We start from the raw sequence: 56,700 nt of genomic DNA, 5'->3' as shown, positions 1-56,700 counted from the left end.
GATGGTCAGGCCGGCCTCGACGGCCTGGGCAGCGCCCTCGGCGAACCCGGCCAGCACCGCCTCGACGACCTCGTCCAGGCTCAGGTCCTGTTCCAGGTGCTGCTCCGGGGCGAAGCGCACCTCGGCGTAGACCACGCCGTCGGCGGCCAGGTCGAGCGCGCACTCGCGGGCCACCCGACGCAGCGCGGACGGGGTCTGCATGACCGCCACCGTGTGCGCGAACGTTTCGAGGTAACGCTCCAGGGAGCCGGAGTTGGCGGCGTCCGCGAACCAGCGTCCGAGCGCCTCGGGATCGGTGGTGGGCAGTTCGTGGCCCGCCTCAGCGGCCAGGTCGACGATCGTCGCCGGCCGCAGCCCGCCGTCGAGGTGGTCGTGCAGCAGCGCCTTCGGGACCTTGACGATGTCCTCGTACCGGATAGTTGCGACCATGCTCAGACCCTAGTCAGCCGGCTCCCGCCCATCCGACCAGGCCACTCATCCTCACCGGGCCACTCATCCGGACCAGCCGTAGACGCGGTCGACGGCGAGTCGGATGACCACCCGACCGTCGGCGACCATGGCGGCCCGGTACTCCGCCCAGTCGGGGTGCTCGCCACGAATGCGCCGGTAGACCTCGACCAGTTCGGCGACTGTGGCGTCGTCCTCGCTCCGGGCGGGTGGGGTGAGTGTGGCGATGCCGTCGGCCACCGCGTACGCGCCACCGTCGCCGGTCGTCACGTGGAAGCTCGCCCGGGGGTCCCGGCGCAGGTTACGGGCCTTGGCCCGGTCGCCGACCGTCGAGCATCGGATGAGCCCCGGCTCGGCCAGGTAGTCGAGGTTCGACAGCTGGGGCCGGCCGTCGCGGCGCAGTGTGGCAAGCACCCCACGCCCGCGTTGGCCGAAGAGCTGCCAGAGATCATTCGTTGACATGTCATCGACCGTAGGGGGCAGTTCGATGACATGTCAACAATCTGGGTAGGCTGCCGGCATGGACGCGCCACGGTGGTTGGACGAGCGGGAGGACCGCGCCTGGCGGGGCTACCGCCGGATGCGTCGCCTGCTCGACCTGGAGCTGGCCCGGCAGCTGACGCAGGACAGCGGTCTCTCCGAGCCCGACTACGACGTGCTCTCCGACCTCTCCGAGTCGCCGGAGGGTCGCCTGCGCCTGCGCGACCTGGCCGATCGGATGCTCTGGTCCCGCAGCCGACTCTCGCACCACCTAACCCGGATGCAGCAACGCGGCCTGGTGACCCGACAGGAGTGCCCGGACGACGCCCGCGGCTCGATAGTCGCGCTCACCCCGGCCGGCCGGGAGGCCATCGAGGCCGCGGCTCCCGGTCACCTGACCGCCGTCCGTCGGAACCTCATCGACCTGCTCACTCCGGCCGAGGTCGAGGCGCTCGGCGCGCTCACCCACCGGGTGGTCGACCACCTCGCCGGTCAGCAGCCCCGACCACGCCCACGGCACGAACCGGCGGCCTGACGTGGATCCCCGCATCCTGCACCGGCTGCGCTGCCCGGTCTGCGGCGAACCGCTGAGCGAGACGACAGCCGGCACCACCCGGGCGCTGCGCTGCCCACGTCGGCACAGCTTCGACATCGCCCGCCAGGGTTACGTCAACCTGCTCGCCGGTCGTGCGCCACACGTCGGGGACACCGCCGAGATGATCGCGGCGCGGGCGGACTTCCAGGCCGCCGGTCACTACGACGTCATCTCCGCCGCCCTCGCCACCGCCGCCACGGAGGCCATCGGCCGTCTCGACGCGTCGCGCCCCCGGGGCTCTGCTCCCACCGAGGCACCGGTCTCCGCCCAGGAGTGTCGCCTGGAGGTAAGCAGAGCAAAGGACACACCAGCGGAGGTACGCGCCGACCCCTCGAAGCCCCACGTCGGCGCGTACCCCCTGGTGGTGGATGCCGGCGCCGGCACCGGCCGCTACCTCGGCGCGGTGCTGGCGGCGCTGCCGGACGCCGTGGGCCTGGCCCTGGACGTGTCGAAGCCGGCGCTGCGTCGCGCGGCCCGCGCGCATCCCCGAGCCGCCGCCGCCCTGGCCGACACCTGGCAGCGGCTGCCGCTGGCGGACGCCTCGACCGCCGTGCTGCTCAACGTCTTCGCCCCGCGCAACGGCCCGGAGTTCCACCGGGTGCTCGATCCGGCCGGCACCCTGCTGGTGGTCACGCCGGACGACGACCACCTCACCGAACTGGTGGGGGCCCTGGACCTGCTGCGGGTGGACCCGGACAAGGCCGACCGGGTGAGCGGCAGCCTGGGCGGGCACTTCACAGCGGTCAGCTCGGCGGTGCACCGGGCGGAGCTGGCCCTGACCCGGCCGGAGGTCGCCACGCTGGTCGGCATGGGCCCGAACGCGTGGCACACCGACCCGGCGGCGCTCACCGCCCGGTTGGCAGCGCTGCCCGAGCCGGTCCGGGTGACGGTGGCGGTCCGGGTGGACGCGTACCGACCTCGCTGAACGCTCAGGTGGAGAGGTCGACCTCTTCCCAGCCGGGCGGCTCGTCGTGGTACGGACCGCGCAGGATCACCGCCCACTCCAGCGCCCACCGGCGCTGCCCGATGGCGTTCGCGTCGATCAGGCCCGGTGCCCGCCGACCGTCGCGCTCGGTCTCCAGGTACGCCCAGTCCAGGCAGTAGTGCAGGTCGAGCAGGGCGGCCGCGTCGGCCGGGTGCTGTGGCGCGGTGAGGATCCGGGACCGCCAGTGCGGAAACGTCTCCCCCTCGGCGATGTGCGGCAACTGCTCGACCAGCCGCTCGTCCACGGCCAGCGTCGGGTCGAGCTGCTTGCTCAACCCGAGCACCCAGGCCAGCGCGAAGAGCGCGTCGTGGTGCAGCACGAACGAACGGTGGTCGCCCTTGCCGCCCATCACGAACTGCCACTCGGGCGGCGTGACCATCTCGACCAGGTGTGAGCCGAGCAGCCAGCTCATCGCCGCCTCCGGGGGCATCCCGAAGCAGCGCGCCAGGATCAGGTGCAGCACGGCGATCCGTGCCTCGATCTCCACAGTGGGCCGCAGGTCGATCTGGTCACCCGGCTCCCAGACCAGCGGGAACTGGGCCGGCGGCAACGGCAGGCCGAGCCGGGACAGCTCGTCCAGGCTCGCCTCACGCACCTCACGTGGGTTGGGGGCAGCAACTGTCACGGCGGGTCTTCCTGTCTGCTCGCGCCGGCTCAAGGCCGGTTGTCCCCCCTTGGCCTGCGACAATAGCGCTCCCAGGTGACCGGCACCATGGCACCCCGACCCCCGGTTCGGGTCAGCCGACGCGCTCGATGACAAGCGGCGTCGCGGTCGGCGCGGACGACGCGATCCGTACCGCCTCGGCGGCCTCGGCCAGCGCCCCCGGAATCCGCGACGGTTCCTCGGCGCGCAGCTCGTAGAGGGGGTCACCGGCCCGTACCGGGTCACCCGGCCGCTTGTGCAACACCACCCCGGCCGGCACGCTCACCGGGTCCTCCTTGCGGGCCCGACCGGCGCCGAGTCGCCAGGCCGCGACCCCCATGGCGTACGCGTCGACGGCGGCGACGTGCCCGTCCCGCTCGGCGCGGACCACCTCGACCTCGTTGGCGGTCGGCATCGGCGCGTCCGGGTCGCCGCCCTGCGCGCGGATCATCGCCCGCCAGGAGTCCATCGCCCGACCGTCGCGCAACGCCGCCGCCGGGTCGGCGTCCGGCAGACCGGCCGCGTCGAGCATCTCCCGGGCCAGGGCCAGGGTCAGTTCCACCACGTCGGCGGGTCCACCACCGGCAAGCACCTCTACCGACTCGGTCACCTCGACGGCGTTGCCGATGGCCAGGCCGAGCGGTGTGGACATGTCGGTGAGCAGGGCGACCGTCCGGACGCCGTGCGCGCCGCCCAGCTCGACCATGGTGCGAGCCAGCTCGCGGGCCTGGTCGACGGACTTCATGAAGGCCCCCGAGCCGACCTTGACGTCGAGGACCAGCGCTCCGGTGCCCTCGGCGATCTTCTTGCTCATGATCGAGCTGGCGATCAGCGGGATCGCCTCCACTGTGCCGGTGACGTCGCGCAGCGCGTACAGCTTGCGGTCGGCCGGGGCGAGTCCGGCGCCGGCCGCGCAGATCACCGCGCCGACCTCGTCCAGTTGCTTGATGAACTCGTTGTTGCTGACCGTGGCCCGCCAGCCCGGGATGGACTCCAACTTGTCCAACGTGCCGCCGGTGTGCCCGAGGCCCCGGCCGCTCAACTGCGGCACGGCCGCGCCGCAGGCCGCCACCAGCGGGGTGAGCGGCAGCGTGATCTTGTCGCCGACGCCGCCGGTGGAGTGCTTGTCGACTGTCGGCCGGTGCACCGCCGAGAGGTCCAGTCGCTCGCCGCTGGCGATCATCGCGGCGGTCCACCGGGCGATCTCCGGCCCGGTCATCCCGTTGAGCAGGATCGCCATCGCCAGCGCCGACATCTGCTCGTCGGCGACAACCCCCCGGGTGTACGCGTCGACCACCCAGTCGATCTGCGCGTCGGACAGCACCCCGCCATCCCGCTTGACCCGAATGACGTCAACAGCAGCAAAACCAGAACTCATCAGAAGATCTTCCTAAGTCGAATGGCGAAACCCACACAGGGTCGGTGACCACGTCAGGGCGGGGGCCGACCGTGCCCGGCGGAGGGATCAAGCCTGACCGCCCGGAGCCGGGCACGGTCGGCCCCCGCCCCCAACCTCAGCCACCAGACCACCGAACAGGGATCTCCAACGGCGGCTCACCCTCGCCGGCCCAGAAGATGGTGCCGGTGGCGTCCACCACTACCACCCGCGGGGTCCGCGCCATTCCCCAGGTGATCGCCTCGGCCGGGTCGTCCCAGCTCGGCGCCTCCTCCAGCACACCGGTCTCGGCACCGACGTCGTCGCCGGCCGACCGTTCCCAGTACGCGGTCCAGACCTGCTGGCCGGCGGACATGTCCGGGTGCACGAAGACGGTGCCGCGCCCACGCCAGGCGGCCAGCCGCTCCGGCACCACCGGCACCGGCGTCTCCCCGGTGACGGCTTCCAGGTCCTCCACACCGAAGGCGTGCGGCAACAACTCGGCCATCCGCAGCGGCCGGGTCTTGCTCTCGACCAGGCACTCCGGACCGCCGTGCTCCCAGAGCAGTTGCCGGCACCGACCACACGGCATCAGCGGCTCACCTGTGGCGTCGACGCAGGAGAGCGCGACGAGGCGCCCGCCGCCGGTGGCGTGCAGGCTGGAGACCACCCCGCACTCGGCGCAGAGGGTCACCCCGTACGCGGCGTTCTCCACGTTGCAGCCGACCACCACGCGGCCGTCGTCGACAAGCGCGGCGGCGCCGACCGGGAACGTCGAGTACGGCGCGTACGCGTGCCGCATCGCCTCGGTGGCGGCGGCCCGCAGCCGCGCCCAGTCAATGTCGGTCATGCCGCCATTCTGCCGAAGTAGTCCAGGTCAGGAGCGGGCAGGGCCGGGTCGACGAGCGGTCTGTACCTACTGGTATGTACAGTGATGCCATGGACACCCGACGACTACTTGTCGAGACCATGAGCGAGCTCATGTGGGAGCGCGGCTACGCCGACACCAGCCCGCGTGATGTTCGCCAACGGTCCGGCGTGGGCCAGGGCAGCATGTACCACCACTTCCCGACCAAGCGCGATCTCGCGCTCGCCGCCCTCGAACGCAACGTCGCCGACCTGCTGCCGGCCGCGTCCGAACTCGACGATCCGGGCGACCCGATGGCCCGGATCGAGGCATACCTGATGCGCCCCCGCGACGCCCTCAAGGGCTGCAAGGTCGGCCGGATGACCCAGGATCCGCAGGTCCGCGAGGACCCGGTGCTGCTGGCCCCGGTGGCCCGCGCGTTCGCCCAGGTCCGTGTCAGCTGGGTCAAGGTGCTCCGCGAGGCCGTCGCCGCCGGCCAACTGCGGGACGACCTCGATCCTGAGCAGCTCGCCAACACCCTGATGGCCGTCCTGCAGGGCGGCTACGTGCTCGCGATCGCCCAGCAGGACCCGGGCCCGTTCGACGATGCCCGCGCCGGCGCACTCGGCCTGCTCCGGGCCGCGGCACCGACCGGGCTCACCCAGGAAAACAACGGGAGGAAGTGAAGCCATGACGGTACGCATCGGCATCAACGGGTTCGGGCGGATCGGGCGCACCTACCTGCGCGCGGCCCTGGCCAACAACGCCGACATCGAGGTGGTCGCGGTCAACGACCTCACCGATGCCCGCACGCTTGCCACCCTGCTCGAGTGGGACTCGGTCTCCGGCCATCTGGACGGCGTCGCCGTCGACGGCGACACGATCACCGTTCAGGGCACGCGCATGAGGGTCTTCGCCCAGTCCGACCCGGCCACCATCCCCTGGGGCGACGTCGACGCCGACGTCGTGATCGAGTCCACCGGCCACTTCACCGACGGCGGCGCGGCGGCGGCCCACCTCAAGGGCGGTGCGAGGAAGGTCGTCATCTCGGCGCCGGCCAAGGGGGACGTCCCCACGTTCGTTCTCGGAGTGAACGACGACAGGCTCGACCCGGACAGCCACGACGTCTTCTCCAACGGCTCCTGCACCACGAACTCGTTGGCGCCGCTGGCGAAGGTGCTCAACGACTCGTTCGGCATCGAGTCGGGACTGATGACGACGATCCACGCCTACACGGGTGACCAGCGGCTCCACGACGCGCCGCACTCCGACCTGCGCCGGGCCCGCGCGGCAGCCGTCTCGACCATCCCGACGTCGTCGGGCGCGGCGAAGGCGATCGGAAAGGTCATCCCGGAGCTCGACGGGCGTCTCACCGGCGCCGCGCTACGCGTACCTGTGGCGGCGGGCTCGATCACCGACCTCAGCGTGGTCCTCCGCCAGAGCGCCGACGTCGAGGACGTCAACGCCGCGTTCCGGGAGGCCGCCGCCTCCCAGCGGCTGCGGCGCTACCTGCAGTACTCCGAGGCACCGTTGGTCTCGGCGGACATCGTCGGCAACCCGTACTCGTCGATCTTCGACGCGCCGCTGACCCAGGTCGTCGGCAACCAGGTCAAGGTGTTCGGCTGGTACGACAACGAGTGGGGGTTCTCCAACCGCCTCGTCGAGTTCTCCGAGCGGATCGGAGCGACCGCGGCGGCCTGACGCCGAGGGCCACCAGGGCGTACCCGGGTGGGCTCGGCGGGCGACCGCGGTGCTCGTGCCCGGCGGGGAAAGCCCGCCGGGCACGGCTGGGGTGTCAGCCCTTGATGTACGGCTTGCCGTCGGCGGCCGGTGCCCGGACCCGGCCGACCAGCCCGGCGACGGCCAGGATGGTCGCCAGGTAGGGCAGCATGGCCAGGAACTGGCTGGGGATCGAGCTGCTGATCGCGCCCAGGTAGGTGGCGAGCTGGTCGGCGAACCCGAAGAAGAGGGCGGCGAGCAGCGCGCCGGTCGGGTTCCACCGGCCGAAGATCAGCGCGGCCAGGGCGATGAAGCCCTTACCACCGATCATGTTCTTGGTGAACGAGTAGAGCGCCAGCGTGTAGGACGCGCCGCCGATGCCGGCGACCACACCGGCCAGCAGCACGTTGCGGTAGCGCACCCGCAGCACCTTGACGCCGAGCGTGTCGGCCGCGATCGGGTGCTCGCCGACGGACCGGGTACGCAGCCCCCACCGGGTGCGGAACAACGCGATGTGGATCACCAGGACCAGGAGCAGCCCGAGGTAGAGGAAGATGTTGCCGCGGAACAACGCCGGCCCGAGCACCGGGATGTCCTTCAGCAGCGGGATCTCCCAGTTGCTGAAGCGGGGCGCGCTGTTGTACCTCGCGGCGTCGGTCTGCATCAGCCGCTCGTAGAGGAAGCCGGTGACGCCGACCGCCAGCAGGTTGAGCACGATGCCCATGACGACCTGGTCGACCAGGTAACGGATGGCGAAGACGGCGAGCAGCAGCGAGATGAACGCGCCGCCGATGGCGGCGGCGACCAGGCCCACCCAGACGCTGCCGGAGATGCTGCCGAAGAGGGCGCCGCTGAACGCGCCCATCAGCAGCTGGCCCTCGATCGCCACGTTGACCACGCCGGAGCGTTCGCAGAGCACACCGGCGAGCGCGCCGAAGATCAACGGCAGGGCCAGGATGAACGTGCCCCGGATGATGTTGACAAGCGGCATGAAGTTCTGCCCGGTCGGCGCGGCGGAGACCTGCCAGCAGAGGAACGACAGCACGAAACCGACAAGCCCGACGGCGAGCACGGGAAGGAACCACCGCTTCGGCACCCCGGCGAGGAGCGCCGCACCGGCGGCGATCGCGATGATCCCGAACAGGATCGCCCCGATCGTGCCGTTGATCTCCAACGCGGCGCCGGCCGCGTCGTCGCTGAGGGTGAACCGGGCCTGCTGGTCGGTGGCGAGCGCGCCGAAGAGCACCGCGGACAGCAGGCCGAGCCCCAGCAGCGTGAGGCCGACCTTGCGGCTGCGGGTCCAGAAGCCCTCGTCTACCGGGGCGACCGCGATGTCGGGGACAGCCATGGTGGACATCAGTTACCAGCCCTTCGCCAGGCTCGTCTGCAACCGGGCGGCGCGGGCGGCCCGGAGCTGGAAGATCGCCTTCACCAGGGCCGGCGCGGCGATGAAGATGACAATCAGCGCCTGGAGCACCGTCACCAGCTCCAGCGAGATCCCGGAGTACGACTGCATCCGGTTACCGCCGGCCTGCAGCGCCCCGAACAGCAGCGCGGCGAGCAACACCCCCCAGGGCTTCACCCGCCCGAGCAGCGCCACCAGGATGCCGTCGAAGCCGATCTGCGCGACCACCAGCGGGGTCAACGCGCTGGCGGTCGAGCCGAGCACCATGTTCGAGCCGCCGAGGCCGGCCAGGATGCCGGCAAAGACCATGATCAGGATGTACGTCCGGGTGACGCTGATGCCGGCGGTCCGGGCGGCGTCCGGGTTGGCACCGACCGCACGCAGCTCGAAGCCGAGCGTCGAGCGGTTGAGCAGCCAGGCGACCGCCCAGGTGGCCAGCACGGCGAGCAGGATGCCGGCGTGCACCCGCAGGTTGTCGCCGAGCAGTCGGGGCAGCTGGGCGGAGGTGTCGACCGCCTTGCTGATCGCGTCGGTACGGGTCGGGTCCTGCACGCCGTTCTGCACGATCAACCAGGTGAGAAAGTACGTGGCGACGTAGTTCAGCATGATCGTGTTGATCACCTCGTGCGCGCCGGCCCGGGCCTTGAGGATGCCGGGGATGAACCCCCAGATCGCTCCGCCCAGCGCGCCGGCCAGCACCGCCACCAGCAGGTGCAGGCCGGGCGGCAGCGGCAGCAGGAAGCCCGCCAGCGCCGCCATGATCACGCCGATCGTGGCCTGACCCTGGGCGCCGATGTTGAACAGGCCGCCCCGGAAGGCCAGCGCCACCGACAGACCGGTGAAGACCAGTGGCGCGGCGTAGGTGAGCGTCTCGGAGATCGGCGCGAGCACGGCCTGCCAGCTACCGGTGCCGTCCAACCAGCCGGAGAACGCCTCGGGGTCGAAGATCGAGCCCTTGAACAGGTTCGCGTACGCCTCGCTGACGAGCGTCCAGCTGGAGTTGATCGCGTCGGACGGGCGGGAGGTGATGTACGAGTACGTGGAGAGCACGTCGGGATCAGAAATGATCATCAGCACCGCGCCGACCACGATCGCCAACACCAGCGACAGCAGGGTCACCGTGAAGGTGTTGGCCGCCCAGAGGTTGTCCAGGAACAGCCGACCCAGGCTCGGCTTCGACCCCGGCTCCGGCTTCGCCGCCGGGCGGTCCGGCTCGGTCGCCACCTCGGCCCGTTCGGTGTTGCCGAGCGCGTTCTGCGCGGCCTGCGCCTCGCTCGCCGGCTCCTTGTCCGGCGAGCCGGACTGCGGGGTTGGGGGGTTGGTCATGCCTCGTCCTCGCTCGCGGAGCCCGGGTCGCTCGCCGGGCTCCCGTCGGTGGCCGGCCTGTCGCCGGGCACGGCGTCCGTGTTGCGCTCGTTCGCCGCGTCCGGGGTGATGCCGGCCATCAGCAGGCCGATCTCCTCACGCGGGGTGTCCGGGCCGACGATGCCGATGATGCGACCGCGGTACATCACCGCGATCCGGTCAGCCAACCCGATCACCTCGTCGAGTTCGCTGGAGACCACCATGACGGCGGTGCCGACGTCCCGTTCGTGGATGATCTGGCTGTGGATGAACTCGATCGACCCGACGTCGACACCACGGGTCGGCTGGGCGGCGATGAGGAGCTTCAGCGGCCGGGACAGCTCCCGGGCCACGATCACCTTCTGCTGGTTGCCGCCGGAGAGAGTGCCCACCGCCGCGTCGGCCGATGACGTGCGGACGTCGAACTGCTCGATCCGCTCCTTCGCCGAGGCGGCGATCGCGTCCGGCTTGAGCGCGAGCCCGGCACCGAACGGCGGCCGGTCGTAGATGTCCAGCACCAGGTTCTCCGCGACGCTGAACTCCTTGACCAGGCCGTCCACGCTGCGGTCCTCGGGCACGTAGCCGACGCCCGCCCGGAGCACCCGCTTGGGCTTCCACCCGTTGATCCGGTCGCCGACCAGGCTGACCGTGCCGCCGAGCACCGGGCGTAGGCCCATGATCGCCTCGATCAGCTCGGTCTGACCGTTGCCCTGGACGCCCGCCACGCCGAGCACCTCACCCGCCCGCACGGTCAGGTCGATGCCGTCGACGGCGCGGATCTGCCGGTCGTCGTCGACGACGAGCCCGGACACCTCCAGCACCGGCTCGCCCGGAGTGGCCGGGGTCTTGTCGACGGTGAGCCGGACGTTGCGCCCGACCATCAGCGCGGCCAACTCGTCCCGGCTGGCCTCCGGCGAGGCGGTGCCCACCGTCTTTCCGCGTCGGATCACGGTGATCCGGTCGGCGATGGCCTTGACCTCGCCAAGTTTGTGGGTGATGAAGACGATCGACTTGCCGGCCGCCTTGAGCGACCGCATCACCGTCAGCAGTTCCTCGGTCTCCTGGGGGGTGAGCACCGCGGTCGGCTCGTCCAGGATGAGCAGGTCGACGTCGCGGGTGAGCGCCTTGACGATCTCGACGCGTTGCTGGATGCCGACCGGCAGGTCCTCGATCACCGCGTCCGGGTCGACCCGCAGGTTGTACCGCTCGGACACCTCGGTGACCTCGCGCCGGGCCCGCCGCCGGTCCAGGAAACCGGCGATGCCGCCTCGGACCTGCTCGGCGCCGAGCATGATGTTCTCGGTGACGGTGAAGACCGGCACCAGCATGAAGTGCTGGTGCACCATGCCGATCCCGGCACCGATCGCGTCGGACGGGCCCTTCAGCTTCAACGGCTTGCCGTCGACCAGGATCTCGCCCTCGTCGGGCTGGTAGAGCCCGTAGAGCACGTTCATCAGTGTCGACTTGCCCGCGCCGTTCTCGCCGAGCAGGGCATGAATCTCTCCAGGCTCCACCGTCAGGTCGATGTGGTCGTTGGCGACCAGATCACCGAACCGCTTGGTGATGCCGCGCAGTTCGAGTCTCAGCGCAACCTCCTGGAGTGCGAGCGATGGTGCAGCCTAGCTGCCGTCAACCCGGCCGGAGCGGCCCGGCTGACGTGGTGCGCGATCGGCCGCTCCGACCCCACGGTCACCCGCGGGGCCGAAGCGGCCGATCGGTCGTACCTGTCCCCCGCCGACCTCCCCGATGATCTCACCGGAGGGGCCGTGCGGTTGTCACTTGGTCGGCTGAGCCTTCGAGGTGACGGTGATGGTGCCAGCGGCGATGTCCGCCTTGATCTTGTCGACCTCAGCCTTCAGCTCGGCCGGAACCTTGCTGTCGAAGTCGTGGTACGGGGCGATCGAGACACCGTTGTTGGCCAGGGTGCCGACGAAGCCCGGGTTGGCCGGCAGCTTGTCACCGGCGGCGGCCTTCACCACGGCCTCCTTGACGGCGTCCGGGATGTTCTTGACCACGGTGGTGATGATCGCCGAGCAGTCCGGGGTGCTCTCGCAGCCGTCGACGTCCACCCAGATGGTGCTGTACTTGCCACCCGAGGCCTTGGCGGCGGCGGTGGTGCCGAGGCCGGAGCCGCCGGCGACCGGCATGATGATGTCCGCGCCCTGGGCGACCAGCGCGTCGGAGACCTTCTTGCCCTCGTCCTGCTTGTCGAAGGCGTTGGAGAAGGAGCCCTTCTGGGTCTCCTTGTTCCAGCCCAGGGCCTGGACGTTCTTGCCCTTGGTCTTGTTGTAGTGCGCGACGCCGTCGACGAAGCCGTCCATGAAGATCGTCACCGGCGGGATCGGCACCGCACCGTAGGTGGCCACCTTGCCGGACTTGCTCATTCCGGCGGCCAGGTAACCGGCCTGGAACGCGGCCTGCGCGGTGTCGAACTGCATCGGGTAGACGTTGGCGTCACCCGGGTTCGCGTCGACGATGCCGAACTCCTGGTTCGGGTTCGCCTTGGCGATCTTCGAGGTGGCGTTGGACATCAGGCCACCGACCGCCAGGATGAAGTCGCACTTCTGGTTGACGAACTGCGTCAGGTTCGGCTCGTAGTCCGCCTCCGCCTTCGACGCGACGTACTTGATGTCGATGTTGTCGTTGGCGGCCTTGGCCTCCTGCAGGCCCTTCCAGGCCGAAGCGTTGAACGACTTGTCGTCGATGCCGCCGACGTCGGTCACCATGCAGGCGCTGAACTTCTTGGCGCCACTGCCGGCGTTGTTGTCATCCTTGGGCGCCTCGCCACAAGCGGCGGCGGTGAGCGCGAGCCCACCCACCGCGAAGATCGAGGCGATCCGCATCCCACGCACCGAGCGCAAGACGTCTCCTTCCCATTGCTCACCGCGCCTTGTGCGGTGGCAGCCCATCAGCCGGCCTGCGGGTGTGCCGCCGGCTGTCCCACGTTACGGACGGGAGCGTACGCCCGCGCCCACCCACCGGCCGACAATCGTGCACGACTGTTGAGCGCCTGTTACCCGGGTGTAACCCTTGGGTGGGGAACGTCACTCCCGGTGCTGGTGATGGCGCGTGCAGGCGTCCTTAACGTCCGTTTCCGCGGGGACGGCGGCCCCCTCGGACGTTACCGCCAAAAGACCGCGACCGCCGCGTTGACCAGGGTCAGACCGACTATCGCGAGGAAATGACCACGGTTCACCACGTCCCGCTTCCGCGAGAAGAAGACCATGACGAAGATCAGTAGGGCGATTACCAACTTCGTCACAAGTTTCGCGGGTGCAGGCTCGTCGCCGTCGCGCAGCGGCGCGGAGAGGCCGAGCCCGGTCAGCAACTGGATCACCGCCCCCCAGAGCATCGCCGGGTTGATCCGCAGTCGGCCACTGAGGTATTGGGCGATCGAGCCGCCGAGCAGCAGGGCGAAGCCGATCAGATGGACATAGAGAAGGATGAGTCGCAGCGCTTCCACGCTGCCCATCCTGCCCCATCAACGACACTTCGTAGTAGGGGGTCCGACCGGTCGGCGCGTCGGCGCCACCCCGTACGGCCGCCGACCCCGGCCGGAAGTCGCGCGGCGAGCCGGGCGTCCGGACCACCACCGCCGGTCGGCAAGTTCTTGCCGACCATGCAATGGCTTGCAGGGCACGCGGCAAGAACTTGCTGGTGGGCTAAAGTGCCGCCATGCGCGCTCGACTGTCCGACATCGCCCAACAGGCCGAAGTCAGCGAGGCCACGGTGTCGCGGGTGCTCAACGACCGCCCCGGCGTGGCGCCGGAGACCCGGCAGGCCGTCCTCACCGCACTGGACGTGCTCGGCTACGAGCGCCCCGCCCGGCTGCGCAAGCGCAGCGCCGGACTGGTCGGTCTGGTGGTGCCGGAGCTGGACAATCCGATCTTTCCCGCCTTCGCCCAGGTGATCGAGTCGACCCTGGCGCAGAGCGGGTTCACCCCGGTGCTCTGCACTCAGACCGCCGGCGGCGTGACCGAGGACGAGTACGTGGAGATGCTGCTGGACCGGCAGGTGTCCGGGATCGTCTTCGTCTCCGGTCGGCACGCCGACACCGCCGCCAACCACGACCGCTACCGCGCGCTGCTCGCCCGACCGCTGCCGATCGTGATGATCAACGGGCACACGCCGGACATCGGCGCCCCCTTCGTCTCCTGCGACGACCGGGAGGCCGCCGAGCTCGCCGTCGCCCACCTGGTCGCGCTCGGGCACCGACGGATCGGCCTGGTCACCGGCCCGGACCGGTTCGTCCCGGTGCAGCGCAAGGTGTCCGGCTGGCGTTCGGCGATGACCCGCCTCGCCGGTGTCGGGGAGGCCGGCCTCGGCCCCCTTGCCGAGCTGTCGCTGTTCGGTGTGGAGGGCGGCGAGGCGGCGGCCGGCCGACTGCTCGACCGCGGTGCGACAGGCGTGGTCTGTGGTTCCGACCTGATGGCGCTCGGCGCGATCCGGGCCGCCCGCCAACGCGACCTCCGGGTGCCCGAGGACGTCTCGGTGGTCGGCTACGACGACTCGCCGCTGATGGCCTTCACCGACCCGCCGCTGACCACAGTGCGGCAGCCGGTCGCCGCGATGGCGGTGGCCGCCGTCCGGGCCCTGGTGGACGAGATCAACGGGTACGGCGCTCCGCACTCGGAGTACCTGTTCCGCCCGGAGCTTGTGGTACGCGGCTCCACAGCGGTCGTGCCGAGCACGGCACGGCTGCCTTACGCAAGAACTGCTTGACTCCTGCAGACCGGGCCGGCTGGTTACAACGGCGCTGAGCGGGTAACAACCTCTCGACCTGGTCGTTCGTCGTGCCCCGCGCCGGCGGGCGACTGGGCTACCGGCCCCTTGTGGTGGGGGGTGAGGTGCCACCGGCACCGCGCGGAGTCCGCTCCGCGCGGTGCCGGTGTCCGTCTGCCGCCGATGGTGTGGCCAGCCGCCGTCGCGGGTACCGCATCGGGCACCATCGCTACGGAGGTGAACCCATCGTGGTACGGATAGCGCAGTGCACGCTCGACGTCGAGGATCTGGACCTGATGGTCGCGTTCTGGTCAGCGGCGCTCGGCTACCAGGTCGACCAGGGCGACGACGGCAGCGCCAAGCTCCGGCCGCCGGGACGGTCGGCCGGCGCGCCCACCGTGTGGTTGCAGGGCTCGGGCACCGCCAAGCGGGGCAAGAACCGGCTGCACCTCGACCTGGTCGCGGACGCCGACCCGGAGGCCGAGGTACGGCGACTGCTGAGCCTCGGTGCGCGGCCCGTCGACGTCGGGCAGACCGGGGCCGAAGGGTTCACGGTGCTCGCCGACCCGGAGGGCAACGAGTTCTGCGTGCTGGACGGGCCGCCGACCCGCTGACGCTCGGAGTCACTTCGCGGTGAGCAGCGCCGCGATCCGGGTGAAGCCGGCGCGCACCTCGGCCTCGTCCGGCGGCTCGGCGGGCGCACCGTGGCCAGCCTCGTCGGCGGCGGCGTCCAACTCCTCGTCGATCACGTCCTCGAAGTCGCCGTACAGGTCGGCGCCCTCGACCTGCCTCGCCTCGTCCTCGGCGGCGACCTGCGCGGCGGCGATCTCATCGCGGATCTCGTCGGCGGAGAGCGCCGGCAGCAACGGCTCCACCACCGCCATCAGTTGCTCCTCGGCCACCACCGCCTCGGCCAGCGCCAACGCGTGCGGCCGCTCGTACGGCCCGCAGACCACCGGCTCCCACTCGTCCAGCTCGCCGAGCGGACCGAAGGTGATGATCCAGGGCAGCCCGAGCAGCGGCGAGTCGGCCGGTAGGTCCAGAGTCATGAGTGCGCCCACCGGCTCATCATGGTCCGCGAACGTGAGCACCGGTGGCTTTCGGCTCAGTTTCCGCCGTCCGGTGCGCTGCCGGCGACGGTCAGCCGGGGCGGACGGCATCCAGGGCGGCGCGGACCAGGGCGAGCGCGGTGGCCGGCGGTACGCCGAGCCGGGTCGCCTCGGCCGCGTAGCCGGCCGCCGCCCGCTGCAACCTGTCGACGGCGTCGTCCCGGCCGGGGGCGACGAACGTGCCGTTGCGCCCCCGGGTCTCCAGCAGCCCGGCCGCCTCCAACTCCCGGTACGCCCGGGCCACCGTGTTCGCGGCCAGGCTGAGGTCGGCGGCGAGCTGCCGGACGGTGGGCAGTCGACATCCGACCGGCAGCCGACCGTCGCCGATCAACTCGGCGAGCTGCCCACGGACCTGCTCGTACGGGGGCACCGACGAGTCCGGGTCGACCGAGATCAGCATCTGCACACCTTCCGTCCTCAGCTCGCACCACCCGGCGTACCGGGATCGGTGTCCTCGTCGACCCCGCCCGTCGGGGCGGCGGCCTCCGCCAGGTCCACCACCCGCCCGTTCCTGCTTGTCGCGAGGAGCGCGGCACCGAACAGCACAAGTTGGTTGAGCAGGTAGAGGTAGAGCAGCAGACCGACGGCACCGGCCACCACCGTGTACGCCGGGTTCCGCTCGGTACGCACCACGTAGTAGCGCCCCACCGTGTTCAACAGGGTGATCCCGACCGCCACCACCAGCACCACCGGGCGCAGCCGGGACCTGCTCATCCGCAGCCGGGGCACCGCGAGGAGCAACGCGGTGGCCAGGACCGCGTTGACAAGCACGCTGAGCACCGCGCTGATCGTGGTGAGGCCTACCGACCCGGTGCTGCGCAGGAGGAAACGCAGCAACGACTCCAACGCGTCCACGGCCGCGACCGAGAGGCCGAGCAGCACGAAGACACCGATCATCACGCCCAGGTCGACCAGCCGTCGGATCACCAGGTTGCCGGGCTGCTGGTTGAGTTGGTACATCAGCCGCTGCGAGGACCGAATGGCCTCCACCCACCCGATCCCGGTGAACACCAGGATGACCAGACCGACCACACCGACAGTGCCGCTGGAGTTGGCGATCTGCTGGGCGTCCAGGAAGGGCAGGTTCTCCCGGAGGAAGCCGGCTGCCGCCGCGCTCACCTCGTCGTTGTCCTCCAGAATCGCGCCGAAGATGGAGAACGCGACAAGGGCGAGGGCGAACACCGCGAAGAAGCCGTAGTAGGCGATCGCGGCGGCCAGCCGCCCGGCCAGCACCTCGGCGTACAGGGCGCCGGCCCGCCACACGTGATCGAACAGGCTCGACCGGTGGCGCGCGGCGCTCACCCAGCGGTCGATGCCCGCTTCGATCCAGCCGATCACGTTCACGCGATCATCCTCGCCGATCTCGCACCGCCGTAGTGGCAACCGGCTCCCGCTGCTCACCTACCGGCGCGTCGCCGACGGTTCAGGTGCCGAGGCGGAAGTCCCGGCGCGGCTGCCACCGAGCCTCCCCGCTGTGCGAGAAGAGGGTGAACGCCTCGACCTCGAACATCGCGGAGAAGTCGGCCAGGTCCTCGTACACCTTGTCCAGGGTCTCCGGTGCCACGTCCTGCGCCACTGTGACGTGCGGATGGTACGGGAAGCGGGCCTTGCGGTGTAGGTCCGGCGTCGCGGTGATGGCTGCGGCAAGCAACTCACACTCGCTGATGCCGGCGGCCACCGCGACGAACACCACCTGGGTGACCGGACGGAACGTGCCGGCGCCCCGCAGGTGCAGCGTGAACGGCAGGTGCGTGGCGGCGACGGCGGCCAGGTGCCGCTCGACGGCGGGCAGGCTGGCCGTCCGGATCTCGGTGGGCGCGAGCAACGTCACGTGTGCGGGGACCGCGAGCGGGTCACCGGCCTCGACCCGCCGCCTGGTGAGCTGGGCACCCCAGGGCTCGGGAATGTCCACCGCGATGCCGATCTGGATGGTGTCGCCGGTCGGCGACACCCCGCCACTGCGATCCACGCTTCGCGCCGCCCCTCCGGCCACCGACCCGGTCATCTGCGCGCGGCGCTACTCGCCGCGCACGGGCGGGAAGAACCCGACCCGCTCGTACGTGGACCGCAGGGTCGCCGAGGCCACCGCGCGGGCCTTCTCCGCACCGGCGGCGAGCAGCTTGTCCAGCTGGGCCGGGTCGTCGAGGTAGGCACGGGTGCGTTCCTGGACCGGACGGACGAACTCCGCCACCACCTCGGCCAGCTCCTTCTTCAGGTCGCCGTAGCCGCGGCCGGCGAACGCGGCCACCAGCTCGTCGATGCCGCGGCCGCTCAGCGCCGAGTAGATGGTCAGCAGATTGGACACCCCCGGCTTCGTCTCGGTGTCGAAGACGATCTCCCGGCCGGTGTCCGTCACCGCGGATCGGATCTTCTTGGCCGATCGGGCCGGATCGTCCAACAGGTCGATGATGCCGGAGGGCGAGGACGACGACTTGGACATCTTCGCCGTCGGGTCCTGGAGATCGGTGATCTTCGCGGTGTCCTTCACGATGTGCGGCGCGGGCACCGTGAACGTCGGGCCGAACAGCGAGTTGAACCGCTGGGCCAGATCCCGGGAAAGCTCCAGGTGCTGGCGCTGGTCCTCGCCGACCGGCACCGCGTTGGCCTGGTAGAGCAGGATGTCGGCGGCCTGCAGGACCGGGTAGGTGAACAGCCCGACGCTGGCCCGCTCGTTGCCCTGCTTCTGCGACTTGTCCTTGAACTGGGTCATCCGGCTGGCCTCGCCGAAACCGGTGATGCAGCCCAGCACCCAGGCCAGCTGCGGGTGCTCGGGCACCTGCGACTGCACGAACAGCGTGCTGCGCTCCGGGTCGAGCCCGACCGCGAAGAGCTGGGCGGCGGCCACCCGCGTCCGCTGCCGCAGCTGCGCCGGGTCGTGCCCCGCGGTGATGGCGTGCAGGTCCACCACGCAGTAGAACGCGTCGTGGGTCTCCTGCAACGCCACCCAGTGCCGCACCGCGCCCAGATAGTTGCCGAGATGGAACGAGTCGGCCGTCGGCTGGATGCCGGAGAAGACGCGGGGACGGGCGGGAACGTCGGACATGGCGATAATTCTGTCAGCAACCAACCCGGTCCGTCATGACGGGCCGGCGGGTCGGCCGCGGCCCGCCGGTGTCGGGGCGCTGACCTCGGGTGGTACGCCCGGATCGACCCGGCGCGTCGACCCGGTCGGCAACCCGTGGTGCCGCCCGGCCACCGTCTCCCGCGCCGGGCCGACACTGTGCTCGCGGCGCTGCTGCTCCGGCACCCGGACGGCGGAGACCGCGAGCCGCGCCACCCGACGGCCGTCCAGCGCGAGGACCCGCAGCAGCCAGCCGTCCGGCGGGTCGGCGGGATCCGGCCCGCCGGCATCGGCTGGCTCACCGGGCACCGGCACCTCGTCACCGGTCACCGGAAGCCGCCCCAGCGCCGCCATCACGTACCCGCCGACCGTCTCGTACGGCCCGGCGGGGAGCACCACCCCGGTCCGCTCGGCGAAGTCGGCGAGGTTGAGCCGGCCGTCCACCACGGCCGGCAGACCGACGTGCACCGGGTCCGGCGTGGTGTCGTACTCGTCGCGGATCTCGCCGATCACCTCCTCGATGAGGTCCTCAAGCGTGACGATGCCGGCGGTGCCGCCGTACTCGTCGACCACCACCGCCAGGTGCTGGCCCTCCCGGCGCATCTCGGTGAGCGCGGGAAGCACCCGCTTGCTTCCGGGCAGTCGCTTCACCTCCCGGGCCAGTTCGCCGACTGTGGCACACGGGTCGGCGTCCGGACGCAGCAGCACGTCCCGCAGGTGCACGAAGCCGACCACGTCGTCGTGGGTGCCGTCGGTGACCGGGTAGCGGGTGTGCGTCTCGGCGCGGACCAGCCGGGCGGCCTCGGTGATGGTGAGCCGGGCCGGGAGGAAGACGACCTCGGTGCGCGGCATCATCACCTCGCGGACCAGGCTGGCGCCGGCCACCAGTACCTCGTCGATGATCCGGCGTTCGTCGGGGTCGAGCACCGTGTTCGCCGCGACCAGATCGCGTAACTCGGCCTCGGTGATGCGCTCCCGGCCGGCCGCCGGCCCGGCCCCGAGCAGGTCGGTGACGAGTCGGGAGGCGCCGTCGGCGGTGCGGACCAGCACCCGGGCGACGGCCCGGGCGAGCGGCCCGGGGTCGCGGCGGGGTCGTTCCCGCACGCGTCGCCGGAGCCCGGTACGGGCCGCTTCCCGCATGACAGAGATGGTAGACACCGTTCGCTCGCCCCACCGGGAATCGGCCGGAGCGGACCAGCATGTGCGGGTCTGTTTAATCATGAGAGTTTATGATGGAATAAGGATGGCGGTGCCGTCGGTCAGGGCACCGGCCGCCACCCTAGGGTGATCAGCGAAGGCCACGTCCCGGGCGGGCCAGGCAGGAGGCAAACGACGTGAAACTGCTCGTGACCGGGGGCGCCGGCTTCATCGGCAGCGTGGTGACCCGAATGCTGCTGGACGCGGGTCACCAGGTGGTCGTCCTGGACGACCTGCGCACCGGGCACCGCGAGGCGCTCGCCCCGGACGCGACCCACGTCGAGGCGTCCATCCACGACGCCGCCCGCGTCCTCACCCCCGACGCCGGCTTCGACGGGGTGCTGCACTTCGCGGCCCTGATCGCCGCCGGCGAGTCGATGGTCAAACCAGAGCTCTACTGGCAGACCAACACCGTCGGCACACTCGCCCTGATCGACGCGGTCCGGGCCGCCGGCGTGCCCCGCATGGTCTTCTCCTCCACCGCCGCCGTCTACGGCAACCCCACCCAACTGCCGATCACCGAGAGCGCGGTCAAGGCACCCACAAGCACGTACGGCGCCACCAAGCTCGCCGTCGACATGGCGCTCACCTCCGAGGCCATCGCGCACGGGCTGGCCGCCGTGTCGCTGCGCTACTTCAACGTCGCGGGCGCCCACCTCGACGGCGACGTCGCGATCGGCGAACGACACGACCCGGAGACGCACCTGATCCCGATCGCGCTCGAGGTCGCCGCCGGCCGGCGGGAGAAGCTCCAACTCTTCGGCGACGACTACCCCACAGTGGACGGCACCTGCGTCCGCGACTACATCCACGTCGCCGACCTGGCCCGCGCGCACCTGCTGGCGCTGGACGCGGCCACCGGCGGCCAACACCGGATCTACAACCTCGGCAACGGCAACGGCTTCACCAACCGCCAGGTCGTCGACGTGGTCCGCGAGGTCACCGGGCACCAACTACCCGTCGAGGTGGCCCCGCGCCGCGAGGGTGACCCGGCCGAGCTGGTCGCCTCCTCCGCGTTGGCCCGCGACGAGCTGGGCTGGGTGCCGCGGAAGCCGACCCTGCACGACATGGTCGGCGACGCCTGGGCCTTCTACCGCACGCACATCCTGGAGCAGCAGCCGTGACCGACCCCACGCGTGCCGTGGCCGACCGGGCCGCCGCCGGCTTCACCACGCAGTACGGCGGTCCGGCCACCGGCCGCTGGGCCGCGCCCGGCCGGGTCAACCTGATCGGCGAGCACACCGACTACAACGACGGGTTCGTGCTGCCCTTCGCGCTGCCACTGCGTACCGTGGTCGCCGCCGACCGGCAGGACGGCGAGCGCTGGACGGTCTGGTCCGAGCTCTCCGACGAGACGATCACCTTTGGCGCGGACGACGTGGCCGAGCCCGGCCGGGTGACCGGCTGGGGCGCGTACGTGGCCGGGGTGGTCTGGGCGCTGCGCGACGCCGGTCACGCGGTGCCCGGCGCCCGGCTGGCGATCGCCTCCGACGTGCCGCTGGGTGCCGGGCTCTCCTCCTCGGCCGCGCTGGAGTCGTCAGTGCTCGCCGCCCTGCTCGACCTCGGTGGGCTGGACCTGTCCCCCGAGCGCCAGCCGCGGTTGGCGCAGCGGGCGGAGAACGTCTACGTGGGCGCGCCGACCGGCATCATGGACCAGTCCGCGGTGATCCGCTGCCGGGAAGGGCACGCGCTCTTCCTCGACTGCCGCGACGAGTCCGTCGAGCACATTCCGTTCGACCTGGACGCCGCCGGTCTGGCCGTGCTCGTCATCGACAGCCGCGCACCGCACCGGCACGCCGACGGGGAGTACGCTGCACGCCGCCGCTCCTGCGAGGCGGCCGCCAAGGCGCTCGGCGTCGCCGCGCTGCGCGACGTGACAGTCGACCAGCTCGACAGCGCCCTGGCCAGCCTCGACGACGAGGAGACCCGACGGCGCGTCCGGCACGTGGTCACCGAGGACCAGCGGGTGCTGGACACTGTGGCGCTGCTGCGCGCCGGCCGGGTCGGGGACATCGGCCCGCTGCTCACCGCCTCGCACGCGTCCATGCGCGACGACTTCGAGATCACCGTCCCGGAGATCGACACGGCGGTCGAGGCGGCGCTGTCGGCCGGCGCGCTCGGTGCCCGGATGACCGGCGGCGGGTTCGGCGGCTGTGTCCTGGCTCTGATCGAGGCCGACCGCGCCGACGAGACGACCGCAGCCGTCGAGGCCGCCTACGCCGAACGGGGCTTCACCACCCCCGCGACCCTGACCGCCCTGCCCTCCCCCGGCGCCACCCGCCTGGACTGATCTCCACCCCGTCGCCCGGGAAGAGGCTCGCGTCAGCAACCGGGCTCGGGGTGGGAGCGGCATGACCGTGCTTGTTCATGGAAGTAGTGGCCTCCCTGTTCCGGGAGGCCACTACTTCACAGATCGAGCGTGATCTTGCACGGGGTCGGGGGGCCGGTCAGGCGGCTTCGACGATCATGGCGGCGCCCACCGTGCGGTTTGTGGTTTCGTCGATGATGACGAAACCACCGGTGGTGCGGTTGCGGCGGTACTCGTCGGCGAGCAGCGGCACCGTCGTCCGCAGCCGCACCCGGCCGATCTCGTTGAGCCGCAGCTCGTCGGCCGACTCGTCGCGGTGCAGCGAGTTGATGTCCAACCGGTAGTGCAGCCCCCGCACGATCGCCCGCGCCGACCTGGTGGTGTGCTTGATCGCGTACCGGGCGCCGACCCGCAGCGGGGCCGTCTCGTCCATCCAGCAGACCATCGCCTCGATGTCCTGGGCCACCGCCGGCGCGTTGTTGGGCCGGCAGATCAGATCACCCCGGGAGATGTCGATCTCGTCGGCCAGCCGTACCGTCACCGACATCGGCGGGAACGCCTCCGGCACCGGCCCGTCGGCGGTCTCCACACTGGCGATCCGACTGGTGAAGCCGGACGGCAGCACCATCACCTCGTCGCCCGGCTTGAGCACCCCGGAGGCCACCTGGCCGGCATAGCCGCGGTAGTCGGTGACAGTGGTGGACTGCGGCCGGATCACGTACTGCACCGGGAACCGGACGTCGACCAGGTTGCGGTCGCTGGCGATGTGCACCCGCTCCAGGTGGTGCAGCAGCGACGGGCCTTCGTACCACTGCATGTTCTCGGAGCGGGCGACGATGTTGTCGCCGCGCAGCGCGGAGATCGGCACCACTGTCAGGTCCGGTGCGTCGAGTTTCGCGGCGAACGCGGTGAACTCGTCGGCGATCCGCTCGTAGACCTCCTGCGACCAGTCCACCAGATCCATCTTGTTGACACAGAGGACCAGGTGCGGAACCCGCAGCAGCGAGCAGAGGAACGCGTGCCGGCGGGACTGCTCGACAAGGCCCTTGCGGGCGTCCACCAGGATCAACGCCAGGTCGGCGGTGGACGCCCCGGTGACCATGTTGCGGGTGTACTGGATGTGCCCGGGGGTGTCGGCGATGATGAACTTGCGGCGTGGGGTGGCGAAGTACCGGTACGCCACGTCGATGGTGATGCCCTGCTCCCGCTCGGCCCGCAGACCGTCGGTGAGCAACGCCAGGTTCGTGTATTCGTCGCCACGGGCCGCGCTGACCGCCTCCACCGCGGCCAACTGGTCGGTGAAGAGCGACTTGGTGTCGTAGAGCAGCCGGCCGATAAGTGTCGACTTGCCGTCGTCCACGCTGCCGGCGGTGGCGAAGCGCAGCAGGTCCATCGAGCGCGCCTCGGCAGTCGGGGCCATCGTCTCGGTGCTCATCAGAAGTAGCCCTCCCGCTTGCGGTCCTCCATGGCGGCCTCGCTCACCCGGTCGTCACCACGGGTGGCGCCGCGCTCGGTGATCCGGGTGGCCGCCACCTCCTCGATGACCTTCTCCACGGTGTCCGCGTCGGAGCGGACCGCCGCGGTGCAGGAGGCGTCGCCGACGGTGCGATAGCGCACCTGCGCCTTGAACCGCTCCTCCCCCGCGCGCGGGCGGAAGAACTCGTTCACCGCGTAGACCATGCCGTCCCGCTCGATCACCTCGCGCTCGTGCGCGTAGTAGATCGAGGGCAGCGGGATGCGCTCCCGGGCGATGTAGTGCCAGACGTCCAACTCGGTCCAGTTGGACAGCGGGAAGACCCGGATCGACTCGCCGGGGTGGTGCCGGCCGTTGTACAGCGACCACAGCTCAGGTCGCTGGTTCTTCGGGTCCCACTGGCCGAACTCGTCGCGGAAGCTGAACACCCGCTCCTTGGCCCGCGCCTTCTCCTCGTCGCGGCGGGCCCCGCCGAACAGCGCGTCGAAGCGGTGCTTCTCCACCGCGTCCAGCAGCACCGGCGTCTGGATGCGGTTGCGCATCCCGTCGCCGGACTCCCGGACCATGCCGCTGGCCAGCGCCTCCGGCACACTCGCCACCACGAGCTGCAACCCCAGCTCGGCGACCCGCTGGTCGCGGTATTCCAGGACCTCCGGGAAATTGTGCCCGGTGTCGACGTGCATGACCGGGAAGGGGATGCTGGCCGGGGCGAACGCCTTCTGCGCCAACCGCAGCATGACGATCGAGTCCTTGCCGCCGGAGAAGAGCAACACCGGGCGTTCCATCTCGGCTACCACCTCGCGCATCACGAAGATGCTCTCCGCCTCCAGGGCGTCCAGGTGGGAGACCCGGTAGGCGGCGGGGGTGGTCATGACACCGGCTCGATTCGCTCGCTCATCCGATTTCCAGACCTTTCCGGTCGGACATGTCAAGAAAGTGCGCTCAGGCTACCCGGAATGCCTCTGCAGCGCTGCAAGCAACCGGCTGGCGAGATCCTTGCGACAGACCAGCAGGTCCGGCAGGCGCGGATCCGCCTCGTTGTATTTCAGCGCAGAACCATCGATCCGGGAAGCGTGTAGTCCGGTGGCCGTCGCCACAGCAACCGGGGCGGCCGAGTCCCACTCGTACTGCCCACCCGCGTGGATGTACGCGTCCACCTCGCCGGTGACCACTGCGGCGATCTTCGCGCCGGCCGATCCCATCGGCACCAGATGCGCCCCGACGTCCTCGGCCAGGTCGGTCAGGAAGACCGGCGGCCGGCTCCGGCTGGCCGCCAGGCGGATCTTCCGCTCGCCGGCCGTCGCGGCCTCCACAGTCATCGGCGGGTACGCCGGCGGGTAGTCAGTGCCCAGCACCCGGTGCTGCGCCGGCAACCCCACCGCCCCGGCGACCAGCCCGTGCGGGCTCGGCGCGCTGCGCGCCCAGAGCGCCACGTGCACCGCCCAGTCCGAGCGGCCCTCCTCGGAAAACTCGCGGGTGCCGTCCAACGGGTCGATGATCCACACCCGGTCCGCTGTCAACCGGGACACCGCCCCGGTGTTCACCTCAGCCGCCCAGGCCAGCCGCGATCCCTCGTCCTCCTCGGAGAGCACCGCGTCGCCCGGCCGCCACTTCGCCAGCTCCGTGCGGATCAGGTCGTGGGAAACCTTGTCCCCGGCCGACTTCAGCGCGCCGGTGTCCGCGAAGCCCATCTCGACGCGTAGGTCGAGCAGCGCCTGCCCGGCCCGCGACGCCAACCACCTGGCGAACGCACCGTCGATCATCGGAGGACTGGTCATCTGCCCGCTCCTGTCGCCTCGCCGCGACCCGTGCCCGCACGGACCGATTCGCCACGACCCGCGTCGCCGGTCGCGGCACGCCGAAAGGCGCAGACTACCGGCCGACCGTTTCGGATCCGGTACGCCTCGCCCGACTCAGCCCCCGTGGTAGAGGTTCTGCGTCGGCTCCACGCCCTTGACGATCACCGACTCCACCACGTCGGCGGCCCGGTCGACAAGGAAATCCAACTCCTTGCGCTCCGCGGTGCCGAAATCCGACAACACGTAATCCGCCGGATCCTGCCGCCCCGGCGGCCGGCCGACGCCGAACCGGACCCGGGCGTAGTCCTTCGTGCCCAACGACTTCGACATCGAACGCAGGCCGTTGTGCCCGCCCTCACCGCCGCCGAACTTGATCCGCACCTGCCCGAAGTCGATGTCCAGCTCGTCGTGCACAGCGATCACCTGCGCCGCCGGCACCTTGTAGAACTGGGCCAGGGCGGCCACCGGCCCACCGGAGAGGTTCATGTACGTCAGCGGCTTCGCCAGTACCAGCTTCGGCCCACCGAAGCCCAACCGCGTCTCGGCCACCTCGGCCACCGCCCGCTTGTGCCGGCCGAACCGCGCGCCGAACCGCCCGGCCAGCAGATCGGCCACCATGAAGCCGACGTTGTGCCGGTTCCCGGCGTACTCCCGACCCGGGTTGCCCAGGCCGACCACCAGCCACGGCCCCGCCGCCTCGTCCGTCACGACCCGTCCCTCCCGACGCTCATCCCACCGACTCCCGATACGCCGACAGGCGCCCCCGAACGTCCGGGAGCGCCTGTCGCAGAGCTTGAACCGATCAGGCCTCGGTGCGCGCCTCGGCGTTCTCGTCGCCCTCGGCGGCCGGAGCCTCGTCCGCGCCCTCGGAGCCCTCGGTGGTCTCGCCGGCCTCGGCCTCGGCCTCGTCGGTCGCGACCTCGACCTCGGGCAGCGTCGCCTCGAGCTGCTCGGCGGTGGGGGCGGCGGTCACCGACGCGACGGTCAGGTCGGAGTCGGCGGCCAGCTCGACGCCGGACGGCAGCTCGACGTCACCGGCGGTCACCTGGGTGCCCGCCTCCAGGCCCTCGATCGACGCCTCGAGGTGGTCCGGCACCTTGGTGGCGTCGGCGGTCACCGAGAGGGTGTCGTGGTCGTGCACGATCAGGGTGTCCCGGGCGGCCTCGCCGGTCAGCTGCACCGGAACCTCGACGGTGACCTTCTCGCCCCGACGGACCAGGATCAGGTCGACGTGCTCGAAGGTGTCCCGGATCGGGTCCCGCTGGATCGCCTTCGGCAGCGCCAGCACCTGGGTGCCGTCGGTGATGTCGATCGCGAAGAGCTGGTTGGCACCGCCCTTGCGGATCGCCGCGGCGAACTCCCGCGACGGCAGCGCGATGTGCTTGGGCTTCTCGCCGTGGCCGTACAGCACGGCGGGCACCTTGCCGGCCCGGCGGGTACGGCGGGCACCACCCTTGCCGAACTCGGTGCGGGGCTCGGCGCTGATCTTTACCTCGGACACGGGGAAACTCCTGATGCTTTTCGCTGCGGCGGCTTGTCGTCTGGCGGTGCTGGGGCGAGGGGCTCGCTGGGGCTCATGCGTCATGAACGACTGCCCGGAGCACCGCGTCGATGACGGTGCCTCCGTGCGGCGCTTTTCAGCGGCCCGCCGGGCACCCTCGCCGTGGCAACCGCACCAGTCTACCCGAGCTGTTTCCAGGGTTTCCGGCAGTCCCCGTTCACGGCTCCAGACCGGCGCGTCGGTGGTATTCCCACCAACGTGCCGGCCCCGTTTCCACAAGTTTGACAGCCCCGCCCCCGCCGGAATGCTGAGTGGCGGAAACGGGGCCCATCAATCAGCTCAGGCCGCCGAACAGGGTGGTCACCGAACCGTCGTCGAAGACCTCTCGGATCGCCCGCGCCAGCAGCGGCGCGATCGACAACACGGTCAGCTTGTCCAACTGCTTCTCCGGCGGCAGCGGCAACGTGTTGGTCACCACGATCTCGCTTATCGAGCTGTTCTTCAGGCGCTCCGTGGCCGGGTCGGAGAGCAACGCGTGGGTGGACGCGACAACGATCTCCGCCGCCCCGGACTCCTTGAGGATGTCCGCGGCCTTGGCGATCGTGCCACCGGTGTCGATCATGTCGTCGACGATCAGACAGACCCGGCCCTCCACCTCGCCGACCACCCGGTTCGCCACTACCTGGTTCGGCTTCATCGGGTCGCGGGTCTTGTGGATGAACGCCAGCGGGCAACCGCCGAGCCGGTCGGTCCACCGCTCGGCCACCCGTACCCGGCCGGAATCGGGGGCCACCACTGTCATCGGTCGGCCGGCGTACTTGTGCTCCACGTACTCGGCCAGGATGTCCATCGCGAAGAGGTGGTCCACCGGACCGTCGAAGAAGCCCTGGATCTGCGCGGTGTGCAGGTCGACGGTGAGGATGCGGTTCGCGCCCGCGGTCTTCAACAGGTCCGCCACCAGCCGGGCCGAGATCGGCTCCCGGCCGCGGTGCTTCTTGTCCTGCCGGGCGTACGGGTAGAACGGCAGCACCACGGTGATCCGCTTGGCGGACCCCCGCTTCAGCGCGTCCACCATGATCAGGGTCTCCATGACCCACGTGTTCACCCCGTGCGTGACGGACTGCACCACGAAGGCGTCCGAACCACGCACCGAGTCCTTGAACCGTACGAAGATCTCGCCGTTGGCGAACTCGTACGCGTCGGCCGGGGTCGGCGCGACGCCGAGCACCTCGCCGATCTCCTTGGCCAACTCCGGAAAGCCACGTCCGGAAAAGAGCATCAGGCTTTTGCGGTTTTCGGCGACGATGCTGCCCATGGGCCCGTCTGCTCCCGTTTTGTCGGCGGTACCCGACCCGGTGGTGGGGGGTCGGGGACTATTCGGTTGCAGTATCTCCCGCGCCGGATGTGCCGCCCACCGTCTCGGTCACCCCGTGCATTGCCTCACTGTCGCTTGCGGCTCCGGCCATTCCCGACGCACCCTTCGCGTCGGCGGCCCGCTGCGCGGCCTCGGCCGCCGGCGTACCGGCCCGCCGCTTCACCACCCAGCCCTCGATGTTGCGCTGGCGGGCACGGGCCACACCCATCGCACCCGCCGGTACGTCGTCCACGATCACCGAGCCGGCCGCCGTGTACGCGCCGTCGCCCACCTCGACCGGCGCCACGAACATGTTGTCCGCACCCGTCCGGGCGTGGCTGCCGATCACCGTGCGGTGCTTGTTGACCCCGTCGTAGTTGACGAAGACCGACGCCGCGCCGATGTTCGTCTGCTCCCCGATCGTCGCGTCACCCACGTACGTCAGGTGCGGCACCTTCGCGCCGGGCCCGATCTCGGACTTCTTCACCTCGACGAACGTGCCGACCTTCGCCTTCTCGCCCAGCCGGGCCTCCGGTCGCAGGTACGCGTACGGGCCCACGCTGGCGCCCGCGCCGACCTCGGCGCCGACGGCGTGACTGCGGACCACCGACGCCCCCGGGCCGACGATCGTGTCGATGAGCGTGACGTCCGGCCCGACCGACGCTCCCGCACCGACCACCGTCGCACCGCGCAACTGGGTGTTCTGGTCGACCACCGCGTCGCGGTCCAACGCGACCGTCACGTCGATCCAGGTGGTCACGGGGTCGAGCAGGCTCACTCCGGTACGCATCCACGCCTCGTTGACCCGGTCGCGCAGCAGCCGGCGCAGCGCCGCCAACTCCACCCGGTCGTTGCAGCCCAACGTCTCGACGTGATCGGCGGCCAGGTGCACGGCGACCGGCTCACCGGCGGAACGGAGCAGGCCGAACACGTCGGTCAGGTACTCCTCGCCCTGGTCGTTGTCGGTGGAGAGCTTGCCCAGCGACTCGCGCAGCCGCACCGCGTCGAACGCGTAGATGCCCGCGTTGATCTCCCGGATCGCGCGCTGCGCCGCGTCGGCGTCGCGCTGCTCGACGATCTGCTCCAGGTGACCGTCGGCGTCCCGGACGATCCGTCCGAGCCCGGTCGGGTCGGGCACCTCGGCGGCCAGCACGGTGGCCGCCGCAGCCGCCTCCTCGTGCGCTGTCACCAGCGCGCCGACCGTCTCGGGGCGCAACAGCGGCACGTCCCCGTTGATCACCACAACCGTGCCGGCGCCGTCCGGGACGGCGTCCAGCGCGATCCGCACGGCATGTCCGGTGCCGAGCTGTTCGGCCTGGAGCACGGGCATGGCGGCCGGGGCGATCTCGGACAGGTGCTCCCGAACCTTGTCGGCGCCGTGCCCCACCACGACGACGGTCCGGTCCGCGGTCAACGGCGCGGCAGCGCTGAGCACGTGACCGAGCAGCGTCCGACCGAGCAGGGGGTGCAGCACCTTGGGTAGCGTCGACTTCATCCGCTTGCCCTCACCGGCGGCGAGTACGACGACGGTACGAAGGTGGGGCTGGGGCACGACGTGGCTCCCGTCGGGACGGCGGACACTTCCGCGGCCATGCTAACCGCGAGGACCGGCACCTTCCCCTCTTACCCCCACCCGAGCCCAAAACGGACGTAGGTGGGCAGCTCGGCCGCCAGGGTTCGAACCTGAAATACGGGTACCAAAGACCCGGGTGTTGCCAATTACACCACGGCCGATCAACGACGCGAGGACGTCGCGCGGGGAATTGGGTGTCCCGCCGCTACACCTTAGCGCCCCGGCCGGTGGACGCCATCGCTCATCCCGCCGCACACCGGCAGCGACGCGAAAGCGGACGGCGGGAACGATGCGGCAGGCCGGTGCCACAAGCCACCGGTTTCGTGCCTTCGAGGCATCCAGGCCACGTTTCGAGCGAGCCCCGAGTCGAACAGTCGGCTCCCCCTCCCACTCACCACGACGGCACCTGACCTGCGGATTTCGGCGATGAAGTGAGGGCCGCTCGAAACTTCCCCGTGCGATCTACGGAGCCGTAAGTTACGGTGACGTAGGCGTAGCTTTGTGATCGTCACCGTCCCCCTGCGAGGTCTCATGTCCACCACTCTGCTCGATCCGAACCCGGCCGCCAGCGGCCCCAAGCCACTCACCGACGGCAGCCAGTCCCCCGGCATCCTGGCCGCCCTCTATGCCTTCGTGGTGATCCCCTTCGTGGCCCTGCTTGTCGCCGTCCCGCTGGCCTGGGGTGGCTGGCTGGGCTGGACCGACGTGATCATCGGTCTGGTCTTCTACGTGGTAAGCGGGCTCGGCATCACCGTCGGCTTCCACCGCTACTTCACGCACGGCTCGTTCAAGGCCAAGCGGTGGCTGCGCGTCTCCCTGGCGGTGGCGGGTTCGCTCGCGGTGCAGGGCGACATCATCCAGTGGGTGGCCGACCACCGACGGCACCACGCCTTCTCCGACCTGGAGGGCGACCCGCACTCCCCGTGGCGCTTCGGCACCAGCTTCTGGGCACTGACCCGGGGCCTGTTCCACGCACACGTGGGCTGGTTGTTCCGTCGGGAGCTGTCCAACCGGGAGCGGTTCGCCCCGGACCTCATCGCCGACCGCGACATCAGCCGGGTGGACCGGCTGTTCCCGGTGCTGGTGATGGTTTCGCTGCTCGGTCCGGCGCTGATCGGCGGCCTGGTGACCTGGTCGTGGCAGGGCGCGCTCACCGCGTTCTTCTGGGCCGGGCTGGTCCGGATCGGCCTGTTGCACCACGTCACCTGGGCGATCAACTCGGTCTGCCACGTCTACGGCGAGCGTCCGTTCGCGATGCGTCAGGGCGACCGTGCGTCGAACTTCTGGCCGCTGGCGATCCTGTCGTTCGGCGAGAGCTGGCACAACCTGCACCATGCCGACCCCACGAGTGCCCGGCACGGTGTGCTCCGCGGCCAGGTGGACATCTCCGCCCGGGTGATCTGGTTGTTCGAGAAGGTCGGCGCGGCGACGCAGGTGCGCTGGCCAAAGCCGGAGCGCCTCGCCGCCAAGCTGGTGAAGCCGGTCGCACCCCGGTAAAACCGGGCGGTACCGCGGGTTGCCGCCTGGCAGGATGGCCGGATGACCGAGCCACGCGGGGACCGGACGGCTCGGCGGACGGGGGCCGGCGCCGAGCCAGGTACGGTCGGACGGGCGGCAGGGCGGTCGGACCGCCGGCCAGTGAGGCGACGACGTGAACGGGCACAGCGGAGGCACCATTCCACGGCAGGGCGTAACCGAGCGCCAGCGAGGTGGCGACATGCCTGAGGTAACTGACGGTGACAGTGTCGGCGGCCGACGGGTGATACCGCCGGTTCCCGCGCCCAAACCCACCTCCCGGGTCCGCATGTCGGCGGCGCAGCGACGCGAGCAGTTGATTGCGACAGGTCGGCAGCTCTTCGCCGAACGCGGTTTCGACGCCACCTCCATCGAGGAGGTGGCGGCCCGCGCCAAGGTCTCCAAACCTGTGGTGTACGAGCACTTCGGTGGCAAGGAAGGGCTCTACGCGGTGGTGGTGGACCGGGAGGTCCGGGCCCTGCTGGACCGGATCACCACGGCATTGACCGCCGGGCACCCGCGGGAGCTGCTGGAGCAGGCGGCGCTGGCTCTGCTCACCTACATCGAGGAGGAGACGAGCGGTTTCCGGGTGCTGGTCCGCGAGTCGCCACTGATGTCCGGCACTGCCAACTTCAGCAGCGTGATGAACGACGTCGCGCACCAGGTCGAGCACATCCTGGGCGCCGAGTTCAAGAGCCGGAGCTACGACCCGAAGCTTGCCGAGCTGTACTCGCAGGCGCTCGTCGGCATGGTGGCGCTCACCGGCCGCTGGTGGCTCGAGGTGCGCAAGCCGCGCAAGGAGACGGTGGCGGCACACCTCGTGAACCTGGCCTGGAACGGGTTGTCGCACCTGGAGGCGAAGCCGACGTTGATCACCGCCCGGCGTCGCTGACCGTTCGTCAGCGGCGGTGCACGTCCGCCACCGGGTGTTTGCGGTTCGCCAGCTCGGCCTCTGCGTGTTCCTGTGGGCCGACCTTGTCGTACAGCCCGGTGCCGAGCAGGATCAGGCCGAACAGCATCGACACGACAACTGTCGACATCGAGAAGTTGAGAAAGTTCGCCCGGGTCTGCAGCACCGACATCATCAGGATGCTGGTGACCAGGAACACCACGCCGGCCGTGAGGTTCATGTAGTGGCCCAGGTTGGTGCGCTGGGACGCCCCGATGATCAGGACGATCCCGAAGACCACCGAGGCGAGTGAGAAGGCCAGGTTGGTCCGCAGCCCGAGGGCCCAGGTGCTGCTCCGGTCAAAGAGCGGGTCGCCGATCGTCTCGGCGACGCCCCAGACGCCGAAGACCAGGATGTAGACGCCGATCAGACCGGAGAGGACCCGGTAGAGCGGCCGTGCCGGATGGTTCACCGGAAAGTGCGGCATAGCGCCAACCCCCTGAATCGACCGTTTCAGGAGGATTGTCACTCAGGGCAGAGCTGACTGTCCGAAGAACCACGAAGCCGAAGGGGTCCGCCGAAGGTTGGACCAGGTCAGGTTTCGCCGGAGCCCGAGCTGCACAGGGATCAAGCCTGACCGCCCGGAGCAGCTCGGGCTCCGGCGAAAACCCACTACCGCAACCAGAGAAAAGCTTCAGAGCACCAGCCGAGCCTTGTGGAAGGCCTCCGCCTCCTCCTCCGACCCGACCTTGCCGTACATCCCGACCATGAGCAGCACCAGGGCGATGGCCATCACGACGATGACGGTGACGATGCTGAAGTTGAGGATGTTGGCGTCGGTCCGGATGAAGGCCAGGCTGGCCAGGCTGATCGCCATCAGGATGTACGACAGCCACTGGTTGATCGCCACGTCGATGTTGCGGCCGAGCACGGTGCCGACCAGCACGACGACGCCGAGCAGCACGCTGAGCAGCGAGAAGCCGAGGTTCGTGCCCTGGCCGAGGACCCGGGTGTCATCCTGGGCGAGGATCTCGTTGCCGGCGCTCGCGATGATGCCGAGCACGCCGAAGACCACCAGGTACAGACCGGTCAGCCCGCCGATCGCCCGGTAGATCGGCCGCGCGGGGTGGTTGACGGGGGTGTGGGCCATGTCTGAGTCTCCAACGCCGTGGGGTAGGTGTCGCCGACGATTGTCCCGCACGTGGTGGTGTGACGCCGCACACGGCCCCCGGGCCGGCGTGGCCGGGCCCGGTCAGCTCTCGGGAAGCTCCTCGGCGAGCGTCATCCAGGTCTCCTCGATCCGCTCCCGCTCGGCGCGCAGATCCTTGAGCTGAGCGTCCAGGTCGGCGACCCGGGCATAGTCGGTGGCGTCCGCCGCGAGCTGGTCGAGCAGGCTGGTCTCGCGTTGGTCGAGCTTGCCGAGCTGTCGTTCCAGCCGGGTCAGCTCCTTGCGGGCCTGACGGACCTCGGCTGCGGACATGCCGCCGCCCGGGGCGGCAGCGGGCGCGGAGGGCGACGTGCCGCCCGCCCGAGCCGAGCCGGCCCGCTCCGCGGTCCGGGCGAGGTACTCGTCGACGCCGCCCGGTAGGTGCACCAGCCGGCCGTCGCCGAACATCCCGTACGCGGTGTCGGTGACCCGCTCGATCAGGTAGCGGTCGTGACTCGCCACGATGATCGTGCCGGGCCACGAGTCGAGCAGGTCCTCCAGCGCGGCGAGGGTGTCGGTGTCCAGGTCGTTCGTGGGCTCGTCGAAGAGCAGCACGTTGGGCTCGCCAGCGAGCAACCGCAGCATCTGCAACCGACGGCGTTCCCCACCGGAGAGGTCACTGACCGGGGTCCAGAGCCGCCGGTCGTCGAAGCCGAACACCTCGGCGAGCTGGGACGCGGAGACCTCCCGGTCGCCGAGCTGCACCCGACGGGCGACCTCCTCGACGGCCTCGAGCACCCGCAGGTGCCCCGGCAGCTCGCTGAGCTCCTGCGACAGGAACGCGGGCCGTACCGTGGAGCCGGTGCCGAGGCGACCACCGTCGGGGCGGGTGATGCCGGCGAGCATCCGCAGCAGCGTGGTCTTGCCGGCGCCGTTGGCACCGAGGATGGCGATCCGGTCACCCGGGCCGACCAGCCAGGTGACGTCGCGCAGGATCTCCTTGGGGCCGGCGTGCAGCTCGACGTTCTCCAGCTCGTACACCTGCTTGCCGAGCCGGGAGACGGCCATCCGCTGGAGGGACATGGTGTCCCGGGCCGGTGGCACGTCGGCGATCAGCGCGTTCGCTGCGTCGATGCGGAACTGCGGCTTGGAGGTCCGGGCCGGCGGCCCACGGCGCAGCCAGGCGATCTCCTTGCGGAGCAGGTTCTGCCGGCGGGCCTCGGTCGCGGCGGCGACGCGCTCGCGCTCGGCGCGGGCCAGGGTCCAGGCGGCGAAGCCGCCCTCGTAGGCGCGGACGGTCTGGTCCGCGACCTCCCAGGTGTTGGTACAGACAGCGTCGAGGAACCACCGGTCGTGGGTGACCACCACCAGGGCACCCTTGCGGCCGACCAGGTGCCGGGCCAGCCAGTCGACACCGCCGACGTCGAGGTGGTTTGTCGGCTCGTCGAGAATCAGCAGGTCGGAGTCGCGGACGAGGAGCGCGGCGAGCGCCACCCGCCGCCGTTCGCCACCGGACATCGGACCGACCGGCTGGTCGAGGCCGAGGTGCGGCATGCCGAGGCCGTCGAGGATGGCGCGCACCCCGGCGTCGCCGGCCCACTCGTGCTCGGCGCCCATGCCCTCGTCCAGCCAGGCGGTGCCGAGCACGACATCCCGGACGGTGGCGTCGGGCGCGAGGGTGAGCTGCTGGGGCAGCCAGAGCACGCGCAGGTCACGGCGGTGGGTCACCCGGCCGTCGTCGGGGTCCTCCTGCTTGGTGAGCAGCCGCAGCAGGGTGGACTTGCCGGCGCCGTTGAGGCCGACCACGCCGATCCGGTCGGCGTCGTCCAGGCCGAGCGAGACGTCCGTGAGCAGCCGCCCTGCTGCGCCGTACCCCTTGGACACCCGGTCCAGATTGACGATGTTCGCCACGTTCCACCCTTCATGATCAAGGCGTCCGGGTGCCGGCGGGCACCTGGACGCCTGACCCAAGGGTACGCGGACGCCCGTGCCGCCCGCGCCGCGCGCCGGCAGGACGGCGGGACGTGCCGTCAGCCGACGCGCGCGCCGGCGACCGGACCGTGCGCGACCCGCGCCTCCCGACACACACCAGCAGCGTTCAGCTCGGCGGCGATCCGCTCCGCGTCGGCCGCGTCGGCGGCGAGGAACACGCAGGTCGGGCCGGAGCCGGAGACGATGCCGGTGAGCGCGCCGGCAGCCTCACCGGCCTTGAGCGTGTCGGCAAGCGCCGGGCGCATGGCCAGCGCGGCGTCCTGGAGGTCGTTGCCGAGCGTCCGGGCCAGCACCCGGGGGTCGCGCTGGCGCAACGCGCCCAACAGGGCGTCGGTGGAGCCCAGCGGGGCACCGGCGGCACCCGAGTCGCGCAGCCGATCCAACTCGCGGTACGCGGCGGGGGTGGACAGGCCACCGTCGGCGAACGCCACCACCCAGTGCCAGGAGGTGGGGCGGACCAGCACCGGGCTGATCGCCTCGCCCCGGCCGGTGCCCAGCGCGGTGCCACCGTAGATCAGGAACGGCACGTCGGAGCCCAGGTCGGCGGCGATCCCGGCCAGCTCGTCGCGGGACAGCCCGGTGCCCCAGAGCGCGTCGCAGGCCACCAGGGCGGCAGCCGCGTCGGCGCTGCCACCGGCGAGCCCACCGGCGAGCGGGATCTGCTTGCGCAGGTGCAGCCGGGCGTGCGGCAGCACCCCCGCGTACCCGGCGAGGGCGTGCGCCGCGCGGATCGCCAGGTTGCTGTCGTCAAGCGCCAGCTCGCCGGTGCCCTCGCCCTCCATGGTCAGGGCGAGCGTGTCACCCCGACGGGCGGTCAACTCGTCGTAGATCGAGATGGCGTGGTAGACGGTGTTCAGCTCGTGGTAGCCGTCCCGGCGCAGCGGGCCCACCCCGAGGTGCAGATTGACCTTCGCCGGCACCCGGACCTTCACCGGACCGATGGCCCCGCGCCGCTCGTCCTCGCCGTCCGGTCGCCAGGCCTCGGTCACGGGGCGAGGTCCCGGACGCGCGGACGGATGTCGAACGACTTGCGCAAGATCAGCTCCTCGGCGGGCACGGCGTCAGCCTACTTCGCGGTACGCGTACCGAGCGAAGCCGACGCGGCGATGGCGGCGAACTGCTCGACGGTCAGGGACTCCCCCCGGGCGCCGGGGTCCACGCCGGCCCGGGTGAGGGCGGCGGCGGCCCGGTCCGGGCCGCCGGCCCAGCCGGCCAGGGCGGCGCGCAGCGTCTTGCGGCGCTGCGCGAACGCCGCGTCGACAACGGCGAAGACCTGCTCCCGGGGTACGTCGGCTCGGGGTGGCGGGTGACAGCTGAAGGCGACCAGACCGGAGTCGACGTTCGGCACCGGCCAGAACACGTTCGGGGGCACCTTGCCGGCGCTGCGGGCCTGGGCGTACCAGGCGAGTTTGACCGACGGGATGCCGTACACCTTGGAGCCGGGACCGGCGACGAGCCGGTCGGCGACCTCCTTCTGCACCATCACCAGGCCGTGCCGCAGGGTGGGCAGCACGGCGAGCAGGTGCAGCACCACGGGCACTGCCACGTTGTAGGGCAGGTTCGCCACCAGCGCGGTCGGTGGCGGGTCGGCCAGCTCGGCGGGGGCGATGCGCAGCGCGTCGGCACGGTGCACGGTGAGGCGGCCGGCGTCCGCGCCGGCGCGCTGGGCGACGGTCTCCGGCAACGCCCCGGCGAGCACCGGGTCGATCTCCACGGCGTGCACGTGCCCGGCTGCCGGCAGCAGGCCGAGCGTCAGCGAACCGAGCCCGGGGCCGACCTCCAGCGCCACATCGTCGGGGGTCAGCCCGGCTGCGGTGACGATCCGGCGCACGGTGTTCGGGTCGTGCACGAAGTTCTGGCCCAGCTTCTTGGTGGGCGCGACGCCCAGCCGGGCGGCGAGTTCCCGGATCTCCGCCGGGCCGAGGAGACCGGTCATGACGGGCAGCGTAACTGCGGCGTCCGGGCCGGCCGTCGGGCCGGGCTCACCACGGGCCGAAGGCCCGGTCACCGGTGGCGGAGATCGCCGCGCACAGCTCGTCCAGGTCGGTGCCGGTGGTCGCGGCGAGCGCGCGGACGGTGAGCGGGATCAGGTACGACGCGTTCGGCCGGCCCCGGTGCGGGGTCGGCGTGAGGTACGGGGCGTCGGTCTCCACCAGCATCTGCTCCACCGGGGTGAGCGCGGCCGCCTCCCGCAGCGCGGTGGCACTGCCGAAGGTGACGGTGCCGGCGAAGCTGAGCAGGTAGCCGCGGCGGACGCACTCGCTGGCGAACTCGGCGTCACCGGAGAAGCAGTGCAGCACCACCGTGTCCGGTGCACCCTCGTCGTCGAGGATCCGCAGCACGTCGGCGTGGGCGTCCCGGTCGTGGATGACAAGCGTCTTGGCGTACCGCTTGGCGATGGCGATGTGCGCCCGGAAGCTTGCCTCCTGGGCGGCCCGCCCCTCGTCGCCGGTCCGGAAGAAGTCCATGCCGGTCTCGCCGATCCCCCGGACCCGGTCCCGGGCGGCCAGCGACTCGATCTCCCGCAGCGCCTCGTCGAGGTCGCCGAGGCGCGGCGCCTCGTTGGGATGCAGCGCCACGGTGGCCAGCACGGCGGGATACGCCTCGGCGGTGTCCGCTCCCCACCGGGACGACTCGACGTCGACCCCGACCTGGACCAGCCGGTCCACGCCGACCTTGGTGGCCAACGCGATCGCCACACCGACCGGGTCGTCGGCCGGCCCGCCGCCGGGCACACCGGCCTCGCTGACCGTGATGTCCAGGTGGGTGTGGCTGTCCAGTACCGGCCGGGGCAGCGGCTCGGGGGCGGGCGGAAACTCTCCGGCCCGCCGGGCGGCACGCTCTCGACGGGATTCAGTGGGCTCGCTCATCAGCGACAGCATCACACACCGGGCCTGTCCATCTGCCCGCCACCCGACGTTCACCCCGACTACGCCGCGCGACTCTACCGTCGCCGCGTGAGCGAGCGCAGCGAGCGAACCAGCAGGTACAGCAGCGTCGCGGCTCGCGCTGCTGCCGAGCGCAGCGAGGCGGCGGCGTGAGCGTCACGCCCGAAGAACGCACCGGGCTGCACGTGGCGTTCGGCGGGGGCGTCTACCCGGCCGAGGAGATCGCCCGAGGCGCCGCGTACGAGTTGTTCAGCGCCGACGAGGTGGCCGGCTTCGAGTGGGCGCCCAGGCCGGGCAGTGCCCTGCCGTGGCACCGGTTCGTGCACGTCACCGAGGTGACAGCTGTGCACGGCGTCGCGGAGCCCGCCGACGAGCCGGAGTCGCCGCTGATGATGCCCGCGCACCGGGAGCGGGGTTGGGCGTACCTGCACCAGCTCAGCCAGCAGCCGGCCGCGGCCGGTGACCCGATGCTGGCCGCGGCACGGGCGTCGGCGGTGGTCCGGCGGGGCACCCGGATGGTGAAGGTGCTCTCCGCCCAGCAGCTCGTCGGGCACCTGCGGGGCCGGTTGCCGCACGGCTTCTGTTACCGCGAGCATGACGTGGCACATCTGCGGACACCGGCGACGACGACAGTGCTGCGTACCGACGGGGAGGTCGGCAGGGACGGTCCGGAGGTGGCGTACGCGTTGCGCTGGCGGGCGTCCGACCCGGGCGACTACGACGTGCCGGTGGGCGAGGCACACCGTGGCCTGACCGCGCTGGGATCCCGGGACCGGCTCGGCGCGCCGGTGCTGGGCACCGGTTTCGTGCCGAGCAACGGTCAGCTCGTCCCGGAGTTCATCACCCGCGACTTCGCCGACCTGCCGATGCCGGCGAACGCCGCCCTGATCGCCTATCCGGCGGAGGGGGTGGAGGTGGTGCTCTACACCTACCAGGCCGAGCAGCGCGGTTGGCTGCGGATGGTGGGTCCGCAGTGGCGGCACCTGCTGGCCGGGGTGCCGGGCCTCTCGCCGGACCAGGAGTACGTGCCGAACGCCGACGTGCCGCGCGCCACCCAACTCGTCGGTTGGTACGGCGACAACGAGTACGAGGCGGTGGCGGACCTGCCCGACGGGTTCCGGGTACTGGCGATGACCCGGGCGGCCCGTTACCCGGTGAGCGCTGTGGCCCGCCGGGTCCGGTTCGCCACCTGGCGGGGCGCGGCGTGCCTGGTGCTCCGGGATGAGGCTGGCTGGTTGCGGGTGCGGCTGCGTTACCCGAACCCGGACGCGGTGGTCGCGACCGGCGCGCAGTGCCAGGAACGGGGGGTCTACGAGGCCTGGGCGCCGGGCGCCGAGGTGACCGACGACCAGGTGATGGACACCAGGTACGCGATGTGACGCCCCCCGGGCGGCAGGCTCAACTGCCGCCCGGGGTGTCGTCCGGTCAGTCGGCCAGCCGGGCCAGCTCCTCGTCGACGATCGACGGGTCGAGCTTGCGGAACACCGGCTTCGGCGCGGCCAACGGCCGACCCGCCTCGATCGGCACCGACTCCCAGCGCGCCCCGACTGTGTAGTCGCCGGTCAGCACCGGGTACGACGGGCCACCGTCCAGGTCGTCGACCTGCTCGATGACGGGCATCGGCGCGTGCACGCCGGTGCCGCCGAGCAGTTCGTGCACCTGCTGCGCGGAGTGTGGCAGGAACGGGGTGAGCAGCGTGTTGGCGTCGCTGATCACCTGGAGGGCGACGTGCAGGATGGTGCCCATCCGGGGCTTGTCCGCCTCGTCCTTGAGCTTCCACGGGGCCTGCTCGGAGAGGTACCTGTTGGCCTCGGCGACCACCTTCATCGCCTCACCGATTGCCTGCTTCTGCCGGTGTCGGCCGATCAGGTCGCCGACTCCTGCGAAGCCGGCGCGGGCCGTGGCGAGCAGCGCCTCGTCGGCCTCGGTGAGCCCGGCCGGGTCGACCGGCGGGATCGCGCCGAAGTTCTTCGCCGCCATCGAGACGCACCGGTTGACCAGGTTGCCCCAACCGGCGACCAGCTCGTCGTTGTTGCGGCGGAGGAACTCGGCCCAGGTGAAGTCGGTGTCGTTGCTCTCCGGGCCGGCGGCGGCGATGAAGTAGCGCAGCGCGTCGGCGTCGTAGCGTTCCAGGAAGTCGCGGACGTAGATGACCACCTTGCGGGACGAGGAGAACTTACGCCCCTCCATGGTCAGGTATTCGCTGGAGACGACCTCGGTGGGCAGGTTGAGCCTGCCCAGCTGGCCGGGCTCGCCGTCGCGGGAGCCCTCGCCGGAGTAGCCGGAGAGCAGGGCCGGCCAGATCACCGAGTGGAAGACGATGTTGTCCTTGCCCATGAAGTAGTAGGACCGGGCGTCCTTGCCCTCCCCGTCGGTCGACCACCACTTCCGCCACGCCTCCGGGTCGCCGGAGCGGCGGGCCCACTCGATCGAGGCGGACAGGTAGCCGATCACCGCGTCGAACCACACGTAGATCCGCTTGTCCGACCTGTCGCGCCAGCCGTCGAGCGGGATCGGCACGCCCCACTCCAGGTCACGGGTGATCGCCCGGGGCTGGAGGTCGTCGAGCAGGTTGCGGGAGAACCGCAGCACATTGGGTCGCCACCCGTCCCGGGTGTCCAGCCACTGCCGCAGCACCTCGGCCAGGGCGGGCAGGTCCAGGAAGAAGTGCTCGGTCTCGACGAACTTCGGGGTCTCCCCGTTGATCCGCGACTTCGGGTTGATCAGGTCGATCGGGTCGAGTTGGTTGCCGCAGTTGTCGCACTGGTCGCCGCGCGCGCTGTCGTATCCGCAGATCGGGCAGGTGCCCTCGATGTAGCGGTCGGGCAGGGTGCGCCCGGTGGACGGCGAGATGGCGCCCATGGTGGTCTTCGGCACGATGTAGCCGTTGCGGTACATCCCCTCGAACAGCTCCTGCACCACCGCGTAGTGGTTGCGGGTGGTGGTGCGGGTGAAGAGGTCGTAGGAGAGACCGAGGCCGTGCAGGTCCTCGACGATCACCCTGTTGTACCTGTCGGCCAGCTCGCGCGGGGTCACCCCGTCGGCGTCGGCCTGCACCTGGATGGGGGTGCCGTGCTCGTCGGTGCCGGAGACCATGAGCACGTCGTGGCCGGCCATCCGCATGTACCGGGCGAAGACGTCGGAGGGAACGCCGAAACCGGAGACGTGGCCGATGTGGCGGGGGCCGTTGGCGTACGGCCAGGCCACTGCCGCGAGAACGTGACTCATGAGCAGCAAGCCTAGTGACCCGTCCGGCGCGCCCGCGAACCAATAGGGGGTGCCGGGCCGACGGACCGGGCCGACCACCCCGGCCTTTGGTCCGATTTGTCGCCGACACGCGGTTCAACTGCCTGGTACGCCCTCCCGAGCGGTGTGCAATGAACCTCGTGACTGGCAGACGAGCGGCGCGGGACCACGAGGACCCTTCCACCGGCCCGACGGTGGGCGGCGACCCCGAACCGGCCGTATCCCGCGGTGGCGGGGTCGCGCCCCAGCCCCGGCCGGTGCCCGCCGTCGACCCGGGTGCCGCGCCGCGACCGAGCCCAGCGCCCCGGCCGGGCCCCGCCCCCCGATCGGGTCCAGCCCCCCGACCGGGCCCCGCCGCCGACCCGCAACCGGCACGGCGGCCCGCGCCCGGCGGACGGGCCGCCGAGGCGGGGCGCGACGACCCCGCGAATCTCGCCGCCACACCGGTCCGGCCCACGCCGGCCGCACCGACGCCCAGCCCGGTCCGGCCGGCCCCGGCCGCACCGACGCCCAGCCCGGCCCGGCCCGCCCCGCCGGTCCCGCCGACTGGCGCGGAGGCCGTCGAGGTCGAGCCGACCACCGGGGCGCCGGTGGACGCGGTGCCGAGCCGGGTGCCCGTCCGGCAACAGAACAGCCGGCAAGGAGGTCGCCGGCCCGGGGACGACCAACCGGAGGACGACGGCGCTTTCTGGGCACCCATCGAGCAGGTGCACTGGGACGGCACCCCGGTCCGGGCGGACCCGTCGGCGGAGCGCGACCGCTACGCACGCCCGGCGCGGCGTCGCGCGAGCCGGGCCGTCCCGCCGGATCCACTGCCCGGGCTCGCCGCGCTTGTGACGTTGACCCTGGTCACCGCCTTCTTCGCCTGGGTCAGCGCCGGCCCGTTCTGGTTGGCGGTCGGGCACGCGCGGGTGGGCACTGTGGTGATCGCCGAGTGCGCCGGCGGCGGGCTCACCCTGCGGTGTCGGGGGATCTTCACGGCGCAGGACGGACGGTTCATCGCGCACGGGGTGCGGGTCAGCGGCGTACCCGCCGGAGCGGAGGCGACCGGCACACCGTTACCGGCCCGGATGACCGGCCGGGACGGCGGCACCGCGTACGCGGACACCGGACTGGTCCGGCACCTGCGCTGGCTGCCCGGCCTGCTGGTGGTGCTTGGTTGCACCGCCGCCATCGTCAGGTGCACCGGGTCGGCCCGGCTGCCCGGCCGCCGGCACCGTCGCTGGGCCGTGGCCCTCGCCGTCACCGGCCCGGTGCTGATCACCGTCGGTTTCCTGGCCGCCGCCTGGTGAAACCGCCGTCCGGCACGGCCGGGTGCCTCGGTCAGCTGTGCACGATCGTGTAGACGTCCCGGCGGCGCAGCGCGTACTCGGTGGCGACGTCGGTGATGGCGTCGCGGCGGGACCGGCCGGCGGCCTCCCGTTCGGCAACCGCCGCACGCAGGGTGTCGTCGTCGGGGCGTTCCCGGGTTGTGACCGGCGCTCCGGCCACGACCAGGGTGATCTCACCGCGCGGGTCGCCCTCGGCCGCCCACCGGGCCAGCTCGCCGAGCGGGCGGCGGAGCACCTCCTCGTAGGTCTTTGTGAGCTCGCGGCAGAGCGCGGCGGGCCGATCCGCGCCGAACGTGTCGGCCAGGTCGGTGAGCGCCGCGCCGATCCGGTGCGGGGCTTCGAAGAAGACAAGCGTGCGCTCCTCGGCGGCGAGGGCGCGCAGCCGTGATCGGCGGGAGCCGGGGGTGCGGGGCAGGAAGCCCTCGAAGCAGAACCGGTCGCAGGGCAGCCCGGACACCGCCAGTGCGGTGGTGACGGCGCTCGGCCCGGGCGCGACGGTGATCGGCGCCCCGACCTCCAAGGCGGCCCGGACCAGCCGGTAGCCGGGGTCGGAGACGCTCGGCATCCCCCCGTCGGTGACGAGTGCCACCACGTAGCCGCCGAGGATGACCTCGACCAGCTCGGGGGTACGCCGCTCCTCGTTGCCCTCGAAGTAGGAGACGATGCGACCGCCGACGGTGATGTCGAGATCGCGGGCCAGCCGGGTGAGCCGGCGAGTGTCCTCGGCCGCGACCACGTCGGCGCTGCTCAGCACCTCCCGAAAGCGGGCCGAGGCGTCGGCGGGGTTGCCGAGCGGGGCACCGAGCAGGATCAGGCGCCCAGCTTCGGACATTTCACCCACGAATTCGTCTCCTTCATCGACAGCGAGTACCGGTATCGGGGACGACGGGCGCCACCGGGCACCTTGGCAGCCTACGATCGCCGGGTGACGAGTGCGTCGACTGCGCAGAGCCCCAGCGCCGATCCTGCCAAGATGGTCGCGGTGCCGGACGAGCCCAGCCCCCACCAGGAGCCGCCGGCACCGGCTGCCGATTCCGGCGGCGTGCCCGCCCAGATCCGGCGACGGTTCGCCACCATCGACACCCAGGCGGACCGGTTCTCCTGGGCGGCCACCGCGGTGGTCGTGGCCATCGCGGCGATCCTGCGCTTCGTCTGGCTGTCCGGCATCAAGGGCAAGATCTTCGACGAGACGTACTACGCCAAGGACGGCTACGGGCTGATCTCCCGTGGCGTGGAGTGGAACTACAAGGACAACGGCCCGTCGTACGTCGTGCACCCACCGCTCGGCAAGTGGCTGATCGGCCTCGGCGAGTGGGCCTTCGGCTATCAGGACGCCGACTCGAAGGTCTCGGTCCCCGGGCACCTGATGACCACCGCGCCGGAGTTCGGCTGGCGGTTCTCGGCGGCCGTGATCGGCACGCTGTCGGTGTTGCTGCTGGTCCGCATCGGTCGACGGATGTTCCGCTCGACGGTGCTCGGCTGCGCCGCCGGCCTGCTGCTCGCCCTGGACGGCTTCCACCTGGTGCTGTCCCGGGCAGCGCTGCTCGACATCTTCCTGCTCTTCTTCGTGCTCGCCGCGTTCGGCGCGTTGGTGCTCGATCGGGACGCCCGCCGTCGCCGCTGGGGGCGGGCGCTCGACGACGGGCTCGACCCGACCCAGCCGGGCCGTGCCGGCCGACCGCCCACCGGTTGGCGCAACTGGCCGTGGTGGCGGTTGGCAGCCGGCGTGCTGATCGGCTGCGCCTGCGCGGTGAAGTGGAGCGCCCTGTACTTCGTCCCGGCCTTCGCGCTGCTTGTCCTCTTCTGGGAGGTCGGCGTACGCCGCTCGGCGGGGGTCCGCCGGCCCTGGCGGAACGCCCTGGTCGAGGAGTTGCCCTGGCTGGTGCTGGCCGGCGTGCTCATGGTCGGCACCTATCTCGCCACCTGGTCGGGCTGGCTGATCACCGACGACGGCTACTACCGGCTCGCCTCGGCGTACCCGGCCGCCCCGCTCAGCGACCGCCCGGTGATCGGCCCGCTGATCAACCTCTTCGAGTACCACCGGGCGGCGTACGGCTTCCACGCCCAGCTCGACGACGCGCACAAATACCAGTCGTGGCCGTGGCAGTGGCTGCTGCTCGGCCGACCGGTGGCGTTCCACTGGTCCGGTGACGTCGCCTGCGGCGCACCGACCTGCGCCTCCGAGATCCTCCTGCTGGGCACCCCGCTGCTCTGGTGGTCGTTCCTGCCCGCCTTGGCGGCGCTGGCCTGGCTGGGCCTGGCCCGTCGCGACTGGCGGGCCGGCGCGATCCTGCTCACCGTGGCCGCCGGGCTGCTGCCGTGGTTCTGGTTCGCCCTCGACGGCCGGACGATGTTCTCGTTCTACGCCGCGCCGGCGTTGCCCTTCCTGGTGCTGGCCGTGGTGTACGTGCTGGGCGTGCTGATCGCGCCCGCCGGTGGTGAGGTGGGTACGGTGGCGCCGCTGGTGCCCGGCGATCCGAGTTACGAACGCCGACTGGTGGGCAGCGTCGCGGCCGGGGCGTACGTGCTGCTGGTGGGGATCTGCTTCGCGTACTTTTATCCGATCTTCGTCGGCAAGAGCATCCCGTATGCGGACTGGTTGTCCCGGATGTGGCTCGACGGCCGGTGGATATAAGCACCGACAGGCGACGCGCCGCACAGCGCGACGGAGAAGGGCCCGCACGCCGAAGCGTGCGGGCCCTTCTGACAAAGACGCGCGCCCCGATCGCCTGCCACGGGGGAAGCGGGCGATTGGGGCGCGCATCAAGAGCTTAACCACCGCGCACCACCGGCACAACGGGTCGACTTAAGTCAGATTTCCGACCGATAGCGGCCAAGCCGATATTTGCCATCGAACAGTTGACCTAGGGTGAGCCGGCGTGGACCCAACCCGCGACGCCGAGCGGTAGGCGACGCCCGTCGACGCGGCCGGGGACGGCCCTACTGGAAAGTGCACCAACCCAAGTGATCATCCAAAGTGGATCTCACTACACTGCGGGCCGTGATCAACTTCAAACGATCGGCGGCTGTCCTGCTCGGACTGTTGGCGACCACCGCGCTGACCGGGCCGGTCCCCGCACGGGCCGGCGAGGAGCAGGTGCCCGAACCGCCCCGGGTTGAACTCGTCCTCGATGTCAGCGGCTCGATGCGCGCCGCCGACATCGACGGACGCAGCCGGATCTCGGTGGCCCAGCAGGCCTTCAACGAGGTGGTGGACGCACTGCCGGAGGACACCCAGCTCGGCATCCGGGTGCTCGGCGCCACCTACCGCGGCAAGGACAAGAAGGTCGGCTGCCAGGACACCCAGCAGATCGTGCCGGTCGGGCCGGTGGACCGCTCCGCGGCGAAGGCCGCGGTGGCGACGCTGCGGCCGACCGGGTTCACGCCGGTCGGCCTCGCCCTGCGCTCGGCAGCGCAGGACCTGGGCACCGGGGCCACCACCAGACGGATCGTGCTGATCACCGACGGGGAGGACACCTGCGCACCGCCGGACCCGTGCGAGGTGGCCCGCGAACTGGCCGCCCAGGGCACCAGCCTGGTCGTCGACACCCTCGGCCTGGCCCCTGACGAGAAGGTCCGGCGGCAACTGCTCTGCATCGCCAGCGCGACCGGCGGCACCTACACCGCCGCCCAGAGCGCCGAGGAGCTGACCGGCCGGATCAAGCAGCTCGTCGAGCGCGCCGCCGACACCAACACCCGGGCACCGACGGTCGTCGGTGGCGCGAACGCCTGCGCGGCGGCGCCACTACTCGCCCCCGGCGTCTACGCCGACCGGGAGGCGTTCTCCGAGCACCGCTACTACCGGGTGCCGGTACGCCCCGGGCAGGAGCTTCGGGCCTCGGTGAGCATGGCGCTGGACCGGGCGGTCAACCGGGACTACGGGGTGCTGCTGCGGGCCACCGCGGCGGACGGCCGTGAGCTGGTCCGCGGCGCGGACGCCGGCAGCGGGCGAGCCGACGTGCTCTCCGCCGGGCTGCGCTGGTCCGCCACCGCCGACGACGAGGACGCCGCGAAGACCGACGAGAGCGCCGCCCCGGTCGTCGAACCCACCACCGTCTGCCTGGTGGTGAGCAACTCGTTCGCTCCGCGTCCCGGCACCGCGGCGACTCCGGGCCTGCCCGTGGAGTTGACCATCGACGTGGTCGCCGCCACGCCCGCGCCGAACGGACCGGACCTCGGCCGGGGTTGGGTCCTGCTCGCCCTGCTCACCATCGTCGGGCTGCTCGCCGGCCTGCTCGCTGGCCTGCTCACCCGCTGGTGGGTCGCCACCTGGAGGGAGAACTGATGGGTACCGCACTGATGCGTTCGCTGGCGGCACTGCTTACCGCCGGCGGGGCCGCGCTCCTCCCTGCCCCGGCCGCCGCCGCGCCGACCCCCTCCCCCGGGGCCACCCCGGTGAACCGGGCCGGCACGTCGTTCCTCAGCGCCACCCCGATCACCGCCGGGCAACCCGTGCGGGTGGACGCCTCGATCGGCGACCACCTGTACTGGTCGTTCCCGGCGACCGCCGGCCAGGTACAGGAGATCAGCGCCACCGTCACCTTCCCGAAGGGACGCAGCGGCGCATCCACCTGGACGGTCGACGTCTTCGACGGGCTACGTCGACGTCAGGCCTGCACGGCGGGGGCGCAGACCCCGACCGTGGACGCCGCGGCGACGAGCGTGGCGCTCGGCTGCACACTGCGCGAGGTGCGACAGTGGGCCGAGCCCTGGTCGGCCGACCCGCTGCCCGGTTCGTACGTGGTCCGGCTCTCCGTGATCGACCTGCCGGAGCCGGATCTGGGCGCGCCGATCGACGTGGACCTGCTGGTCGGCACCATCGCCGATCGGGGCGCCTCGGCCGACGACGGTGAGTTGGCCGCACCACTGGTGCCGAACACCGAGGCGGGCACGGTGCTCAACGCCGTACCCCCGGTGGACCCGGATGCCGACGACGAGAGTGACCCGCTCGCGGGCTGGTTGCCGGATCTCGGCTCGCGTTGGGTCTGGACCGGCATCGGCGGCGTGCTCGCCGCGGTGGCCGGCGTGGTGGGTTTCGCGGTGACCCGGCGGCCCAGGCGGCGCTGAGGCGTCCGGCCGCGCTGGTGGCCTCCGCCCGACGGCGGGGCCACCAGCGGGTCAGCCGCGCCGCGGGCCGCGGGGCAGCCAGCCGATGAACCGGTCCTGAAGCGACATCACCGGGGCGGTACGCAGATCCTCGGCGGCGGCGGCGAGGCAGGAGCCCAGATAGACGCTGAGCATTGCCCGGTCACTGCCGTACTCGGCGAGCAACCGGCTGCGCTTCGTCGCGCACGGCCACTCGTCACCGCAGGAGCCGCAGCTCCAGCAGGGGGTTTTCGGGGCGTGATCATCGGCCCGCGTCCCCGCCCGTTCGGCACCATCGGTCATCGCACGTCCTTCCAATGTCCACGGGACTGACCGGCGGCAGCGCCCGGCCAAGGTTCGATGGTGGTCCCCCCGGAGCCATCAGAGAGGGCGATACGCGGCCCTCCGGTGTTACATCCTTGCGGTACCTTCTCCGGTTGTGGGAGTCGGAAATTTGACTGTCGGCCCGATGCGCCATTCCTACCAACAGGTAGGCCAGCGCGATGTATGACCTACTGCCGTCGACCGTCGCGGTGGCCGTCGCTGGGCCGAACGACTGGGTGGGCGAGCTGCTCGCCGCCGAGCAGGCGTGCCTCAGCGACCAGGCCGTGGAGTCCCGTCGCCGGGATTTCACCGCCGGGCGGGTCTGCGCCCGCCGGGCACTCACCGCGCTCGGCCTGCCACCGACCGCCGTGCCGGCCGCCGCCGACCGGGCTCCGGTCTGGCCGGCCGGGGTGGTCGGCACCATCACCCACACCGCCGGCTACTGCGCCGCCGCCGCGGCGCACACAAGCGACATCCGGTCCGTCGGCATGGACGCCGAGCAGCACCGGGAGATCAGTCCTGGGGTACGCCGACTCGTGCTGCTGCCCGAGGAGGAGGCCGACTGCGCGCGGCTGCCCGACGACATCTACTGGCCGATCGTGCTGTTCAGTGCGAAGGAGACCGTCTACAAGGTCTGGCATCCGGTCGTCGGGACCTGGTTGGATTTCCTCGACGCCCGGCTCGACATCGATCCGGACGCGGGCACGTTCACCGCCCGGATCGCACCGGCCCGGCTGCACGAGGCGGGGGTCGACGACCCGCCGGCATCGATCACGGGCCGTTTCGCGGTGGCCGACGGGTTGGTCCGCACCGCCGCCGTGCTGTCCCTTCACTGACCGCAACCGGCGCGGCATCCTCCGGCACGACGACCGAGCCATCGGCCACGCACGGTAGCGTCGATGGAGTTCTCGCACCGCAGGTACCGAGGCGTCAAGGAGTACGGTGACCCACCCCCAGCCCCCTGTCGGGCCGCACCATTCCCAGCAGTCGAACGCCGCGCCGCCGAGCCGTCCGTTCGCGGCGACACCGCAGCCACCGTTCTCGGGGGCCGCGTACCCGACAGCTGGCGGCGGATTCCCGGCGACGGCCATGCCGGGTCATCCGCTCGTCCCGCCGGCGACGGCCCGGACGAACGCCGCCAAGACGAGCGCCGTGATCGTCGCGGTCAGCGCGGCGGTGCTCACCCTGCTCTGCTGCGCGGGCGGCATCGTGGCGGTCGTCATCGGCACCAACCGGCCCGACCACGCCACTGCCAACGCGATCGGGACCACCGGCTCCCGGAGGTCGTAACGCCAGGCGCACGGGCGTGAAGCGGGCGAGCATCCATTCCGGATGCTCGCCCGCTCCAGTTGTCGGCAGGTGCCGTCGCCGGTCGGCTCAGCAGCCCGTCCAGCGCACCGGGGTGAGTCGCTCACCGTTGCGGAACCCGACGATCGTGCCGGTGTCGGAGATCGAACGCGCGCCGATGCCCACCTCGTCGCTGCCGCCCGGCAGCACCCGGGAGGTCGCGCCGCGCACGACGCGGTCAGCGCCCACCACTACGCCCTTGGCGTTGACGTCCTCCAACGACGGCGACTGCGGGTCGAGCGTCGTGTACGAGCCGTCCCGGAGGTTCCAGCGCACCGGCACCCAGATGCTGTCCGGCAGGTCGACATGGCCGATCGCCCAGTGACCGGCAGCTGCGCTGACATAGGACGTCTGCGCGCCGGGGACCGTGAGTGCGTCGTACCGGCCGTTCGGCCGGCGGACCCAGCTGGTCCAGTACCCGAAGTCACCGGCGGTACCGACGATGGTCCCGTTCGCGGTGATCCCTCGCGGCTGGGCATTGGCCGGGGCGTCGAGCACCTCGACAGTGCCCGGCCGGGCGGCCGGCCAGCGCAGCGCGAAGTACTCGCCGGTGTCGACGTCCGTACCGAGACCGACGATGTCGCCGGCCTTGTTGATGGCGGTGACGGAGATGCCCGTTGCGGACGGCACCACAGGCAGTTGCTCGACCTTCCCGTTGCGGTATCGCCACGGCTGGCCGTTGACGCCCTCACCCCAGCCGTTGCCGATCACGACGCCGTCGGCGTTGACGTCGGCAGGGGTCGCCATGCTCGGTGCCTCGACCTCGGTGAGCCGATCCCCGTCCCAGAACAGCAGCAGGTACTGGTTGCCGTCCTCGGTCTCGCGCAGTCCGTCGCCAGCGATGAAGCGGCCGGACGGGTCGATGACGCTCGCGTCGGCCCGGTAGGTGTCGGTCGGGTACGGCAGCGTGCTGATCTTGCAGGTGCCGAGGGCGGCGGCCCTGGGCGCGGCGGTCGCCGGTGCCGAGGCAGCGACGCCGAGGACGGTGGCCAGCAGTCCGGCGGCGCTGATGCCGGCCAACGTCCGTCGAGTGGTGTGAGTCATTTCTTCTCCCCGTGTGAGCCCGGCTGGTCCCGGGCGCCGATTACTACCTGTGCCACGCCCGAACGGGAGGCACGGTTGCAGCCTGTCGGGGAGACGACAGCAGCCCTGTCGGCCTACCGTGCCCACTGTTGAGTCGTGGCGACGACCGGCCCGCCGGTGCGTACCGATTCTTCGACGGCGAGGCTGATCAGGTGGTCCTGACACGCCTCGGCCAGCGGGTACGGCGCCGGGCCCGCGTCGCGCGCCCAGGCACCGGTACGGGCGAGGAGGTCCGCCACCGCGATGTCGTCGTCGGACATCCCACTGCCGACGAACGGATTGCGGTAGACGACGACGCCGTCAAAGCTGATGTGCTTCAGGTCCAGCCCTTCCAGGTTCAGGTCGAGCCCGGTCTGGCGACGCACCAGGGACGACTCCACAGGTGTCTCCGGGTCGACCAGGCGGACCACCCGGTCGTCCACCAGCTCACCGAGTGACCCCCGGACCACCAGTCGGCGGGTGCGCAGCGGATTCCACCACTGGTTGTCGGTGAAGTCGTACAGGCCCATCCGCCCGTCGAAATCGATTGTCGCGAGGGTGGTGGTGAGCTGCTCCGGGGTGCTGTCGCCCCGCCAACCGGCCGGCGACAGCGGGTTCGCCAGCGGTGCGACGAAGGCCCGCGCGCTGACCTCGGCGGTGTCGAAGCCGACGCCGAGCAGACCACGGATCAGCGAGACGGCGTGGTAGAGGTGCGTCGAGGAGAGCTGGACCGAGGTCGGCTCGCCGAGCACCCCGGCGCGGACCAACCCCAGCCGGGCCGCGTGCCCGGGCATCAACAGGTACTGCTCGGCGACCTGCACCAGACCGCTGCCGCCGACGTCGGCCCAGAGCGACCGCAACCCCGCCAGGTCCGGGGCGGGCGGCGTTTCGGCGAGCACCGGCACGCCGGCCGCGACCAGCTCCCTTGTCGCGTCCGGCGTCACCGGCCAGGGCACCGACACGATGACGAAGTCCGGTCGCTCGTGGGCGAGCAGGTCGGTGGTCGTGCGGAAGGTCGGCACGCCCCATTCGGCCGTCACCACGGCACCACGCGATTCGGTACGGGTGACCACGCCGGTCACCTGGAACCGCTCCGGCAGGAGGCGAGCCAGGCGGAGGAAGAACTCGCCCCGCCAGCCACTGCCGACGATACCGAACCGGGTCTGGGCCGCCGCTGTCATCTGGGCTCCTCTCGTCGAAACCCGGATGCTAACCGCCCGGCCTCGACCGCCCGCCGGATTGCGGCCGTACGGGCGACTGGTGACTGACGCTCCCCTTTGTACGAACTGTCGCAGCGGTCGAACATGACAATCGATGCGTGGCGTAATGAGCTGACAGTGACCGCCGGGCAACCGTCCGCGCGGTTGTCTCGTACCAGAGAGGAACGGGGATGCAAGGATCCTGGCGTAAGGCGGCGCTCGCAGCCGCCCTGTCCATCATTGGTGTGTCGGGTGGGTTGGTCCTGGCGGCACCTGCGCAGGCGCAGACAGTGGAGTCCGGATCGGTCTCCTTCAGCGGCGATCCCGGTGACTACATCACCGGTGGCGACTCCTATTCATACTCCACCGACGCCGGCGACCAACTCACCACGTACGGCTCGGTCGACAACAGCCGCGTGACGGTGAGCATCGACGGCTACAACGGCGACTGGTGGTCTCTGAGCCTCGACGCGCCCGGCACCGCGGCGTTGGCCCCGGGCACCTACCAGGCCGCGACCCGCTACCCGTTCAACGGGGCCGGCCCCGGCCTCGACCTGTCCGGCAACGGGCGGGGCTGCAACCAACTGACCGGCAGCTTCACGGTCATCAACGCGGTGTTCGGTCCGAACGGCTACGTGCAGACCTTCGACGCCACCTACGAGCAGCACTGTGAGGGCGGCACGGCGGCCGCCCGCGGCGAGGTGCACATCGCCAACCCGGCACCGCCCGAGCGGCTGGCACTCGAACTCGCCGTGGCGACCGACGGCATCGCCCACCGGGTGAACGGCAACGCGGTCCTGCACGGCACGGTGAGCTGCAACCTGCCCAGCGCGGTGACGCTTGACGGCAATGTCACCCAGATCGTCAGGAAGGTGCTCGTTCGCGGCAGCTTCTCCACCCTGGTGAACTGCACCCCGGGCAGCCCGACCCCGTGGACGGCCGCGGCCGTCCCGGGCGGCACCACCCCGTTCGCCAAGGGCCTGGCCGAGGCCATCACCCTGGCCCGCGGCTACGACGCCGAATACGACGAGTACGTCAGGGTGGACAACACCACGACGGTGAAGCTCACCCGGTCCTGACCGGTCGACGCCTGGCGGCCGGCCACGGGCCGGCCGCCAGGCGCTACGGTTGCCGGGTCCACGACGGGAGCACCACTACTACCGGTCCTGCCTCGACCCGATCAGGTTTTGTGTGGGCACCTTCCACAGGCCACTCGGGAGCGAAGTACACCGACACCTTGATCCAACTCGCCACCAGGAACCTCTTCGCGGCGCCCAGGGTGACGTCTCCGGACGAGGTCCCGGTGCGCACCGTGCCGCCCCGGACCGCGGCGATGTTCACCAAGCCCATGTCAGCCCTGCGCGAGCAGCCACTCGTGCACGGCCAGGGCTGTGGTGTCCGAATGGTCCTCGAGCATCGAAAAGTGGTTGCCCGGGACGTCGATCAGCGCGTGCTCCAGCTCCCAGGACCCCTCCAGCAGCAGCGACGTGCCGTCGGACTCCTCGATCGCGTACGGGTCGCGGGCGCGGACGAACAGCGTGGGCGCCGCCGTGTGCTCCGGCTTCCATTCCCGGAAGATCCGGGTGTAACCGCCCATCGCGGTGAGCCGGTAGTCGTCGACGACGGTGTACGCGCCGTCGCGCTCCAGCATCCCCCGCGTCATCGCGGTCAGCGCCGGCCCGGCCCCGCCGCAGGGGTAGGTGTCCAACAGCACCACCGCCGCTGGCCGTACGCCGCGGGACTCCAGTTCGCGGGCGACGATGTTGGCCACCCAGCCTCCGGCAGAACGGCCCAGCAGCGCGAACTCCTGCCCGTCAGCCACCGCCAGCACCGCGTCGGCCTGAACCTGGGCCAGCGCGACCAGCGAGGCGGGCAGCAGTTCGCCGTCGTCGAAGCCGGGCTGCGGCAATGCCGTCACGCCGCGGACGTCGAGCAGGGTGGCGGCGAAGCGGGCGTACTCGTGCGCGCCGGAGACCGCACTGAACGCCGGGAAGCAGATCAGCGTCGGCGTGGCCGGACCCCGGGCCAGGCGCACCGGCGCCGGTCTGCGGTCCAGCCGCACGGGTTCGGTGAAGGCCTTCCGCAGCATGGAGGCGACCATGAGCAGCTGGGCACCGTCTTGGATGCGCCCGGCCAGGCAGGCGTCCTTGAACAGCGCGGTAATACTGCCCGGCGCCGCCAGGGCCGCGGGCGCGGCTGAAGGTCCGGTCAGTGGTGCCGCTTGCAGCCGCGCGGTGATCTCGGAGGCGAGCGCGGCGGCGGTCGGGAAGGCGAAGACCATCGTCGGAGGCAGGTCCAGCCCGGTCGCCGCCTTCATCCGGCTGCGCAGCTCCACGGCGGTGAGCGAGTCGAAGCCCAGCTCCTGGAACTCCCGGTCGGCGGGGACGCCGTGGGCCGAGGGCAGGGCCAGCACGAGTGCCGCTTCGGCGCGTACCCGGTCCAGCACGGCGGCGTGCCAGGCGTCGGCGGGCAGGCCCGCCAGGCGCTGGCGCAGGCTGTCGTCGGACGCGAGCGCCGTCGCGGTCCCCATGCGGCGCCGCGCTGGGACCAGACCGTGCAGGATCGGCGGGGTACGCTCCGCCGCTAGCTGCTGAGGCTGCAACCCCATCGGGATGAGCAGCCGCGCGTCGCCCGCCAGCGCAGCGTCCAGGAGAGCCAGTCCCTCGGCCGCCGACAGCGGGCGCACCCCGGAACGGGCCAGTCGCGACCGGTCGGCCACGCTCAGCCCTTCCGTGATCCCGCCCGACTGGTCCCACAGCCCCCACGCCAGCGACAGCGCGGGCAGCCCGAGTGAGCCGCGCAGCAGCGCCAGACCGTCCAGATAGGCGTTGGCGGCGGCATAGCTCGCCTGGCCCGGGTTGCCGAGCACCCCGGCGGCCGACGAGAACAGCACGAACATGCGCAGGTCCAGCCCTGCGGTCAGCTCGTGCAGCGTTCCGGCGGCACCCGCCTTCGGACCCCACACGCCCGCCAGGCGCTGCGGCGTGAGCGCGGTGACCATGCCGTCGTCGAGCACTCCCGCCGCGTGCACCACCCCGATCAGCCGATGCCGCGGGTCGACCGTGGCCAGCACGCCGGCCAGCTCGGCCGGGTCGGCCACGTCCGCAGCCAGCACCTTGACCGTCGCCGCCCCGGCCTCGCGCAGCTCGGCGAGCAGCTCCGGCACGCCCGGAGCGGCCCCGCCCCGTCGCGACACCAGCAGCAGATTCCGTACGCCATGCCGGGCCACCAGGTGCCGCGCGGCGAGCGCGCCGAGGCCGCTCGTACCGCCGGTGACCAGGACCGTGCCGTCGGTCAGGTCCGGCGCGGAGACCGGCTCGGCCTCGGCGGGCGCCGATCGGACCACGCGCGGCATCAGCCAGCCGCCGTCCCGCCAGGCCAACTGCGGTTCCGGCCCCACCGCGGCGGCCAGGTCGACCGGCGCGCCGTCGGGGACGTCGACGAGGACCAGCCGACCCGGATGTTCCGCCTGCGCCGATCGGACCAGGCCCCACACCGCCGCCATCGCGGGGCGTACCGGCTCGCCGGGAATGGCGGCGACCGCGCCAGAGGTCACGACGAGCAACTGCCGGGCCGGGTCGATGTCGTCGGCCACCCACCACTGCACCTCGCCGAGCACCTCCGCGAGCAGCGACAGCGGCCCGTCGGCCGGCTCGGTGACCCGCAGGACCTGCGGGGACGCGGCGCTCGGGGCGGTGGCGACGGGCGCCGCGAGCCAGTCCAGGGCATACATGGACCGGGACGAGTCGCCGAGCTGCTGGGCAGTAACCGGGCGCCCCGCGAGGGAGGCGACTGTGGCGACCGGATTGCCGGCCGCGTCGGCGAGTTGCAGGGACAGCGACGCGGGAGTGGGACGCGTGAGACGCACCCGAACCGAGGTTGCGCCGACCGCCTGGACCGCCACGTCCTGCCAGGCGAACGGCAGGATCGTCGCGCCGGAGCCGCCGGTCATCAGCAGCGGGTGCAGACAGGCGTCAAACAGAGCTGGATGCAGCGCGAACCGCTCGGCGCCACCCTCGGGCAGCACCACCTCGGCGAAGACCTCCTCGCCGCGCCGCCAGACCCGCCGTACGCCCTGGAACGCGGGACCATAGGCGTAGCCGTGCGCGGCCAGGGCTGCATAGGCGTCGTCGACGTCCACCGGCTCCGCCCTTGCCGGCGGCCAGACCGCCATCTCCGCATCGGACCGCACCGGGCTGCCGCTCGACACTCGGCCCGAGGCGTGGCGAGGCCACCCAGTGTCGTCACCGGAGTAGACGGCGACCGGCCGGTCGCCCGAGCCGTCGTCGGCGCCCACGATGACCCGGATCTGCACGGCAGCGGTTTCGGGCAGGACCAGGGGTGCTTCGATGGTGAGTTCGCGCAACGTGGAGCAGCCGACATGGTCTCCCGCGGTGATCGCGAGCTCGACCAACGCGGTGCCGGGCACAATAGTCTGGCCGAGCACAACATGATCGGAAAGCCACGGCGACGCCGCCGTCGACAGACGACCGGTACAGACCACACCAGAGTCGTCGGGCAGCACCACGACCGCGCCCAGCAGCGGGTGGTCTGCGGCGGTCAACCCGGCGCCGGTCAAGTCGGCACCGCCGCCACTGTCGCGCAGCCAGTAGCTTTCCCGCTGGAACGCGTAGGTGGGCAGGTCGACGTGCTCGGCGGCCGGACCATAGAACGCGTTCCAGTCGAGGTCGACTCCCGCGACCGCCGCCCGCGCTACCGCCGTGACCAACGCATCTA

The 56,700-nt window shown here is 71.4% G+C and carries 54 protein-coding genes and 1 tRNA gene (1 of these 55 only partly in view); 18 read left to right on the top strand and 37 right to left on the bottom strand.

Going from position 1 to position 56,700, the window contains the following annotated elements; genetic code table 11:
* Window positions 1-429, bottom strand: the beginning of a protein-coding gene (locus AB0B85_RS28390) for an adenosine deaminase (RefSeq protein ID WP_357412023.1). It extends 645 nt beyond the left edge of the window; the window shows 429 of its 1,074 coding nt (coding positions 1-429); its start codon is at window positions 427-429; its stop codon lies off the left edge, out of view.
* Window positions 430-492: 63 nt separating this feature from the next.
* Window positions 493-909: a PPOX class F420-dependent oxidoreductase gene (locus tag AB0B85_RS28385; protein WP_357412022.1), complete on the bottom strand. Its 417-nt coding sequence runs from the start codon at window positions 907-909 to the stop codon at window positions 493-495.
* 58 nt (window positions 910-967) lie between these two features.
* Here AB0B85_RS28385 and AB0B85_RS28380 point away from each other — a divergent pair, with 58 nt between their 5' ends.
* Window positions 968-1,462: a MarR family transcriptional regulator gene (locus AB0B85_RS28380; protein ID WP_357412021.1), complete on the top strand. Its 495-nt coding sequence runs from the start codon at window positions 968-970 to the stop codon at window positions 1,460-1,462.
* Between the two features lies 1 nt (window position 1,463).
* The gene (locus tag AB0B85_RS28375; protein ID WP_357412020.1) at window positions 1,464-2,447 is read left to right on the top strand and encodes a putative RNA methyltransferase; all 984 of its coding nucleotides are present in this window, start codon (window positions 1,464-1,466) and stop codon (window positions 2,445-2,447) included.
* A gap of 4 nt (window positions 2,448-2,451) precedes the next feature.
* Here the strand turns inward: AB0B85_RS28375 and AB0B85_RS28370 are convergent, their stop codons facing one another.
* From AB0B85_RS28370 to AB0B85_RS28360, 3 genes are all read right to left on the bottom strand, one after another.
* Complete coding sequence (locus AB0B85_RS28370; RefSeq protein ID WP_357412019.1) at window positions 2,452-3,132, bottom strand: DUF4272 domain-containing protein; 681 nt, start codon at window positions 3,130-3,132, stop codon at window positions 2,452-2,454.
* 112 nt (window positions 3,133-3,244) lie between these two features.
* Window positions 3,245-4,528, bottom strand: coding sequence for a thymidine phosphorylase (locus AB0B85_RS28365; RefSeq protein ID WP_357412018.1), 1,284 nt, complete (start codon window positions 4,526-4,528; stop codon window positions 3,245-3,247).
* Window positions 4,529-4,664: 136 nt separating this feature from the next.
* On the bottom strand, window positions 4,665-5,375 hold the full coding sequence (locus AB0B85_RS28360; RefSeq protein WP_357412017.1) for a cytidine deaminase: 711 nt from the start codon (window positions 5,373-5,375) through the stop codon (window positions 4,665-4,667).
* 89 nt (window positions 5,376-5,464) lie between these two features.
* Here AB0B85_RS28360 and AB0B85_RS28355 point away from each other — a divergent pair, with 89 nt between their 5' ends.
* Complete coding sequence (locus AB0B85_RS28355) at window positions 5,465-6,058, top strand: TetR/AcrR family transcriptional regulator (protein ID WP_357412016.1); 594 nt, start codon at window positions 5,465-5,467, stop codon at window positions 6,056-6,058.
* Window positions 6,059-6,062: 4 nt separating this feature from the next.
* Window positions 6,063-7,073 (top strand): type I glyceraldehyde-3-phosphate dehydrogenase, encoded by a 1,011-nt coding sequence (gap, locus tag AB0B85_RS28350; protein WP_357412015.1) that lies wholly within the window; start codon window positions 6,063-6,065, stop codon window positions 7,071-7,073.
* 94 nt (window positions 7,074-7,167) lie between these two features.
* Here the strand turns inward: gap and AB0B85_RS28345 are convergent, their stop codons facing one another.
* From AB0B85_RS28345 to AB0B85_RS28325, 5 genes are all read right to left on the bottom strand, one after another.
* A complete protein-coding gene (locus tag AB0B85_RS28345) occupies window positions 7,168-8,448 on the bottom strand; it encodes an ABC transporter permease (protein ID WP_357412014.1) in 1,281 nt (426 codons plus the stop codon).
* Between the two features lie 3 nt (window positions 8,449-8,451).
* The gene (locus AB0B85_RS28340) at window positions 8,452-9,822 is read right to left on the bottom strand and encodes an ABC transporter permease (RefSeq protein ID WP_357412013.1); all 1,371 of its coding nucleotides are present in this window, start codon (window positions 9,820-9,822) and stop codon (window positions 8,452-8,454) included.
* Window positions 9,819-11,366 (bottom strand): ABC transporter ATP-binding protein, encoded by a 1,548-nt coding sequence (locus AB0B85_RS28335; protein WP_357412029.1) that lies wholly within the window; start codon window positions 11,364-11,366, stop codon window positions 9,819-9,821. The genes AB0B85_RS28340 and AB0B85_RS28335 overlap by 4 nt, the downstream gene beginning before the upstream one ends.
* Window positions 11,367-11,615: 249 nt before the next feature.
* Window positions 11,616-12,683, bottom strand: a complete 1,068-nt coding sequence (locus tag AB0B85_RS28330) for a BMP family ABC transporter substrate-binding protein (RefSeq protein WP_357412028.1) — start codon at window positions 12,681-12,683, stop codon at window positions 11,616-11,618.
* A gap of 278 nt (window positions 12,684-12,961) precedes the next feature.
* Complete coding sequence (locus AB0B85_RS28325; protein WP_357412012.1) at window positions 12,962-13,303, bottom strand: hypothetical protein; 342 nt, start codon at window positions 13,301-13,303, stop codon at window positions 12,962-12,964.
* A gap of 212 nt (window positions 13,304-13,515) precedes the next feature.
* Between AB0B85_RS28325 and AB0B85_RS28320 the strand changes: the two genes are divergently transcribed.
* Window positions 13,516-14,562: a LacI family DNA-binding transcriptional regulator gene (locus AB0B85_RS28320; RefSeq protein ID WP_357412011.1), complete on the top strand. Its 1,047-nt coding sequence runs from the start codon at window positions 13,516-13,518 to the stop codon at window positions 14,560-14,562.
* A 245-nt stretch (window positions 14,563-14,807) separates the two neighbouring features.
* Window positions 14,808-15,176 (top strand): VOC family protein, encoded by a 369-nt coding sequence (locus AB0B85_RS28315; RefSeq protein ID WP_357412027.1) that lies wholly within the window; start codon window positions 14,808-14,810, stop codon window positions 15,174-15,176.
* A 9-nt stretch (window positions 15,177-15,185) separates the two neighbouring features.
* Here AB0B85_RS28315 and AB0B85_RS28310 read toward each other — a convergent pair whose 3' ends face one another.
* The 6 genes from AB0B85_RS28310 to AB0B85_RS28285 form a co-directional block, all read right to left on the bottom strand.
* A complete protein-coding gene (locus tag AB0B85_RS28310; protein ID WP_357412010.1) occupies window positions 15,186-15,623 on the bottom strand; it encodes a hypothetical protein in 438 nt (145 codons plus the stop codon).
* A gap of 79 nt (window positions 15,624-15,702) precedes the next feature.
* Window positions 15,703-16,071, bottom strand: coding sequence for a GntR family transcriptional regulator (locus AB0B85_RS28305; RefSeq protein ID WP_357412009.1), 369 nt, complete (start codon window positions 16,069-16,071; stop codon window positions 15,703-15,705).
* A gap of 17 nt (window positions 16,072-16,088) precedes the next feature.
* Complete coding sequence (locus AB0B85_RS28300) at window positions 16,089-17,015, bottom strand: YhjD/YihY/BrkB family envelope integrity protein (RefSeq protein ID WP_357412008.1); 927 nt, start codon at window positions 17,013-17,015, stop codon at window positions 16,089-16,091.
* A gap of 79 nt (window positions 17,016-17,094) precedes the next feature.
* Window positions 17,095-17,676, bottom strand: a complete 582-nt coding sequence (locus AB0B85_RS28295) for a 2'-5' RNA ligase family protein (protein ID WP_357412007.1) — start codon at window positions 17,674-17,676, stop codon at window positions 17,095-17,097.
* 12 nt (window positions 17,677-17,688) lie between these two features.
* On the bottom strand, window positions 17,689-18,714 hold the full coding sequence (gene trpS / locus AB0B85_RS28290) for a tryptophan--tRNA ligase (protein ID WP_357412006.1): 1,026 nt from the start codon (window positions 18,712-18,714) through the stop codon (window positions 17,689-17,691).
* A gap of 33 nt (window positions 18,715-18,747) precedes the next feature.
* Window positions 18,748-19,872: a hemolysin family protein gene (locus AB0B85_RS28285; RefSeq protein WP_357412005.1), complete on the bottom strand. Its 1,125-nt coding sequence runs from the start codon at window positions 19,870-19,872 to the stop codon at window positions 18,748-18,750.
* A gap of 248 nt (window positions 19,873-20,120) precedes the next feature.
* Here AB0B85_RS28285 and galE point away from each other — a divergent pair, with 248 nt between their 5' ends.
* Both galE and galK read left to right on the top strand, forming a co-directional pair.
* Window positions 20,121-21,053: a UDP-glucose 4-epimerase GalE gene (gene galE, locus AB0B85_RS28280; protein WP_357412026.1), complete on the top strand. Its 933-nt coding sequence runs from the start codon at window positions 20,121-20,123 to the stop codon at window positions 21,051-21,053.
* On the top strand, window positions 21,050-22,219 hold the full coding sequence (galK, locus tag AB0B85_RS28275; RefSeq protein ID WP_357412004.1) for a galactokinase: 1,170 nt from the start codon (window positions 21,050-21,052) through the stop codon (window positions 22,217-22,219). Before galE ends, galK begins: the two co-directional genes overlap by 4 nt.
* A 157-nt stretch (window positions 22,220-22,376) precedes the next feature.
* On the opposite strand, the gene AB0B85_RS28270 is transcribed toward galK, so the two are convergent.
* From AB0B85_RS28270 to AB0B85_RS28235, 8 genes are all read right to left on the bottom strand, one after another.
* Window positions 22,377-23,672, bottom strand: a complete 1,296-nt coding sequence (locus tag AB0B85_RS28270; protein WP_357412003.1) for a GTP-binding protein — start codon at window positions 23,670-23,672, stop codon at window positions 22,377-22,379.
* A complete protein-coding gene (gene cysD / locus AB0B85_RS28265) occupies window positions 23,672-24,583 on the bottom strand; it encodes a sulfate adenylyltransferase subunit CysD (RefSeq protein ID WP_357075637.1) in 912 nt (303 codons plus the stop codon). Before cysD ends, AB0B85_RS28270 begins: the two co-directional genes overlap by 1 nt.
* A gap of 75 nt (window positions 24,584-24,658) precedes the next feature.
* The gene (locus tag AB0B85_RS28260; protein WP_357412002.1) at window positions 24,659-25,489 is read right to left on the bottom strand and encodes an inositol monophosphatase family protein; all 831 of its coding nucleotides are present in this window, start codon (window positions 25,487-25,489) and stop codon (window positions 24,659-24,661) included.
* 135 nt (window positions 25,490-25,624) lie between these two features.
* The gene (gene pth, locus AB0B85_RS28255; protein ID WP_357412001.1) at window positions 25,625-26,218 is read right to left on the bottom strand and encodes an aminoacyl-tRNA hydrolase; all 594 of its coding nucleotides are present in this window, start codon (window positions 26,216-26,218) and stop codon (window positions 25,625-25,627) included.
* 94 nt (window positions 26,219-26,312) lie between these two features.
* Window positions 26,313-27,011 carry a 50S ribosomal protein L25/general stress protein Ctc gene (locus tag AB0B85_RS28250; RefSeq protein WP_357412000.1) on the bottom strand — a complete coding sequence of 233 codons (699 nt, stop codon included), beginning with the start codon at window positions 27,009-27,011 and terminating at the stop codon, window positions 26,313-26,315.
* A 334-nt stretch (window positions 27,012-27,345) separates the two neighbouring features.
* Complete coding sequence (locus tag AB0B85_RS28245; RefSeq protein ID WP_030329105.1) at window positions 27,346-28,326, bottom strand: ribose-phosphate diphosphokinase; 981 nt, start codon at window positions 28,324-28,326, stop codon at window positions 27,346-27,348.
* A 58-nt stretch (window positions 28,327-28,384) separates the two neighbouring features.
* Window positions 28,385-29,917 carry a bifunctional UDP-N-acetylglucosamine diphosphorylase/glucosamine-1-phosphate N-acetyltransferase GlmU gene (gene glmU / locus AB0B85_RS28240; RefSeq protein WP_357411999.1) on the bottom strand — a complete coding sequence of 511 codons (1,533 nt, stop codon included), beginning with the start codon at window positions 29,915-29,917 and terminating at the stop codon, window positions 28,385-28,387.
* Window positions 29,918-30,027: 110 nt separating this feature from the next.
* Window positions 30,028-30,099: transfer RNA gene (locus AB0B85_RS28235), tRNA-Gln, on the bottom strand.
* A 370-nt stretch (window positions 30,100-30,469) separates the two neighbouring features.
* On the opposite strand from AB0B85_RS28235, the gene AB0B85_RS28230 reads away from it, so the two are divergent.
* Window positions 30,470-31,435: an acyl-CoA desaturase gene (locus tag AB0B85_RS28230; protein ID WP_357411998.1), complete on the top strand. Its 966-nt coding sequence runs from the start codon at window positions 30,470-30,472 to the stop codon at window positions 31,433-31,435.
* A gap of 220 nt (window positions 31,436-31,655) precedes the next feature.
* Complete coding sequence (locus AB0B85_RS28225; protein WP_357411997.1) at window positions 31,656-32,345, top strand: TetR/AcrR family transcriptional regulator; 690 nt, start codon at window positions 31,656-31,658, stop codon at window positions 32,343-32,345.
* Window positions 32,346-32,352: 7 nt separating this feature from the next.
* Here AB0B85_RS28225 and AB0B85_RS28220 read toward each other — a convergent pair whose 3' ends face one another.
* The 6 genes from AB0B85_RS28220 to AB0B85_RS28195 form a co-directional block, all read right to left on the bottom strand.
* Window positions 32,353-32,829: a DUF4383 domain-containing protein gene (locus AB0B85_RS28220; RefSeq protein ID WP_357411996.1), complete on the bottom strand. Its 477-nt coding sequence runs from the start codon at window positions 32,827-32,829 to the stop codon at window positions 32,353-32,355.
* A gap of 207 nt (window positions 32,830-33,036) precedes the next feature.
* Window positions 33,037-33,492: a DUF4383 domain-containing protein gene (locus tag AB0B85_RS28215; RefSeq protein ID WP_357411995.1), complete on the bottom strand. Its 456-nt coding sequence runs from the start codon at window positions 33,490-33,492 to the stop codon at window positions 33,037-33,039.
* 102 nt (window positions 33,493-33,594) lie between these two features.
* The gene (locus tag AB0B85_RS28210; protein WP_357411994.1) at window positions 33,595-35,400 is read right to left on the bottom strand and encodes an ABC-F family ATP-binding cassette domain-containing protein; all 1,806 of its coding nucleotides are present in this window, start codon (window positions 35,398-35,400) and stop codon (window positions 33,595-33,597) included.
* A 119-nt stretch (window positions 35,401-35,519) separates the two neighbouring features.
* Complete coding sequence (locus AB0B85_RS28205) at window positions 35,520-36,470, bottom strand: 4-(cytidine 5'-diphospho)-2-C-methyl-D-erythritol kinase (protein WP_357411993.1); 951 nt, start codon at window positions 36,468-36,470, stop codon at window positions 35,520-35,522.
* 77 nt (window positions 36,471-36,547) lie between these two features.
* Window positions 36,548-37,417, bottom strand: a complete 870-nt coding sequence (rsmA, locus tag AB0B85_RS28200; protein ID WP_357411992.1) for a 16S rRNA (adenine(1518)-N(6)/adenine(1519)-N(6))-dimethyltransferase RsmA — start codon at window positions 37,415-37,417, stop codon at window positions 36,548-36,550.
* Window positions 37,418-37,463: 46 nt separating this feature from the next.
* Window positions 37,464-38,363 carry a TatD family hydrolase gene (locus AB0B85_RS28195; RefSeq protein ID WP_357411991.1) on the bottom strand — a complete coding sequence of 300 codons (900 nt, stop codon included), beginning with the start codon at window positions 38,361-38,363 and terminating at the stop codon, window positions 37,464-37,466.
* 155 nt (window positions 38,364-38,518) lie between these two features.
* Between AB0B85_RS28195 and AB0B85_RS28190 the strand changes: the two genes are divergently transcribed.
* The gene (locus AB0B85_RS28190; protein WP_357411990.1) at window positions 38,519-39,748 is read left to right on the top strand and encodes a hypothetical protein; all 1,230 of its coding nucleotides are present in this window, start codon (window positions 38,519-38,521) and stop codon (window positions 39,746-39,748) included.
* A 46-nt stretch (window positions 39,749-39,794) separates the two neighbouring features.
* On the opposite strand, the gene metG is transcribed toward AB0B85_RS28190, so the two are convergent.
* Window positions 39,795-41,597: a methionine--tRNA ligase gene (metG, locus tag AB0B85_RS28185; protein WP_357411989.1), complete on the bottom strand. Its 1,803-nt coding sequence runs from the start codon at window positions 41,595-41,597 to the stop codon at window positions 39,795-39,797.
* Between the two features lie 158 nt (window positions 41,598-41,755).
* Here metG and AB0B85_RS28180 point away from each other — a divergent pair, with 158 nt between their 5' ends.
* Window positions 41,756-42,907 carry a hypothetical protein gene (locus AB0B85_RS28180; RefSeq protein WP_357411988.1) on the top strand — a complete coding sequence of 384 codons (1,152 nt, stop codon included), beginning with the start codon at window positions 41,756-41,758 and terminating at the stop codon, window positions 42,905-42,907.
* A 31-nt stretch (window positions 42,908-42,938) separates the two neighbouring features.
* Here AB0B85_RS28180 and rsmI read toward each other — a convergent pair whose 3' ends face one another.
* On the bottom strand, window positions 42,939-43,787 hold the full coding sequence (gene rsmI, locus AB0B85_RS28175) for a 16S rRNA (cytidine(1402)-2'-O)-methyltransferase (protein WP_357411987.1): 849 nt from the start codon (window positions 43,785-43,787) through the stop codon (window positions 42,939-42,941).
* A 132-nt stretch (window positions 43,788-43,919) separates the two neighbouring features.
* On the opposite strand from rsmI, the gene AB0B85_RS28170 reads away from it, so the two are divergent.
* The 3 genes from AB0B85_RS28170 to AB0B85_RS28160 all read left to right on the top strand — a co-directional run bounded on the left by AB0B85_RS28170 (window position 43,920) and on the right by AB0B85_RS28160 (window position 48,013).
* Window positions 43,920-45,581 carry a phospholipid carrier-dependent glycosyltransferase gene (locus AB0B85_RS28170; protein WP_357412025.1) on the top strand — a complete coding sequence of 554 codons (1,662 nt, stop codon included), beginning with the start codon at window positions 43,920-43,922 and terminating at the stop codon, window positions 45,579-45,581.
* A gap of 366 nt (window positions 45,582-45,947) precedes the next feature.
* A complete protein-coding gene (locus AB0B85_RS28165) occupies window positions 45,948-47,231 on the top strand; it encodes a VWA domain-containing protein (RefSeq protein ID WP_357411986.1) in 1,284 nt (427 codons plus the stop codon).
* 14 nt (window positions 47,232-47,245) lie between these two features.
* The gene (locus tag AB0B85_RS28160; RefSeq protein ID WP_357412024.1) at window positions 47,246-48,013 is read left to right on the top strand and encodes a peptidase; all 768 of its coding nucleotides are present in this window, start codon (window positions 47,246-47,248) and stop codon (window positions 48,011-48,013) included.
* Window positions 48,014-48,064: 51 nt separating this feature from the next.
* On the opposite strand, the gene AB0B85_RS28155 is transcribed toward AB0B85_RS28160, so the two are convergent.
* Window positions 48,065-48,334 carry a hypothetical protein gene (locus AB0B85_RS28155; RefSeq protein ID WP_357411985.1) on the bottom strand — a complete coding sequence of 90 codons (270 nt, stop codon included), beginning with the start codon at window positions 48,332-48,334 and terminating at the stop codon, window positions 48,065-48,067.
* 200 nt (window positions 48,335-48,534) lie between these two features.
* Here AB0B85_RS28155 and AB0B85_RS28150 point away from each other — a divergent pair, with 200 nt between their 5' ends.
* Together AB0B85_RS28150 and AB0B85_RS28145 are read left to right on the top strand one after the other, a co-directional pair.
* A complete protein-coding gene (locus AB0B85_RS28150; RefSeq protein WP_357411984.1) occupies window positions 48,535-49,191 on the top strand; it encodes a 4'-phosphopantetheinyl transferase superfamily protein in 657 nt (218 codons plus the stop codon).
* Window positions 49,192-49,297: 106 nt separating this feature from the next.
* Window positions 49,298-49,645, top strand: a complete 348-nt coding sequence (locus tag AB0B85_RS28145; protein WP_357411983.1) for a hypothetical protein — start codon at window positions 49,298-49,300, stop codon at window positions 49,643-49,645.
* Window positions 49,646-49,732: 87 nt separating this feature from the next.
* Here the strand turns inward: AB0B85_RS28145 and AB0B85_RS28140 are convergent, their stop codons facing one another.
* The gene (locus AB0B85_RS28140; protein ID WP_357411982.1) at window positions 49,733-50,746 is read right to left on the bottom strand and encodes a hypothetical protein; all 1,014 of its coding nucleotides are present in this window, start codon (window positions 50,744-50,746) and stop codon (window positions 49,733-49,735) included.
* Window positions 50,747-50,859: 113 nt separating this feature from the next.
* On the bottom strand, window positions 50,860-51,945 hold the full coding sequence (locus tag AB0B85_RS28135; RefSeq protein WP_357411981.1) for a Gfo/Idh/MocA family oxidoreductase: 1,086 nt from the start codon (window positions 51,943-51,945) through the stop codon (window positions 50,860-50,862).
* 209 nt (window positions 51,946-52,154) lie between these two features.
* Here AB0B85_RS28135 and AB0B85_RS28130 point away from each other — a divergent pair, with 209 nt between their 5' ends.
* Complete coding sequence (locus AB0B85_RS28130; RefSeq protein WP_357411980.1) at window positions 52,155-53,042, top strand: hypothetical protein; 888 nt, start codon at window positions 52,155-52,157, stop codon at window positions 53,040-53,042.
* A 43-nt stretch (window positions 53,043-53,085) separates the two neighbouring features.
* On the opposite strand, the gene AB0B85_RS28125 is transcribed toward AB0B85_RS28130, so the two are convergent.
* On the bottom strand, window positions 53,086-53,313 hold the full coding sequence (locus AB0B85_RS28125) for a hypothetical protein (RefSeq protein ID WP_357411979.1): 228 nt from the start codon (window positions 53,311-53,313) through the stop codon (window positions 53,086-53,088).
* Window position 53,314: 1 nt separating this feature from the next.
* Window positions 53,315-56,700 (bottom strand): type I polyketide synthase (locus AB0B85_RS28120; protein WP_357411978.1); only part of this gene is annotated, 3,386 nt, incomplete at its 5' end.

The organism is Micromonospora sp. NPDC049044 (assembly GCF_040649215.1).
Lineage (GTDB): Bacteria > Actinomycetota > Actinomycetes > Mycobacteriales > Micromonosporaceae > Micromonospora.
The sequence above is the reverse complement of the archived record's forward strand: the minus strand, read 5'-3'. Positions and strand labels throughout refer to the sequence as shown.

Coding starts and splice junctions, on each gene's coding strand:
- AB0B85_RS28385 (WP_357412022.1), bottom strand. CDS start 909: ATGTCAACGAATGATCTCTGGCAGCTCTTCGGCCAACGCGGGCGTGGG.
- AB0B85_RS28380 (WP_357412021.1), top strand. CDS start 968: ATGGACGCGCCACGGTGGTTGGACGAGCGGGAGGACCGCGCCTGGCGG.
- AB0B85_RS28365 (WP_357412018.1), bottom strand. CDS start 4,528: ATGAGTTCTGGTTTTGCTGCTGTTGACGTCATTCGGGTCAAGCGGGAT.
- AB0B85_RS28360 (WP_357412017.1), bottom strand. CDS start 5,375: ATGACCGACATTGACTGGGCGCGGCTGCGGGCCGCCGCCACCGAGGCG.
- AB0B85_RS28355 (WP_357412016.1), top strand. CDS start 5,465: ATGGACACCCGACGACTACTTGTCGAGACCATGAGCGAGCTCATGTGG.
- gap (WP_357412015.1), top strand. CDS start 6,063: ATGACGGTACGCATCGGCATCAACGGGTTCGGGCGGATCGGGCGCACC.
- AB0B85_RS28345 (WP_357412014.1), bottom strand. CDS start 8,448: ATGTCCACCATGGCTGTCCCCGACATCGCGGTCGCCCCGGTAGACGAG.
- AB0B85_RS28340 (WP_357412013.1), bottom strand. CDS start 9,822: ATGACCAACCCCCCAACCCCGCAGTCCGGCTCGCCGGACAAGGAGCCG.
- AB0B85_RS28330 (WP_357412028.1), bottom strand. CDS start 12,683: ATGCGGATCGCCTCGATCTTCGCGGTGGGTGGGCTCGCGCTCACCGCC.
- AB0B85_RS28320 (WP_357412011.1), top strand. CDS start 13,516: ATGCGCGCTCGACTGTCCGACATCGCCCAACAGGCCGAAGTCAGCGAG.
- AB0B85_RS28305 (WP_357412009.1), bottom strand. CDS start 16,071: ATGCTGATCTCGGTCGACCCGGACTCGTCGGTGCCCCCGTACGAGCAG.
- AB0B85_RS28295 (WP_357412007.1), bottom strand. CDS start 17,676: ATGACCGGGTCGGTGGCCGGAGGGGCGGCGCGAAGCGTGGATCGCAGT.
- trpS (WP_357412006.1), bottom strand. CDS start 18,714: ATGTCCGACGTTCCCGCCCGTCCCCGCGTCTTCTCCGGCATCCAGCCG.
- AB0B85_RS28285 (WP_357412005.1), bottom strand. CDS start 19,872: ATGCGGGAAGCGGCCCGTACCGGGCTCCGGCGACGCGTGCGGGAACGA.
- galE (WP_357412026.1), top strand. CDS start 20,121: ATGCTGCTGGACGCGGGTCACCAGGTGGTCGTCCTGGACGACCTGCGC.
- AB0B85_RS28270 (WP_357412003.1), bottom strand. CDS start 23,672: ATGAGCACCGAGACGATGGCCCCGACTGCCGAGGCGCGCTCGATGGAC.
- cysD (WP_357075637.1), bottom strand. CDS start 24,583: ATGACCACCCCCGCCGCCTACCGGGTCTCCCACCTGGACGCCCTGGAG.
- AB0B85_RS28260 (WP_357412002.1), bottom strand. CDS start 25,489: ATGACCAGTCCTCCGATGATCGACGGTGCGTTCGCCAGGTGGTTGGCG.
- AB0B85_RS28245 (WP_030329105.1), bottom strand. CDS start 28,326: ATGGGCAGCATCGTCGCCGAAAACCGCAAAAGCCTGATGCTCTTTTCC.
- AB0B85_RS28230 (WP_357411998.1), top strand. CDS start 30,470: ATGTCCACCACTCTGCTCGATCCGAACCCGGCCGCCAGCGGCCCCAAG.
- AB0B85_RS28225 (WP_357411997.1), top strand. CDS start 31,656: ATGCCTGAGGTAACTGACGGTGACAGTGTCGGCGGCCGACGGGTGATA.
- AB0B85_RS28220 (WP_357411996.1), bottom strand. CDS start 32,829: ATGCCGCACTTTCCGGTGAACCATCCGGCACGGCCGCTCTACCGGGTC.
- AB0B85_RS28215 (WP_357411995.1), bottom strand. CDS start 33,492: ATGGCCCACACCCCCGTCAACCACCCCGCGCGGCCGATCTACCGGGCG.
- rsmA (WP_357411992.1), bottom strand. CDS start 37,417: ATGACCGGTCTCCTCGGCCCGGCGGAGATCCGGGAACTCGCCGCCCGG.
- AB0B85_RS28195 (WP_357411991.1), bottom strand. CDS start 38,363: ATGCTGTCGCTGATGAGCGAGCCCACTGAATCCCGTCGAGAGCGTGCC.
- metG (WP_357411989.1), bottom strand. CDS start 41,597: ATGAGTCACGTTCTCGCGGCAGTGGCCTGGCCGTACGCCAACGGCCCC.
- AB0B85_RS28170 (WP_357412025.1), top strand. CDS start 43,920: ATGGTCGCGGTGCCGGACGAGCCCAGCCCCCACCAGGAGCCGCCGGCA.
- AB0B85_RS28160 (WP_357412024.1), top strand. CDS start 47,246: ATGCGTTCGCTGGCGGCACTGCTTACCGCCGGCGGGGCCGCGCTCCTC.
- AB0B85_RS28155 (WP_357411985.1), bottom strand. CDS start 48,334: ATGACCGATGGTGCCGAACGGGCGGGGACGCGGGCCGATGATCACGCC.
- AB0B85_RS28150 (WP_357411984.1), top strand. CDS start 48,535: ATGTATGACCTACTGCCGTCGACCGTCGCGGTGGCCGTCGCTGGGCCG.
- AB0B85_RS28140 (WP_357411982.1), bottom strand. CDS start 50,746: ATGACTCACACCACTCGACGGACGTTGGCCGGCATCAGCGCCGCCGGA.
- AB0B85_RS28135 (WP_357411981.1), bottom strand. CDS start 51,945: ATGACAGCGGCGGCCCAGACCCGGTTCGGTATCGTCGGCAGTGGCTGG.
- AB0B85_RS28130 (WP_357411980.1), top strand. CDS start 52,155: ATGCAAGGATCCTGGCGTAAGGCGGCGCTCGCAGCCGCCCTGTCCATC.
- AB0B85_RS28125 (WP_357411979.1), bottom strand. CDS start 53,313: ATGGGCTTGGTGAACATCGCCGCGGTCCGGGGCGGCACGGTGCGCACC.